This window comes from Psychrobacter sp. Ps2, from assembly GCF_022129405.1.
Taxonomy (GTDB): Bacteria; Pseudomonadota; Gammaproteobacteria; order Pseudomonadales; family Moraxellaceae; genus Psychrobacter.
This window is the reverse complement of record NZ_JADQAM010000048.1, coordinates 1-57,671: the sequence shown is the minus strand read 5'-3', so window position 1 is coordinate 57,671 and position 57,671 is coordinate 1. Positions and strand designations below refer to the sequence as shown.

Annotated in this window: 46 protein-coding genes, 1 tRNA gene, 1 pseudogene and 1 other annotated feature (1 of these 49 running past the window's edge); of the genes and pseudogenes, 27 read left to right on the top strand and 21 right to left on the bottom strand. The window is 43.6% G+C overall.

Annotated features, from left to right (window positions below; all coding sequences use genetic code 11):
- The 7 genes from rlmH to dapC form a co-directional block, all read right to left on the bottom strand.
- A protein-coding gene (gene rlmH / locus I3254_RS05930; protein WP_179799615.1) for a 23S rRNA (pseudouridine(1915)-N(3))-methyltransferase RlmH crosses the window boundary here: on the bottom strand, window positions 1-404 show its 5' portion. The gene continues 85 nt to the left of window position 1, outside the view; only the first 404 of its 489 coding nucleotides appear in the window; the start codon lies at window positions 402-404; its stop codon lies beyond the left edge, outside the window.
- Between the two features lie 85 nt (window positions 405-489).
- The gene (locus I3254_RS05925) at window positions 490-1,026 is read right to left on the bottom strand and encodes a YetF domain-containing protein (RefSeq protein WP_238052064.1); all 537 of its coding nucleotides are present in this window, start codon (window positions 1,024-1,026) and stop codon (window positions 490-492) included.
- A gap of 185 nt (window positions 1,027-1,211) precedes the next feature.
- Window positions 1,212-1,697 (bottom strand): ABZJ_00895 family protein, encoded by a 486-nt coding sequence (locus I3254_RS05920; protein ID WP_238052063.1) that lies wholly within the window; start codon window positions 1,695-1,697, stop codon window positions 1,212-1,214.
- Between the two features lie 64 nt (window positions 1,698-1,761).
- The gene (locus I3254_RS05915; protein ID WP_238052062.1) at window positions 1,762-3,804 is read right to left on the bottom strand and encodes a D-alanyl-D-alanine carboxypeptidase; all 2,043 of its coding nucleotides are present in this window, start codon (window positions 3,802-3,804) and stop codon (window positions 1,762-1,764) included.
- Window positions 3,805-3,955: 151 nt separating this feature from the next.
- Window positions 3,956-4,561, bottom strand: a complete 606-nt coding sequence (locus I3254_RS05910; protein WP_238052061.1) for a 3'-5' exonuclease — start codon at window positions 4,559-4,561, stop codon at window positions 3,956-3,958.
- An 82-nt stretch (window positions 4,562-4,643) separates the two neighbouring features.
- The gene (locus I3254_RS05905) at window positions 4,644-6,593 is read right to left on the bottom strand and encodes a DUF294 nucleotidyltransferase-like domain-containing protein (protein ID WP_238052060.1); all 1,950 of its coding nucleotides are present in this window, start codon (window positions 6,591-6,593) and stop codon (window positions 4,644-4,646) included.
- A 153-nt stretch (window positions 6,594-6,746) separates the two neighbouring features.
- Window positions 6,747-7,976 (bottom strand): succinyldiaminopimelate transaminase, encoded by a 1,230-nt coding sequence (dapC, locus tag I3254_RS05900; RefSeq protein WP_238052059.1) that lies wholly within the window; start codon window positions 7,974-7,976, stop codon window positions 6,747-6,749.
- A gap of 261 nt (window positions 7,977-8,237) precedes the next feature.
- Here dapC and I3254_RS05895 point away from each other — a divergent pair, with 261 nt between their 5' ends.
- Entirely contained in the window at window positions 8,238-8,909 is a 672-nt protein-coding gene (locus I3254_RS05895; RefSeq protein WP_238052058.1) for a hypothetical protein, read from the top strand.
- An 81-nt stretch (window positions 8,910-8,990) separates the two neighbouring features.
- Here the strand turns inward: I3254_RS05895 and glnD are convergent, their stop codons facing one another.
- Both glnD and map read right to left on the bottom strand, forming a co-directional pair.
- Complete coding sequence (glnD, locus tag I3254_RS05890; RefSeq protein ID WP_238052057.1) at window positions 8,991-11,747, bottom strand: [protein-PII] uridylyltransferase; 2,757 nt, start codon at window positions 11,745-11,747, stop codon at window positions 8,991-8,993.
- Window positions 11,748-11,986: 239 nt separating this feature from the next.
- The gene (gene map / locus I3254_RS05885; RefSeq protein ID WP_238052056.1) at window positions 11,987-12,781 is read right to left on the bottom strand and encodes a type I methionyl aminopeptidase; all 795 of its coding nucleotides are present in this window, start codon (window positions 12,779-12,781) and stop codon (window positions 11,987-11,989) included.
- A gap of 295 nt (window positions 12,782-13,076) precedes the next feature.
- On the opposite strand from map, the gene I3254_RS05880 reads away from it, so the two are divergent.
- From I3254_RS05880 to I3254_RS05855, 6 genes are all read left to right on the top strand, one after another.
- The gene (locus tag I3254_RS05880; RefSeq protein WP_238052054.1) at window positions 13,077-14,153 is read left to right on the top strand and encodes a triacylglycerol lipase; all 1,077 of its coding nucleotides are present in this window, start codon (window positions 13,077-13,079) and stop codon (window positions 14,151-14,153) included.
- Between the two features lie 46 nt (window positions 14,154-14,199).
- A complete protein-coding gene (locus tag I3254_RS05875; protein ID WP_238052052.1) occupies window positions 14,200-15,306 on the top strand; it encodes a lipase secretion chaperone in 1,107 nt (368 codons plus the stop codon).
- A 370-nt stretch (window positions 15,307-15,676) separates the two neighbouring features.
- Window positions 15,677-16,162, top strand: a complete 486-nt coding sequence (locus I3254_RS05870) for an META domain-containing protein (protein ID WP_238052050.1) — start codon at window positions 15,677-15,679, stop codon at window positions 16,160-16,162.
- A 290-nt stretch (window positions 16,163-16,452) separates the two neighbouring features.
- A complete protein-coding gene (locus tag I3254_RS05865; RefSeq protein WP_238052048.1) occupies window positions 16,453-17,424 on the top strand; it encodes a Xaa-Pro aminopeptidase in 972 nt (323 codons plus the stop codon).
- A gap of 68 nt (window positions 17,425-17,492) precedes the next feature.
- Entirely contained in the window at window positions 17,493-17,654 is a 162-nt protein-coding gene (locus tag I3254_RS05860; protein WP_082624551.1) for a DUF2256 domain-containing protein, read from the top strand.
- Between the two features lie 45 nt (window positions 17,655-17,699).
- Window positions 17,700-17,846, top strand: coding sequence for a DUF2256 domain-containing protein (locus I3254_RS05855; protein WP_238052047.1), 147 nt, complete (start codon window positions 17,700-17,702; stop codon window positions 17,844-17,846).
- Between the two features lie 66 nt (window positions 17,847-17,912).
- Here I3254_RS05855 and I3254_RS05850 read toward each other — a convergent pair whose 3' ends face one another.
- The 3 genes from I3254_RS05850 to metH form a co-directional block, all read right to left on the bottom strand.
- The gene (locus I3254_RS05850; RefSeq protein WP_238052046.1) at window positions 17,913-19,448 is read right to left on the bottom strand and encodes a hypothetical protein; all 1,536 of its coding nucleotides are present in this window, start codon (window positions 19,446-19,448) and stop codon (window positions 17,913-17,915) included.
- Between the two features lie 613 nt (window positions 19,449-20,061).
- On the bottom strand, window positions 20,062-20,991 hold the full coding sequence (locus tag I3254_RS05845; protein ID WP_101204954.1) for a bile acid:sodium symporter family protein: 930 nt from the start codon (window positions 20,989-20,991) through the stop codon (window positions 20,062-20,064).
- Window positions 20,992-21,189: 198 nt separating this feature from the next.
- Complete coding sequence (gene metH / locus I3254_RS05840) at window positions 21,190-24,993, bottom strand: methionine synthase (RefSeq protein ID WP_101204953.1); 3,804 nt, start codon at window positions 24,991-24,993, stop codon at window positions 21,190-21,192.
- 572 nt (window positions 24,994-25,565) lie between these two features.
- On the opposite strand from metH, the gene I3254_RS05835 reads away from it, so the two are divergent.
- Both I3254_RS05835 and I3254_RS05830 read left to right on the top strand, forming a co-directional pair.
- On the top strand, window positions 25,566-26,120 hold the full coding sequence (locus I3254_RS05835) for a fasciclin domain-containing protein (RefSeq protein WP_179799633.1): 555 nt from the start codon (window positions 25,566-25,568) through the stop codon (window positions 26,118-26,120).
- A gap of 421 nt (window positions 26,121-26,541) precedes the next feature.
- Window positions 26,542-27,147 (top strand): fasciclin domain-containing protein, encoded by a 606-nt coding sequence (locus tag I3254_RS05830; protein WP_057758535.1) that lies wholly within the window; start codon window positions 26,542-26,544, stop codon window positions 27,145-27,147.
- A 407-nt stretch (window positions 27,148-27,554) separates the two neighbouring features.
- Here the strand turns inward: I3254_RS05830 and I3254_RS05825 are convergent, their stop codons facing one another.
- Window positions 27,555-29,102, bottom strand: a complete 1,548-nt coding sequence (locus I3254_RS05825) for an alanine/glycine:cation symporter family protein (RefSeq protein ID WP_101204950.1) — start codon at window positions 29,100-29,102, stop codon at window positions 27,555-27,557.
- Between the two features lie 955 nt (window positions 29,103-30,057).
- On the opposite strand from I3254_RS05825, the gene I3254_RS05820 reads away from it, so the two are divergent.
- The 4 genes from I3254_RS05820 (at window position 30,058) to I3254_RS05805 (ending at window position 33,796) form a co-directional block, all read left to right on the top strand.
- Entirely contained in the window at window positions 30,058-30,690 is a 633-nt protein-coding gene (locus tag I3254_RS05820) for a LemA family protein (RefSeq protein WP_057758539.1), read from the top strand.
- 123 nt (window positions 30,691-30,813) lie between these two features.
- Window positions 30,814-31,998 carry a TPM domain-containing protein gene (locus I3254_RS05815; protein ID WP_238052045.1) on the top strand — a complete coding sequence of 395 codons (1,185 nt, stop codon included), beginning with the start codon at window positions 30,814-30,816 and terminating at the stop codon, window positions 31,996-31,998.
- 71 nt (window positions 31,999-32,069) lie between these two features.
- Entirely contained in the window at window positions 32,070-32,594 is a 525-nt protein-coding gene (locus I3254_RS05810) for a TPM domain-containing protein (protein ID WP_101204947.1), read from the top strand.
- A 203-nt stretch (window positions 32,595-32,797) separates the two neighbouring features.
- Window positions 32,798-33,796 (top strand): adenosine deaminase, encoded by a 999-nt coding sequence (locus I3254_RS05805; RefSeq protein ID WP_238052044.1) that lies wholly within the window; start codon window positions 32,798-32,800, stop codon window positions 33,794-33,796.
- A 103-nt stretch (window positions 33,797-33,899) separates the two neighbouring features.
- Here I3254_RS05805 and I3254_RS05800 read toward each other — a convergent pair whose 3' ends face one another.
- Entirely contained in the window at window positions 33,900-34,700 is an 801-nt protein-coding gene (locus I3254_RS05800) for an NAD-dependent deacylase (protein WP_238052043.1), read from the bottom strand.
- 35 nt (window positions 34,701-34,735) lie between these two features.
- On the opposite strand from I3254_RS05800, the gene I3254_RS05795 reads away from it, so the two are divergent.
- Window positions 34,736-35,098, top strand: coding sequence for a hypothetical protein (locus I3254_RS05795; protein ID WP_238052042.1), 363 nt, complete (start codon window positions 34,736-34,738; stop codon window positions 35,096-35,098).
- A gap of 242 nt (window positions 35,099-35,340) precedes the next feature.
- Here I3254_RS05795 and I3254_RS05790 read toward each other — a convergent pair.
- Window positions 35,341-35,417: transfer RNA gene (locus I3254_RS05790), tRNA-Arg, on the bottom strand.
- 352 nt (window positions 35,418-35,769) lie between these two features.
- On the opposite strand from I3254_RS05790, the gene I3254_RS05785 reads away from it, so the two are divergent.
- The 4 genes from I3254_RS05785 (at window position 35,770) to queF (ending at window position 39,462) form a co-directional block, all read left to right on the top strand.
- Window positions 35,770-36,426, top strand: a complete 657-nt coding sequence (locus I3254_RS05785; protein WP_101204943.1) for a c-type cytochrome — start codon at window positions 35,770-35,772, stop codon at window positions 36,424-36,426.
- Window positions 36,427-36,743: 317 nt separating this feature from the next.
- Window positions 36,744-37,706: an ABC transporter ATP-binding protein gene (locus I3254_RS05780; protein WP_101204942.1), complete on the top strand. Its 963-nt coding sequence runs from the start codon at window positions 36,744-36,746 to the stop codon at window positions 37,704-37,706.
- Between the two features lie 29 nt (window positions 37,707-37,735).
- On the top strand, window positions 37,736-38,509 hold the full coding sequence (locus tag I3254_RS05775; protein WP_160023143.1) for an ABC transporter permease: 774 nt from the start codon (window positions 37,736-37,738) through the stop codon (window positions 38,507-38,509).
- Window positions 38,510-38,574: 65 nt separating this feature from the next.
- On the top strand, window positions 38,575-39,462 hold the full coding sequence (gene queF, locus I3254_RS05770; protein ID WP_238052041.1) for an NADPH-dependent 7-cyano-7-deazaguanine reductase QueF: 888 nt from the start codon (window positions 38,575-38,577) through the stop codon (window positions 39,460-39,462).
- 123 nt (window positions 39,463-39,585) lie between these two features.
- Here queF and I3254_RS05765 read toward each other — a convergent pair whose 3' ends face one another.
- Window positions 39,586-41,304, bottom strand: a complete 1,719-nt coding sequence (locus I3254_RS05765) for a proline--tRNA ligase (RefSeq protein WP_102093514.1) — start codon at window positions 41,302-41,304, stop codon at window positions 39,586-39,588.
- A 593-nt stretch (window positions 41,305-41,897) separates the two neighbouring features.
- On the opposite strand from I3254_RS05765, the gene I3254_RS05760 reads away from it, so the two are divergent.
- Entirely contained in the window at window positions 41,898-42,638 is a 741-nt protein-coding gene (locus tag I3254_RS05760; RefSeq protein WP_238052040.1) for a DUF4230 domain-containing protein, read from the top strand.
- A 21-nt stretch (window positions 42,639-42,659) separates the two neighbouring features.
- Here I3254_RS05760 and I3254_RS05755 read toward each other — a convergent pair whose 3' ends face one another.
- Window positions 42,660-44,276 carry an FAD-binding domain-containing protein gene (locus I3254_RS05755; protein WP_238052038.1) on the bottom strand — a complete coding sequence of 539 codons (1,617 nt, stop codon included), beginning with the start codon at window positions 44,274-44,276 and terminating at the stop codon, window positions 42,660-42,662.
- A 171-nt stretch (window positions 44,277-44,447) separates the two neighbouring features.
- Here I3254_RS05755 and I3254_RS05750 point away from each other — a divergent pair, with 171 nt between their 5' ends.
- The 8 genes from I3254_RS05750 to I3254_RS05715 all read left to right on the top strand — a co-directional run bounded on the left by I3254_RS05750 (window position 44,448) and on the right by I3254_RS05715 (window position 53,352).
- Entirely contained in the window at window positions 44,448-45,149 is a 702-nt protein-coding gene (locus tag I3254_RS05750; RefSeq protein WP_346015377.1) for a phosphoribosylanthranilate isomerase, read from the top strand.
- A 160-nt stretch (window positions 45,150-45,309) separates the two neighbouring features.
- The gene (trpB, locus tag I3254_RS05745; protein ID WP_238052034.1) at window positions 45,310-46,584 is read left to right on the top strand and encodes a tryptophan synthase subunit beta; all 1,275 of its coding nucleotides are present in this window, start codon (window positions 45,310-45,312) and stop codon (window positions 46,582-46,584) included.
- A 12-nt stretch (window positions 46,585-46,596) separates the two neighbouring features.
- Complete coding sequence (locus tag I3254_RS05740; RefSeq protein WP_238052032.1) at window positions 46,597-47,340, top strand: hypothetical protein; 744 nt, start codon at window positions 46,597-46,599, stop codon at window positions 47,338-47,340.
- 38 nt (window positions 47,341-47,378) lie between these two features.
- Window positions 47,379-48,203 (top strand): tryptophan synthase subunit alpha, encoded by an 825-nt coding sequence (trpA, locus tag I3254_RS05735; protein ID WP_238052030.1) that lies wholly within the window; start codon window positions 47,379-47,381, stop codon window positions 48,201-48,203.
- Window positions 48,204-48,585: 382 nt separating this feature from the next.
- Window positions 48,586-49,533 carry an acetyl-CoA carboxylase, carboxyltransferase subunit beta gene (accD, locus tag I3254_RS05730; RefSeq protein ID WP_180952657.1) on the top strand — a complete coding sequence of 316 codons (948 nt, stop codon included), beginning with the start codon at window positions 48,586-48,588 and terminating at the stop codon, window positions 49,531-49,533.
- Between the two features lie 199 nt (window positions 49,534-49,732).
- Complete coding sequence (gene folC, locus I3254_RS05725; RefSeq protein ID WP_238052028.1) at window positions 49,733-51,106, top strand: bifunctional tetrahydrofolate synthase/dihydrofolate synthase; 1,374 nt, start codon at window positions 49,733-49,735, stop codon at window positions 51,104-51,106.
- A 258-nt stretch (window positions 51,107-51,364) separates the two neighbouring features.
- Window positions 51,365-52,570, top strand: a complete 1,206-nt coding sequence (locus I3254_RS05720; RefSeq protein WP_238052025.1) for a LysM peptidoglycan-binding domain-containing protein — start codon at window positions 51,365-51,367, stop codon at window positions 52,568-52,570.
- Between the two features lie 251 nt (window positions 52,571-52,821).
- The gene (locus tag I3254_RS05715; RefSeq protein ID WP_238052024.1) at window positions 52,822-53,352 is read left to right on the top strand and encodes a DUF2726 domain-containing protein; all 531 of its coding nucleotides are present in this window, start codon (window positions 52,822-52,824) and stop codon (window positions 53,350-53,352) included.
- Window positions 53,353-53,433: 81 nt separating this feature from the next.
- Here the strand turns inward: I3254_RS05715 and I3254_RS05710 are convergent, their stop codons facing one another.
- The 4 genes and pseudogenes from I3254_RS05710 to I3254_RS05695 form a co-directional block, all read right to left on the bottom strand.
- A complete protein-coding gene (locus tag I3254_RS05710; RefSeq protein WP_238052022.1) occupies window positions 53,434-54,408 on the bottom strand; it encodes a DUF1853 family protein in 975 nt (324 codons plus the stop codon).
- A gap of 463 nt (window positions 54,409-54,871) precedes the next feature.
- A protein-coding gene (locus tag I3254_RS05705) for an IS3 family transposase (RefSeq protein ID WP_238052021.1) occupies window positions 54,872-56,091 on the bottom strand; the annotation gives its coding sequence in 2 pieces (ribosomal slippage) (window positions 54,872-55,806 and window positions 55,806-56,091; 1,221 coding nt in all).
- Window positions 55,700-55,816: a sequence feature (AL1L pseudoknot), on the bottom strand. Its footprint overlaps the gene before it by 117 nt.
- A 103-nt stretch (window positions 56,092-56,194) precedes the next feature.
- Entirely contained in the window at window positions 56,195-56,578 is a 384-nt protein-coding gene (locus I3254_RS05700; RefSeq protein WP_238052020.1) for a hypothetical protein, read from the bottom strand.
- 115 nt (window positions 56,579-56,693) lie between these two features.
- A pseudogene (locus I3254_RS05695) lies at window positions 56,694-57,587 on the bottom strand (IS3 family transposase); the annotation flags it as partial.
- Window positions 57,588-57,671 lie beyond the last annotated feature (84 nt).

The following is a 57,671-nucleotide window of genomic DNA, read 5'->3' as shown; positions in this document are numbered from 1 at the left end:
TGCGGCAATGTCAGTGCTGATAGTGATAATTTTGCATCGGCCTTTGCCAATACTTCTGGTGAGACACCATCTGCACCGCCGATGACCAAGGCAATATCATCGCCTTGCAGCATGCCATCAGCGAGCTTATCAGCCAGTCCTTCGGTCGAAATCATCTTGCCTTTGACATCTAATACCCATAACTGCTCACGGCTTGATGCATTATGAGCGGCCAGTATGGCCTGACCTTCTTGCTCACGGTATTGTGCCAGATTGGCATCTGAAGGGTTCTTTGCCCGCTTGGCTGCCGTAATCTCGACAATTTCTGTGCTTAGCATCGGTTGAATGCGTTTGTAATATTCGTCAAAACCCGTCTGTACCCAGCTAGGCATTTTATTGCCAACGGTCAAAATCCTTACTTTCATAATGCTTACCATCTCGATAATTGAATTCAAGCTTATTAGGCCGTGTTCTTGATAGTTGTATCGTTCATTGTTTATTGTCTGCAATTTACATCAGAGGGTTAATCGTCTCTGATACGTTGCTACTTGCGCTTTGATCGTCCGCTTGGCTTGGCTTTGGAATGACAGTCAGCTTTGCGTCAGACTCAAAGACAATGGCTTCGACATCATCAAAATTATTAATCCCTTCAGAACGCATGGCACATTCGATTTCCTGACGCGTCAAGCGCTCATCACGCATGGCGTCTGGCAAAAACTGCCCCTGATAAAAAACGATACGCGGCTCTGATAAAATAAAGTTACTAAATTGCGGTGAAACAGACGCATATTTGGTTACCACAAATTGCAGTAGGTACAGCACTAAAATAGACGATACCCCTTCAACAAAAGGAATGTCTTTGAGCAAAATTGTACTGGCACCCAACGAGCCGATCATGACCGTCACGATCCAATCGAAGTTATTGAGCTGCGACGTTGAGCGTTTGCCAGAGACTTTGGTGACTGTCACGATCAACACGTAAACCATAACAGTCGTCAAAACAATACGACCAAGCTTGTCTATGTTGTCAAAAAAGATCATGTCCATAATGTTCGCTCCTATTATAAAGGTAAAACAAGTCATCGCTAAAATACTACTTACTAGGGCGCGTCTTACTTTGTCTCATTTTTAGTACTACTCTTAAAATAATGACGCGCCCTAAACTTAGCCTAACGGATTTTACGCATTAGCAGGGGAAAACTTTGTAGCACCTTGTAGATGATGGTTTGTACTTACGTTGATTTGCGTATAGGGTCTAATAATCGATTGATAGACCATAGACTGATTCGTGCACCAACTAGAGTGAGAACCAGCATCAGCATTAACGATGAAAGCAGGGGCAGTGGACGCTGCATCGCCATCTCAAACAGTACCTCACGGCTTATCGTATCAAACAGCCAAAACCAGATGGCTGAAAAATAAATGACCGTCAGCATCCAGACAATCACAACCCCACCAAACATCAATTTATTAATCTCATCTCGCGCTAATGCTCGCTTCTGATGTTTGATAAATTTACTGACAGCGATATAAGCACCCACGATAATAGAAACCACCATGACCAATTGCGGATTGAGCGCAAGTTTGGTCTGTATCATCATAAATATGGTACTGGCAAGCGTGTATCCAATCGCAAAAAAACCGACATATCGAGCCAGTTTAGGCTGCACTTGTATAAGCGTCTGGGGTTTGTTGAGACTGGTTGTCTGGCGTGACATAAGCTAACCTTTATAAAGGTAAAAAATAGAGTATGGATAATAAGTCGACTTAAAGCGTTGGAAATCAACGCTGTGCTGTCCAGTCAAGCATGGCATCTAACACAGGTCTTGCTGCATAAGGATTTAATGCTTGATCAGTATTGATTATGCCGACGACAACGTAATCCTGTCCTGACAGTCCTTTGACGTAACCTGCCATTGAGGTGACGTTATTTAACGTACCAGTTTTTATCCATGCGCGGCCAGTGGCTGTTGATTCAGGCAAGCGATCGCTATGGGCGGCAATAGTGCCACTAACCCCAGCGACCCCTAACGAATCGACATAGGCTTCAAAATTTGGTCGACTATAAGCATAAGTCAGTAGCTCACTTAGGTTGGCGGCAGTGATAGTACACTCACGGCAAAGTCCTGAGCCATTGGTCAAATGAGGCGGCGGTGTACTGAGGTTGGTTTGCCACCATTGATTGATGGTTTGTAAGGCTGCTGGATAGTCTGTCGTAGCAGGTTTGCCAAACTGATATAAGCTATCAGCCTTTTTGCCACTAGATTTATCAGCCGCTACCTTATTATCCATCTCATTACTAGCTTTGACTTCATGACTGCTTGGACTAGTCGCAATTGTGCTAGCAGGTATTGTTTGAGTCAGCCTTCCTTTATCGTAAGCGCCTATAGATAGCGCCACTTGCTCAGCCATGACATTGTTTGAGAAGTGGTTAATGTCATGAATCTGCTCGGTTAAATTCAACGACGGATAGCTGACCATGGGTAGAGGAGACATCGCGATAGCCGTAAGTCCGTGCGCTCGTTTCGTCGCCTTGGTCATATCGTAAGGGGTTTCTTGTGAGATCACCTGCCCACTCAAAGTATTCCCCAACGCTTGCCATTTGGCAGCGATGACGTGTGCCGCAAACTCTTTGGCATTGGGATACGCCACGTAAAAAACATGCTCACCGCAGCTATCTGGCAGACTGGCATTTAATATGAGCTGCGTGTTTTGCCACTGCGGCGCTAGGCTATAGCTTGCTTGCCCACAACTGGCTGCACGAGTATTGATTGTAGCAGGAAGCTGATAGTCTGCTAACCGCGGCTTATAGGTCACATTTGCTTGGCCATTATCTTGAGGGTAAGTTTTGATACCAATGGTGCTAAAGTTAACCAAAAACCCATCAGGGCTGGCGTTATAAGGGCGTAGAGGTGAGTTGTCAAAGGCGGCAGGATCTTTACTAACATTGTTAAAAACAGCGCTGTCGATGATGATGTCACCATCGATATGACGAATACCGGATGCTTGCACTTTATACAGTAACTGCTTTAAACGCTCGTGGGTCATTTTTGGGTCGCCACTACCTTGAATAATCAAGTCACCATGTAGACGGTTGCCGATGACAATACCTGTGTGATAAACCCGTGTATGCCACACAAAATCGGCCCCTAAAGTGTCCAAAGCGATAAAGCTAGGCACAAGTTTCATGGTGCTGGCAGGCGTACGAGGGATGTCAGACTGGTGATCTAGCAAAGGCGAAAATGAAATTTTTATAGAGGTTTTATTGTTGCTCGCGGCATCTTGGGCTTTGGCGTTCTGATCAAGCGTATGCTGAGGTTCGTCAGAGATAACTGTTGGAATACTCTCTACGCTCTGATAAGTATAAGGGTCATCGGTATAAGCATGTATTTTTTGCTCGTGCTTCTCAATGGTGCGCTGCTCTATGGTAACTAACGCGCTCTGGTGGTTCGGGTCGCTGCTACTTGTATCCGTAGAGGTGTCTGTAGTTGGGTGCTCAGATACTATAGTAGATGCAGGTTGGCTATCAGATTCATCACTATCAATGACTTGAATAGGAGTCGGTAGACGGCTGGCAGCCTTGTCACCCACAGGTGTAATAACGATACTGATATCCGCTTCTGTCAAGTCGGCACGCGCCAAGGCTTGTTGAATGGCTGCTGGCAACACGGCTTGTGCATGTATCGGCGCGACTATAACTGCTGCCAATAACGCTAACCTAGATAGACGTTTATTAGGTTGGTTCAGCGGTCGCAAATGACGACAAAGCGTGTTGATTTTGGTTGCAGCAGTAGAGTAATGACGGCGTTTAGAAGGGTATCGCATGAGCATCTTTCATCAGGTGGCAAAAACAGCCTATGGTAACATGAGTTGCTGTTTTCGCACACGATGCCAGCAGCACAATTTTAGCAATAACGACGCCCTTATTTATGTAACTAACTCTAACTACAGATTGAACTGAGAGCATGCTTTACTGCTAACGCACATGTAGAAAAGCCATCGCCGTCATGACAGCATCGTTATAAGCATCATGCGCGCCCAGTTCAGGAATGTTGTAATGGGCTAGAATACGATTCAGATGTTGAGCTTGTCCAGAAAGCCCTTGTGTATGTCCGCTGATACGCCGACTATACAGGTGCCGCAAATCTATGACTTCGTTTGGTAGCGAGGTTCCCATATAGCGTTTAACCAAAGGGTTCAAAAAAGCCATGTCTAGCTGTGTGCAGAATCCAACGATTGGTCGATTACCTATGAATGGTAGCAGCAGTGCCAACATGTCATCGTAACTCATGCCATGTTCAACATCGGCGGTACGCAAGCCATGAATGACAATAGTGTCGCGGTCTGGCATGACAGGAGGTCTGCAAACCAAATGCATGCCATTACCCGTGTCGATGGTATTGCCATTAATATGTATCGCTGCTACAGACAACAGGTGATGCTTTTTGGGGTTCAGTCCTGTCATTTCGCAGTCAATCGCCACCCACTGCTCAGGCGAAGGTGTTGTAAACATTGAGGCCAGCTCTGGACGCTGCAACTGCGTCTTTTGCCAAGCGCAAGATAACTGCTGTAACCAGCTCATATTAGTCGTTCATCCATATATGCTATTTTTATACTTGAGACTTTTCTGTATTTATCAAGCCTCTGTGTTAAGACGGCCACATTTATGCGATTTCTAATTGATAGTGTTGACGCAACTGATTTTTAAAGCTTTTGACTACGGCCAGACACTCTTTGAGTAGGTCACGTTCAAGTGCAGTCAAAGTCGTTGGATCTACTTGCCGAGCATGCTTATCGTCGGTTGAAAGAGCCACAGATAAGCGCTGCGCCATAAAAAACTCTAATGCTTCAAGCAAAGTATCGGCGCGCTCTTGGGTCATAGCGTCAACCTGCACCAAAGCCTTTAAACGCGCCTTGGTACTAGGCACGTCGAGCACATTGTTTTCTAAAGCTAAGGTACGGATGCCATGCACCAAGGGAAATATACCGGCTTTTTTTAGGTCGATATCAGATGATGCTGATTTACCACCCAATAAAGGGACAAACTTTTGCCACCATTGATTAACATCGCCAAACTGTAGCGCTGCCCGTGCAAACTGCCTGACAAACATAGGGTCTGCTTGTTGATGAGTAAGCTTTAAATGCTGACGTACTTGAGTAAGCAGTGACTCATCGCCGCAGACGTATTCACCATCTAGTATCGCAGACAAGTAAATACCATGCATCGGGTCGGAGTTTCTAAACCATAGGTCAATTTGCGCAGTGAATTGCTTAAGTGATTGTCGCCACATAGGATTGGTCATCATAATATTGCCATCACACAGTGGGTAGCCAAGCGTTGCTAAATGGCTATTAAAAGTATCAGCAAACTGTGCTAGGTCAGGATGCGTATAGCCATCGCGAATGATGAGCGCATTGTCTTGATCGGTACGCATGATTTGCTCACCGCGCCCTTCTGAACCCATAACGATCAGGCAGGTATTAGCCATCACTTCATCAGGTACGATTAGCTGCCATAGTTTGGTAAATACCTGCGCATTTAGCGTCTGTACCATACGACTGATATTGCCGATTTTGACACCATTGTGATGCTGTGCTCGAATATAGCGACCGATCAGCTCAACAGCGGTATCTAGGCTTGATAAGTCCTGCGCCTGTTCGATTTGAATACTAATGAGCTGTGAATGATGGCCTATGTGAGCGAGCATATCGCTTTGCCCAAGCACACCGACGACATCGCCACTCTTATCAATGACTGGCAGTCTATGAATACGATAGCGAGTCATGGTCAGCAGCGCATCGCCAATCTCATCACTGGCTTTGATGGTTCGCAGATTAAAATTAGCATAGCGCTGGCAAGGAGTAATAGCTGGATCTTGTCTGTCACTCACCGCGCGGCAGATATCAGTATCGGTCAAAATCCCTAAAAGTAATCTTGTCTCATGTTGCGCTGTTTGTGAGCCACTTAAGCCATGTAACGGTCTGACCAGTACATGTTTTAATCCAGCTTTGGTCATGATGCGGGCAGCTTCGTACAAGCTATCATCGGCATCGACGATATGTACTGGTAACAGATGAACATCTATCACTGGCTGCAGCATGATTTGCTGTACTTCTTGTTGGTTGGTATAGCTGGCAGGATCTAGCGTTTTATTATGACGTCGTTGGCGCAATGCTTTTAATCGCTCAGGCAGCTTGTCTGATAGCATTTGGCGTACCAAATGATTTTGCGCGCTGATTTTATCGATAGCAGTGCCAGCGACTTGGAGCAGTAACGTCTCTTCATTAGCTCGGAATTGATATGGCTGTATAGGAGTGCTTTCAGGCTCTAGCTGATTATCCTTGGCAAGTGGTTCAGGCAGGCGGCGACTATCAAACCAATCATTATTATTCAGACCGTCAGCGTGATTGCTACCTACATAGGACGCGACAAAATCACCATCTAGTGATTGCTCGATTTGCCCTTTGATGACCACATATAGACATTGCAGTTCTTCTACAGGCAAGCTCTCGTTTTTGGCAAGGTAGCGTATCTGGGTGTTTTTTCTAATGCTTTGACGCTCGGCTAAGCTCAATACATCAAAGGGCGGTTGGCTAAAATCAAGATGGGGCATGGCATCATCCTTGATGGCATATTTTCGGTAGAGACTTTACTATAGCATTAATAAAACAAAAAGCCTCCAATAACCACAATATAAATAGGGTTATTGAAGGCTTTTTAATATAGCGAAATTTATCTCAGCTACATTAGATTTTTCTAATTAGCTCTAAGCGTTTAGTAGGCTGCGGATACGACTGATTGCTTCTCGGCTCTCATCGACACTCGCGACCAGAGCGATACGCACATAACCTTGTCCAGGATTGTAACCATCAACTTCACGTGACAAATAGCGTCCTGCCAATGCATGGATACTGGCTTGCTCATACAGCGCTTTGACAAAGATTTCATCATTACCATCGAACTGTTCAGGCACTTTGACCCAGAAGTAAAACCCAGCATCAGGCATGCGTAACTCTAGCAACTCCCCAAGCTCGGACATCCATAGGGCAAACTTCTCTTGGTATAGCGAGCGATTATGAGCGACGTGTTTTTCGTCTTGCCATGCAGCGATAGAGGCCAGCTGATGAGGTATCGGCATTGCACAGCCTTGGTAAGTGCGATATTGCAAATAAGCCTGCAAAATTTTGGCATCACCAGCCACAAATCCAGAGCGCAAACCCGGTAGGTTTGAACGTTTGGATAGAGAGTGGAACACGATACAGTTTTTGAAATCACGGCGACCAAGGGCCGCACAGGCTTGGAGCAATCCAATCGGTGCTGTATCAAAATACAGCTCGCTATAACACTCGTCACTGGCAATAATAAAACCGTACTGATCTGACAGACGAATAAGGTATTCCCAGTCAGCCATTGTCATGACGGCGCCTGTTGGATTGTTTGGACTACAAACAAACAATAGCTGCGTACGCATCCAGACGTCTTTTGGCACCGCGCGATAGTCGCCTTTGTAGTCATTAGCTGATGTACAAGGGACAAAGTAAGGCGTTGCCTGTGCCAGTATCGCTGCGCCTTCATATATCTGATAAAACGGGTTGGGCATGACGACTGTAGGCGATGTATCAGACGCTAGAGAATTACTATCTTTGTCAGCTACATCATGATCAACGACCGCTTGTACAAAGCTAAAAATCGCTTCACGTGTGCCCATTACTGGTAATACTTGAGTATTGGCATCGACGTGATTTAGAAAAAACCGTTTCTCTAACCAGTGGGCGATGGTTTGGCGCAGCTCAAACATACCGTTTGTAGTCGGATAACGACTTATTTTGTCCAAGTTTTCGCGTAGGACGTCCAGCACAAATGCAGGGGGCTCATGTTTTGGCTCACCGATACCGAGCTTTATTTCACTGTAACCGTTGGCAGGCTTGCTATCGGCAAGTAATGTTGCCATCTTGGCGAATGGATAAGGATGTAGATGCTTTAAGTTGTGATTCATAAGTGTGATAACTATAATAGACAATTAATAATAAAGTTATAAAGAAAATTTACATTAGAGCAGTGTAGCACTTCTCTAATTTTTTGTCCTTTTCTTCTTATATCGTGAATAGGCATTTACCAAGCGTAAGCTATTCATTGTATGACTACCAAATAGGTAGTCGCTCAAAAGTCTTTTGAACCTTTCATAATCTATAACCTATAACAATATAAAAAATGACTACATCACAAAAGTGGTAGATCGTTTTAAGGATAGTTTGATATGTCTAGTGTGCTAAATAATGATGATCTCATCGCTAAAGATATCAATAATGAAAAACTTGATAACAGTTTGCAGCGTTCTAACCTGTATAAGCTGCTCAAAGAACGTGAACAGAGCTGGTGGCAAGCGCGCCAGCAACTGATCGAGCGTCAAGAAAAGAAAATGTTTTGGTATGGTGAAAACAGCCTAATTATGTGGCTGTTGTGGCAATTGGTCGGCTACGTGGTAGTGGCAATGGCCTTGATGCTGCTCAATAATATATTTGGTATCTCATTACCGCTATGGCAATACATCTCTTTGTTTGTAATACAGACCATATTTTTTGTCAGCGCACTTGCTGCTAAAGGCCAGTTGGAAAACAAACTCCAGCGCAAAATAGACAACGACGAGCTGATGCGCGAAGAGGCGCTCAACGAGATGATTATTTTGGCAGAGGATAGCCTGTATCCTGATGTACATGCCAAATCGCCTATTTCTTTAGAAGCCTTAGATGATTATCTAGATGGACAGTTTCACCTAGCAAGCTTGCAGTGTTTGCTACAAAAAGAAGTCGATGCTGGACGACTAATCATGGAGCAGCAGCCACCTGAAGTAGGTGTTTTGCCGCCAGAGCTTGCTGACGATGAATTGAACGAACATGCCAGCGAGATAACCTATAGAAGTACGTTATAAAACGTACTTCTATGATGACTATCAGACTACTTTTGCTAGTTAATATTCAAAATAATGGCTAACCAAAACTATCTAGCCGTATCAAAAATATATTACGCTATTATGCTCTTTCTGAACGGTAAGACTGGCTAACAGAGCTGCCTTTAATGCTTCCAGTCTATCAGGTGAGAGTGGCTTATCGTTTTGATCACTGATATAAAACATATCCTCAGCACGCTCACCTAAAGTGGTAATACGCGCAGCATGTACTTCGATTTGCTCTTGCAAAAACACTTGCCCAACTCGCGCCAGTAGCCCTGGCTGATCAAGCGTTTCTAAGCTCAAGATGTGCTGATCTGATGCTTCATTGAACTCGAAGTTAATCACCGTTTTTACTTCAAAGTGTTTTAACTGACGCGGCATACGCTTGTTCGTCAGTTTAAGTACAGTAGGGTCTTTGAATGAGTCAATTAAGCGTTGTTTTAGCTCTTGTTGACTGTCTTCATCAACCAGCAATGTGCCACTAGGATCTAGCAATACATAAGAATCCAAGGCAAAGTCACGGGTCGCTGTGATAATTCGTGCATCTAAAACATCGAGATTCATCTGATCAAATACTGCCATGGTAACGGCAAACAGGTTCATCTGATCTTGGGTGTAAACAAAGACCTGTACTGCATCAAGCGCCAATTCGCGATGTTCACGCAAAACGACCAACGGTGGACTATCAGCATTAGAGGCCAATCCAATCGGTGGGTGATTCAAAATAGCTTCAGTATGCCATAAGATATCTTCTGCAATTTCTCGCAAGAAATACTCATCGCCCAAGTCATCCCATAGACGCAATACTTCATCGCGATTCATATGTTGGTTGTTGACATTATCTAGCATCGTCAACGCTTGCTTGCGTGTGGCGCTAATCATATCTTGACGATTGGTAGGCGCATCGATATCAGCGCGCAAGATGCGCCGAGTTTGTGAGTATAGCTGTTTCATGAGGGTCGCCCGCCAGCTGTTCCATAGCTGTGGGTTGGTCGCATTCATATCAGCCACCGTCAGTACATACAGATGGTTTAGATGAGTTACATTGCCAATAAGATCAGAGAAAATAGTCACCACTTCAGGGTCTGAGATATCTTTTTTCTGTGCAGTAATCGACATGAGAAGGTGATAGCGCGTGAGCCAGCCTACTAAGTTTGCGTCAGCCAAGCTCATACCATGCGATAAGCAAAACTCAATCGATTCAGTTTGACCAAGCTCACTATGATCGCCGCCACGGCCCTTAGCAATATCATGGAACATCGCTGCCAATACCAAAATCTCTTTACGCTCGATACGCTGAAAAATAGAGCTGACCAGTGGAAACTCTTCGTGAAAGGTCGGATCTGTAAATCGATGCAAAATTCTAATCAAAAACAAGGTATGCGCATCTACTGTATAACGATGGAACAAGTCATATTGCATGAGGCCAGTGACTTGCGCAAAAGCAGGAATATAGTTACCCAATACCCCGTAGCGATTCATGGTACGTAGACGATGAAACAGGTAATTCTGTTCTTTTAGATTCGATAAAAACAACGCTTTATGAGTAGGGTTGTCTCTATATATCTGATCGATGCCTCGTGCGGCAATTTTGAGTGCGCGCAAAGTATGGGTACGAACTTTATCGATGCCGTGCTGACCCATCAATAAAAACATCTCTAAGATAGACTCTGGGTGCTGTGCAAACACTCGATGATGCGCAATGGCAATCTGGTTGCCAATACGGTTGAATCGCGCATTTATAGGCTGTTTTTTTGGACGTTCATCGTCAGGCAGCTGCGGCTCTATGATCGTTTCATAATAATGATTGGTCAACATCTCAGACAGTGTTGATATTTGCATCGCACAGCGATAATAGTCGCGCATAAACCGTTCGACCGCAGCATTAGGCTGGTCATCAGGTTGGGTCTCGTAGCCCATTAGCTGAGCAATCTCACGCTGATAATCAAACAACAGCTTGTTTTCATTACGGCCAGTCAGTACATGTAAGTAATGTCGAATTTGCCATAAATACCCTTCGGCAAAGCTCAGCTCATCAAATTCTTTTTCGGTCAAAAAGTTCTGTTGCACTAAATCATATAGCTTGCTCACGCGAAAATAACGCTTAGTGACCCAGCCGATGATATGGATATCACGTAGCCCACCCGGCGCTGTTTTGATATTGGGCTCAAGGTTGTACTCGGTAGCATTGTGCTGCAAGTAACGCGCTTTGGATTCTTCCATTTTTACATCAAAAAATGCACGTGGAGACCACTGTTTATTGACGATTTGAGCAGGCATGTCTTGCAATGTTTCATTGCCGATTAGGAGTCGAGCCTCTAGCTGAGCACTGGCAATCGTATGATCAAGCGCAGCCTCTAGCGCATCATTGACGCTACGTACAGAAAGCGCAGGCTCTAGTCCTATATCCCATAGTAGAGCGACCAGCTTGTCGATTTTACTACTGGCATCAGCACCTATTTCACCAGGAGACAGGAGCAAAATATCGATGTCTGAGTAGAGCGATAGCTCACCGCGCCCGTAGCCACCAGTCGCAAAAAACGCCAAATCAGTTTTATCTAACTCAAACCATTTGAATAATGCAATCAATAGGCTGTCGATAGCGCAAGCACGTGCTGCAACCAGTTGGCGAATATTGGTGCCACGTTCTAGTGAGCGGCTGATATCGTCGTTGATTTGTGCCAACCATTCAGGAATGCCAAGTAGATTCTTGTCTGTCACATTTTTGGCTGACAGTGGGGATGAGTCTGTCGCCACCTCACTTGGTAGTATCGGTAAAGGCGTCAAATCAACAGAGGCGATATCACAATTAAACATGAGTGTTATCCAGTTAAGAGTTTAGAAATAGAACGTTTGAGCTGAGCGCTATTGGGCATCTAATATGACGATGGCTAATAAAAGTCACGAATAGCAATTATCAATAAAAGTGCTGATAAATATATTAATAGAAGTTATCAGGTCATCTGAGTATAAAGACAAAGCGCCTATAAGCACAATACTCAATATGCCCTAATTAAAGACCAAAAAAAAGACCGCCTAAGCGATCTTTGATTGTACTACTGCGTCAAAAAACTTAAGTCTTCTTCGGGGCGAGTAGTAAATACCTCACAGCCATTGTCTGTTACGACCATGGTGTGCTCCCATTGAGCAGACAATTTACGGTCTTTAGTAATCGCCGTCCACTCATCAGGTAAAATCTTAGTCTGCCACGTGCCTTGGTTAATCATAGGCTCGATGGTAAACGTCATGCCTGTTTTTAGCTCAAAACCAGTGCCTTTTTTGCCATAGTGCATGACTTGTGGCTCATGGTGAAATTCATCACTGATACCATGACCACAGAACTCGCGAACAATACTAAAACGCTCAGGCTCGACAACGGCCTGAATAGCAGCGCCAACATCACCTAGGCGTGCACCGTTCTTGACCACGCTCATACCTGCGTAAAGGGCATCTTGCGCCACTTTGCAAATACGCTGTGCCATGATAGAGCCGTTGCCGACGATCCACATTTTTGAGGTATCGCCATAGTAACCGTCTTTAATGACAGTCACGTCGATGTTGATAATATCCCCATCTTTTAGCAGCTTGCTTTCAGTTGGGATACCGTGACAGACAACATGGTTGACTGAGGTACAGATAGATTTTGGAAAACCATTATAGTTAAGTGGGGCAGGGATAGCCTGCTGCACATTAACAATATAGTCATGGGCGATCTGATTGAGTGCTTCGGTACTGACGCCCACTTTGACATGCTCGTCGAGCATGACAAGGACATTACTAGCGAGTTTACCGGCCACACGCATTTTTTCTATGGCTTCTGGAGACTGGATAAGGGATTTTTTAGTCATCATCGTATATCTTATAATTATGGGTTCATTGTAGATAGATTATACCATAAACGTACTAGTGACACTTTTACGTTAAGTGATAGTGTACCTATCATTATCATTGAAAATAATTGCTTTACAGCTTGGTAAGGGCTTATATGACTCATTAGTCAGACTAATATATTCATATTTTGACAAATTAGTTGAATGTTGCAGGATATATAAGTAATGTAATTTTGCCTGCTAACGGAATTAGCAGCAATTTTTACTGTAGTTGTGCAGTAAAAATAACCAAATCAATGATAACAAGGATGTTGTTATGACGCTTTCTTTGTACATTCGTGCAGCTCTCACACCAAAGACATTGTTACCAATACTGGGTTCAATCAGTGCTGGTGTGCTTCTAATGACCATGCAAACCACTTCTGCTCAAGCTGCAGGACAATACTATAATTGTGCCAATGCTAATGGTTGCAAGTTGGTGGACAGTAAATATTTCACTTCTAGTTACACTAAAACTCAATATCCAGTCGTCTTAGCACACGGGCTTGGCGGCTTCACAACGCTATTTGGAGTCATTGACTATTTTAATGGGATTCCAGAAGACTTGATGAAAGGTGGTTCAGAGGTATATACCACTAAGACTTCAGCGGTCAATAACAGCGAAGTTCGAGGTGAGCAACTGCTACAACAGGTCAAGACCATTGCCGCGATTTCAGGTGAGTCTAAAGTCAACTTATTTGGACACAGTCAGGGCGGTATAGATATTCGTTATGTCGCTGGCGTCGCGCCAAAGTACGTGGCCTCAGTAACTGCGGTATCAAGCCCAGAGCAAGGATCAAAAACCGCTGATTTTGTTAAAAATGTCCTTGAGCCAAATAATACTTCTGGACAGCCATCTAATGTCACCACCCAGCTAGTATCAGGCGTGTTTAATCTGATTGGTGGCTTTACAGATATTGGTTCTGGTATCAGTTTCAATCAAATTCAACAACAAGATGGCTGGCAAGCGCTCGTGGCTCTATCGACCGATGGTGCTGCTAAGTTCAATGCCAAATTTCCTGCAGCAATGCCAAAAAACTATTGTGGTCAACCGACTAGTACGGCGGTCAATGGCATCAAGTACTATTCGTTTAGCGGCGTCGGGCAAATAACGAGCGCACTTGATCCTAGCGATTACCTATTAGCCGCAACGGGCGTACCGTTTGCAGGTGAGTCTAACGATGGATTGGTATCTGCTTGCTCAAGTCGTCTTGGCTATGTGATTCGTGATAATTATAGAATGAACCATTTGGATTCCGCCGATCAAGTCTTGGGTCTAACGGCATGGGGAGAGTCTGAGCCAAAATCTATCTATCGTACCCAGGTAAACCGTCTGAAAAACGCCAACCTATAAGCTGAACTACAAAATAATAATGCTCATTGATTGAGAAATATCGTTTATGTCAAATAACCGCCGTCCAGCCTATGCAACAATTGCTATCATCGCCGTGGTTATCATTGCCACAGCGGCGGTTATTTTGTGGTTCAAGCCTAGTAACGATGTAAATTCAACTTCAACCAAACCGTCCGTCTCTGATAATGAGAGTAGCGAGTCAGTGACAACTGAGTTGGCTGCGGAACAAGTCGTGAAAGCTACAACGCCACCCAGCCAGTCTCAATTTGTCACAGGATTAGAAAATTTACCACGCTCATTAAAGGGCACCCAAATTGATGGTGAAATCATCATCGATGAAAATAAACAGTTGGTCGTTACTGAGGGTCTGCGGCGTTTGTTTGATTATTTTCTATCAGCCCTAGGTGAGGAAGAGGAAGCGGTTATATTTGCCCGTGTGGAGAGTTATATTCGCCATCACACACCAGAGCCTGCCGCTAGCCAAGCGGTCACTATTTTTAATCAATATGTTGCTTACCTTAAAGCACTTCCTGAGATAGAGAAGCGCTACGGCAATCTGCAATTACAGGCGACCAAAAGTGGCGAGCTGGATTTGAACGCAGTTGCCCAGCAAAAACAAGACATCGCTAATCTACGTCAGCAGTACTTTGATAAGCCAACCATTACAGCATTTTTTGGCGCAGAGGATGATTACGATAATTATAGTATAGAGATGGTCAGAATTGACCAAAATAAGCAGATGTCTGACGCACAGAAACAAGCTGCCCGTCAGGACTATATCAGTCGATTGCCAGAGAATGCGACTAAAAGCAATATCATGCAACAAGCCAATATTAGCGAGTTGATGATTCGTACTGAACAGATGAAAGCTCGCGGTGCAACGCCCGAGGAGTTATATAATATGCGCCGAGAGCTAGTAGGCGCACCAGCAGCAGAAAGGCTAGCACAAGTAGATCAAGAAGACGCGAATTTTGACCAACGCTTCACCCAGTATAAAACTCAAAAAAATCGCTTATTAAGTCAAGGTGTCGATGCCGCCCAAGCGCAAATTCAAATCAATCAGCTTGAACAGCAACTATTTAATGACACTGAGCGTAAGCGTTTGGATGGTTATGCGGCATTGCACCGACAGCAAGCTGTGAATAATCCCTAATTACCGTCAATAGTTACCGTCACTAGCTATCGTCAATAACCATCAATAACCATCGTTGATACGGATAGATAGAGTGAGCAAGATTATAGTTAGCAGCTCATTTAGGTGCTGGCAAGGGCAAGTAGCTAGATATTTGCAAAGTAGTACAAAATGCATTCCGAATAACTACCCAGTTTATGATGACACCTCCCTGTGAGTCATGCACAATATTGTCATTGTTTAGAGCATTAAATAAAACAATAAATGAATCATAATAAATCTGAGCTTTTACTATGTGTATTAGAGCTTATCGTTTGTCTATTAGCGCTGATGGCTCATGCAGATAGTGTGTTTAGTAAAAGTATCAGATGCAATAAAGCGAGGAGTTGAAATGAAGAATATGACTAAAGTAATGATGGCCGCGACATTGGCAATTGGCACACTTGCCGCAGGTTGTCAGACGACGAATTTGCCTGCACCAGTTAACCAACCAATCACTGCGGATGTCTTGCAAGCACACAACTGGCAGCTCGTTGATGCCAAACGTAGCAATGGTGAAAAAGTAACGCAGCTATTTTTTGACCCAGCCAAGCCGTTAACGTTAAATTTTATGAATGATAACGGTAGAGATTACGTGGCATTTATGAATACCTGTAATAACATGGGCGCTGGATATAGCGTTGCAAATGGTGAAGTCGAGATTAAAAACGGCATCAGTACTATGATGGCATGTCCTGAACCGCAAGCTAGCTTTGACACTACTGCATTAGCCACTGTAAAAGGTAAATATAGCCTTAGTAAGAATGCCAACAATGTGCCTATTTTGACTATTAAAAATAATGATCAAGTCGCTTATTTTAAGGCCATTACGAAGTAGCTTAATGATTGAGTAAACAGTTTGACTGGTTCGTGAGCTTAAGCAATTAGAGTTACTTGTCAGAAGTTACTCATTTAAAGCTACTCTTCTTGAAACGCAAAATGCCTCGCTATCAAGTGGGGCATTTTTTTATCCAAAGTTTGACTCAGTTTAGGCTACACTAGAGCAATAACCCTATAATACCTTTGACATCGTAAGATATTAGCTATGGCGTTGAGTCGGCAACAGTGACGATAATTTTTTAATTATTCACAATACTTTTATCATTAGGATCTATTGGATACCGCGCTATGTTTGAAACCATAAAAGTCATTACTACGATAGCTATAGTTACCGTCCTCACTGGCTGTCAGACATTACCTAATACTTCAGTAAAAAAGCCAACCAGTACAGTCGAGACCAATCCGCTGACTGCACGTATGCCAGCGATTGATCGCCGAGGATACATTGCCTATGTAGAAGAGCAGGGCGCAGGTACGGCAAAAGTATCGACCCTCTATAGCATTCGTCCTGACGGTAGCGCTCGTCAGCTAATTGATCAGCTTAATGGCTATATCTATGCGCCAGCATGGTCGGCAGACGGACAACTGCTTGCCTATAGCAAACAAGCCCCGCGTGAGCATCCCAAAATTTATATTTATGATCGTAGTAGCAATACGCGCAACCTAGTGGTAAATGCTGAAGGCAGCAATATGTCAGCGTCATTTTCACCCGATGGTCAAGATTTGCTTTATAGCTCTACTGTCGGTGGTAATGCTGATATCTATAAGATGCGTCTGAGTGATGGTAATACCCAGCAGTTAACGACTCTGCCGAGTACAGAGGTACAGCCCAGTTATGCTGCCGATGGCAAGAGCTTTGTCTATACCAGTGATAAAGTCCGTGCTGGACGACCGCGAATTTATCGTTATGACTTCGCTACGGGCAATGCGACAACTGTATCAACAAATGGGTATGTGGCCAGTCCTCAGCTTAGCTTAGATGGTCAGCGTATGGCTTATCTAAATGGTCGCAAGGCGGCTGTCATGACCTTGATGACTGGGCAAGTGGTCAACTTGGCAGAAACAGGGCTTGATGAACCCGCACGTCTATCTCCCTCTGGCAATTATGCCGTCTATCCAACTCGCCGTTTGAATGTGGGCGGGCAAGTAGCAAGCCAAAATGGTGGTAGTCTAGTTATCCATTCGCTGTCAGGTAATATCAGCTATGCCATTAGCGGTCAAAATGGTGGAGTCGTACGCTCACCGATATGGGGTCGTTAGTGTATTAAACGCATATCGAAATTCTAATACTTAATTCAAAAATAAGATAAATCTGAGGATAAAAAAGTATGGCGCACAAAAAGAAGAATGTCCGCAAAAAACTTTGCCCTGTCTGCGAGCGCGAATTTAGTTGGACTAAGAAGCTTGATAAAAACTGGGAGAGCATGGTCTATTGCTCAGACCAATGTCGCCGTGTTAAAAAGTACGAAGGACTGGATCATCAAAAGTAAGATGTCACCACAATACAAATAGTTAGAAGTAGATGGGAGCAAATAATGGCACATAAAAAAGTAAACCTACCGCAAAAAACTTGCCCCGTCTGCCAGCGCCCATTTACGTGGCGTAAGAAGTGGGAGAAAGACTGGGAGCAGGTGATCTATTGTTCTGAGCGGTGTCGGCGGACAAAAGTAAAAAGTGATTAGCTTAAATTAACAAATCCAGCCGATCATAGATGGGCTGGATTCTATTTTATATATTTTAGCTAACTATTATTGACGAAAGAAATTGACAAACTCCCCATCTTCTTCGTCTATTTGCTCTTGGTTTTCAAAAATAGTGAATAGAAGATTGTTGTCATTCACATCAATAGTCATGTTATAAAAATCTGATAAATCAGAATTTGATCCGCTATAAAGTGACTGTCCGAGGGTGAATAAACCATTACTACCTAATGTATAAGTATTCCATTCTAGACCAGAAGGTGCGTCGTCCCATACATCAAAAGGTGCTTCTTCATCGATTTCTATATGCATGAAAGTGTTATCTTCTAAGAACGCAAATAGTATCAACTCATCATCGACCTCACTTGGCGAAGCTCTCCAAATTCCCAGCTCATTTTCCGACTTAGCTTTGGCAAACTGATACTTTTCGTTATTGTCGACTATACCGCTATCGTTCTCGTCGACGCCTAACGTCAGCATGTCATCAGTGATTTGTACCGTTCTTAGCACGTCATCTGATAAGCCACCGCTGCCATTATTATCAAAAATGACATCGTCAATTTCTAATTCATTATTTGCTTTTAGCGAGTATTCGCCCCACTCAATGCCATTATCCGAGCCTCTTGAGGAAGTAGGGCCTGTGACTTGGGTTTGTACGTAGGTGCCGTCGTCTAAAAAGGATAGAGTCACTAGCTCTTCGTTACCAAGATCCATTCGCCACAGCCCTGAGAGCATTTTGGAGTCTACAACGGTACTAGCCCCGTTTCTTGAGAACATAAACTTCTCGTTATCGTCTATTACCCCGTTTTGATTGTTATCAACCTCAATGGTAAGATCGGTGTCACCAGTCACACGCGCGTAACGGGTACGCGATTCTGATAATCCAACTCCATCATTGTCGTCATAAAACTGTGTGGTTGTTAACGCTTTAGTCGTAGTGTTGATAGCATAAGTACCCCATTCCATGCCATTTTCGGGATTGCTGGTTAAACCAGTGTCATCCACTTGCACATAGATATAAGTATTGTTTTCTAAGAAAGCCACTCCGACTAGTTCATCTTCATCGGCATTATCAAAGCTCCAAGATCCTAAGATGCCTTCAGGTTTGACCTCTGAGAATCTGTAGATTTCATTACTATCAATGATACCATTGTCGTTTTCATCGACTTCGAGGATAAGCTTGCCATTCACTACTTTAGCAGAGGGATTGGGAGCGTCTGATAATCCAGCGTTACCGTTCTTGTCAAAAATAGGTGTAGCGGTGAGTTTACCTGTTTTACTATTAATGCTATACGTTCCTGACTCCATACCATTTTCAGGGTCACTCTTTGAGCGACTGGCATTGACTTGAGTCTGTACATAATTACCGTCATCTGTAAAGACAATCACTGATAAGTCGTTACCAGCATCGTCGCTACTCCACATTCCAACGATTTCGGTATCGATATCCGGCTGATCAGGTTGTGTGATATCTGGTTGATCAGGCGGCGATGTTGGTGATTCATCAGAATCAGAGTCTTCACCACATCCTTGTAAAATGAGTGCAGTTGTTATGGCTAATAGTGCTAGTTTAAATGATTTCATTTTTATCGCTCCTTGATTTAAAAGATAAAATCTTACTTAGCTCAAATATCAGTGCCCCACACCCCCTTATTATTATATTTTAAATAAAGAATATATAAATTGTTATTTACGAATATATCAAACATTTTTTGGTTAATCCAATCCAAAAAGTATTTTTTAAATGAGTAAAATAGGAAAGTTGGTTATCAAAGGAGTGGGACACGAAAGAAAAAGGGAATTATTAAAACTAAATTGGTTAGCGAAATCCTACAAGTAGGACTGATTGAGAGAGCTTTCTGTTTTGGATATTCATAGGTGTGAGATAGTGAGTGGTAATAATATATATTTAGAAGGTATAAAATATACACAATAAAATACCATCACTTTTTCTACTACATTTTTTATGGCATGAAATAGATAGAGGAGATGGTATATTTAAATTCTATAGCTACATGTATTTTTCAGAAAATCATTGCATAATAAATCATCTAGTTTTATAGATTCGAATTTAACCGCTTCTCAGCCGTTTTCATGTCCCAGTCTTTACGCGACATATAATTCTCTAACTGATCGCAGCTTGTCTTACCGACATTGAAATGTTTACTCTTTGAATGCAAATAAGAGAAACTATGGCTTACTTAGCATCTCTTTTAGCAAAAATATTCGCAACCAACGCGCCACTAAAGTTATGCCAGACACTAAATATCGCACTAGGTAAGGCCGCGACAGGATTGAAATAAGTTGCCGCAAGGGCAGCGCCCAGACCAGAGTTTTGCATGCCTACCTCTACCATAATGGCGCGGCGTTGTTTCTCCGTAAAGCCGGACAAACGAGCGATTACATATCCTAAGGTATAACCCATCATATTATGTAAGGCAACCACGATAAAGACGATTGCACCACTGTCTAAGATAGTCGCTTTAGATACTGCCACCACTGCCGCTATAATAATAGAGATACCCAATACCGACACCATCGGTAATACCTCGGTGACGAACTCGATCTTTTTACCCAGAAACTTATGAAAGATAACACCCAGTAATATGGGCAAGATAACGATTTTTGTAATGGTCATCATCATACTGGCTAGGTCGATGTCGATCAGCTGACCAGCAAACACATTTAATAGAATCGGGGTCAGAAAAGGCGCAAGCAGGGTAGAGATAGAGGTAATCGCCACACTCAATGCCACATCACCTTTGGCTAAGAACGTAATCACATTACTAGAAGTACCACCCGGGCAACAACCTACCAAGATAACACCGACTGCGATTAAAGGATCAAGGTTGAAGATGACCGTTAATAGGTAAGCGATCAAAGGCATGAGCGTGAACTGTGCTAATAGCCCTACCAGTACAGGCTTTGGTCGTTTGACAATTTCTAGGAAATCTTCCGTTTTGAGTGTCATGCCCATCCCAAACATAATGATGCCAAGTATGGGAACGATTAAAAAAGCCAACGAGGCAAAAAATTCAGGAAAAATAAATCCCAAAACAGCACTGACCAATGCCCAAATTGCAAAAGTTTTGCCAATCCAACTAGAAAGTAATGCAATCTGATTCATAGCCTGTCTCAAAATAATAAAGTAGACAATAATCTAGCATGGTTCTTGTCAGTAAATGATAAAAGTATTTTGCTATGAACGTAGCGATAAGTTTGCTGATAACAAATAAAGGATGCGCCATAAAAAATGGCTTACCCATATTAAATAAGTAAGCCAAAAAATAACTATCAGGTTTCTATAACTTTATTAGCCAATCGACTATAAATTTGGATTTAACCACTTCTCAGCTGTTTTCATATCCCAGCCTTTACGCTCAGCATAACTCTCTAACTGATCACGACTGATTTTTCCGACGTTGAAGTATTCACTGTCAGGATGCGAGTAATAGAATCCGCTGACCGATGACGCAGGCCACATCGCATAGCTTTCGGTTAGCGTTGTACCAATTGCATCTACCGTACCGAGCCAGTCAAACAATTTACCTTTTTCCGTATGCTCAGGGCAAGCAGGGTAGCCAGGTGCAGGGCGGATACCGACGTATTTTTCTTTAATCATCTCATCATTGGTAAGTGATTCGGTTGGTTGGTAGCCCCAGTACTCTTTACGTATTAGCTCATGTAAATGTTCGGCAAATGCTTCAGCTAAGCGGTCAGACAGCGCCTGTACCATAATGGCATTATAGTCATCGCCTGCTGCTTTGTATTGCTCAGCCAGTGCTTCTGTACCGACGATAGAAACAGTAAAGCCGCCCAAGTGATCAGTGTGGGTGTCTGATGGTGAGATAAAGTCTGCCAAGCTAAAGTTAGGCTTGCCGCTTGCCTTGTCGCTTTGCTGACGTAAGTGCTCAAACTGGTAGGTCGGTTTACCACCATTTTGTGGGTCATTGTCATATACAGTGACGGTATCTGCGCCAGTACGGCGCGCTGGCATCAGTTTAAACACACCTTTCGCTACGATTGATTTTTCATCAATCATTTTGTGTAGTAGCTCTTCTGCATTTTCAAATAGATCGCGAGCCGCTTCACCAACCACATCATCTTGCAATATTTTCGGGTATTTACCGGTCAGACCCCAAGAGATAAAGAATGGTGTCCAGTCAATATAAGGTAGCAGATTCGCGATTGGATAGTCATCCAATATCACTTGTCCTAGTTTATTTGGCACTGGTGGCACATAGGTTTCCCAATCATACTGAAAGCCAATCTTGACTGATTCGGCATAGGTGACTTTGGCAGCTTTTGGTTGACGCTTAGCCAGACGCTCACGCACTTTGACATACTCTTCGCGTGTCTCATCGATGAGCGCTTGACGGTGTTCTTTTGATAGTAATTTGGTCACCACACCGACTGAGCGCGAAGCATCCGATACATAGATGACGCCATCGTTTTGATATTGCGGCTCGACCTTGACGGCAGTATGCGCTTTCGACGTCGTTGCACCGCCGATCATCAATGGTAGTGTCATGCCGCGCTCTTGCATTTGCTTGGCGACATAGACCATCTCATCGAGACTTGGGGTAATCAGACCAGACAGACCGATGATATCAACTTTTTCTGCGATGGCAGTATCGAGGATTTTTTCACATGGCACCATGACGCCCAAATCGACGATATCATAGCCGTTACAGCCGAGTACCACACCGACGATATTTTTACCGATATCATGGACGTCGCCTTTGACGGTTGCCATTAGGATTTTACCTTTGACTTCGCCTTCGACCTTTTCCGCTTCGATATACGGGTTTAGCCATGCGACGGATTGCTTCATTACGCGGGCAGATTTTACGACTTGCGGTAGGAACATTTTACCGGCACCGAATAGGTCACCGACGATATTCATACCGTCCATCAGTGGCCCTTCGATGACTTCTAGCGGTTTAGGGTACTTCTCCCATGCTTCTTTGGTATCCGCTTCGATAAAGGTCGTCACGCCTTTGACCAGTGCATGGGCGATACGTTCTTCTACTGTACCTTCGCGCCAGCTCATATCGACGGTGCTGTCTTTTTTCTTTCCGCCATCTTGGTAGTTTTCAGCGACGGTCATCAGACGCTCAGTCGCATCTTGACCAGTCTCACCTTGATTGCGGTTGAGCATGACGTCTTCGATAGCGTCACGGGCTTCCTTTGGAATATCATCGTACAGCTCAAGCATGGCTGGGTTGACGATACCCATGGTCAGGCCGTTTTTGATCGCGTGGTATAAGAATACGGAGTTGATCGCTTCACGGATTGGGTTACCGCGGAAACTAAACGACACGTTGGATACGCCGCCCGAAACCATCGCGTTCGGTAGGTTTTCCGTAATCCAGCGCGTGGCATTGATAAAGTCAGCACCGTAGTTATTATGCTCGGTGATACCTGTGGCGACGGCAAAGATATTTGGGTCAAAGATAATATCTTCTGATGGGAAGCCCACTTCGTTGACCAGTACGTCATAGCTGCGTTTAGATATCTCAATCTTGCGCTCATAAGTATCAGCCTGTCCGTCTTCATCGAATGCCATAACGATAATCGCGGCACCATAACGCATACATAATTTGGCACGCTCAACGAACTCAGCATGACCTTCTTTTAAGGAGATAGAGTTGACGACAGATTTACCCTGCGTACGCTTTAGACCTTCTTCGATAATGTCCCATTTAGATGAGTCGATCATCAGTGGCACACGGCTGATATCTGGTTCGCCTGAAACCAAGTTGACGAAGTGAATCATCGCCTGCTTGGAGTCAAGCATGCCTTCGTCCATATTGATATCGACGATTTGCGCGCCGCCCTCGACCTGATCACGCGCGACATCGAGTGCTTCGGTATAGGCCTCGGTTTTAATCAAGCGTAGGAATTTTTTAGAGCCTGTAACGTTGGTACGCTCACCGACATTGACAAACAAGCTATCAGAATTGATGGTAAATGGTTCGAGTCCTGACAAGCGGCAGGCAGGCGCTATCTCAGGGATGATACGCGGTGGATAGTTCGCCACGACTTTAGCGATTTGACGGATATGCTCAGGCGTCGTACCACAGCAGCCGCCCACGATATTTAGGATACCTGCTTTGGCAAAACCTTCGAGTAGGGCAGCCGTTTCTTCAGCGGTTTCATCATACTCACCAAACTCATTGGGCAGACCAGCGTTTGGATGCGCAGAGACAAAGGTATCAGCGATGTTTGACAATGTCTGAATATGTGGGCGCAGCGCATCAGCACCTAGCGCACAGTTAAAGCCAACAGACAATGGCTTGGCATGGCGGATAGAGTTATAAAACGCCTCGGCTGTTTGACCCGATAGCGTGCGACCTGACGCGTCGGTAATCGTACCCGAAATCATAATTGGCAATTCAAAGCCGATGTCATCGAACACACCAGTGATCGCAAATATCGCCGCTTTGGCATTTAGCGTATCGAAGATCGTCTCAATCAAAATAATATCGACGCCGCCTTCTATCAGACACAAGGTCGCTTCACGGTAGTTGAGTACCAACTCATCAAAGGTAATATTACGAAACGCAGGATCATTGACATCAGGTGATAGCGAACACGTACGCGAAGTCGGACCCACGACGCCTGCAACGAAGCGCGGTTTCTCAGGCGTTTTTGCGGTAAATTCATCCGCCGCTTCTCGAGCAATCTTGGCCGCTGTCCTATTTAGTTCTGGGACCAAATACTGCATGTCATAGTCAGCCATCGACAGACGCGTACCGTTAAAGGTATTGGTCTCGATGATATCAGCGCCCGCTAGCAGATGATCGTGATGAATGTCTTTAATCATGTGCGGCTGAGTCAGTACCAGCAGGTCATTATTGCCGCGTACATCTTGGTCGATATCAGCAAAACGCTCACCACGATAATCTGCTTCTTCTAACTTATAGGTCTGAATCTGCGTACCCATCGCACCGTCTAACATCAAAATGCGTGATGCCATCTGCTCAGTAATACGTGCACGAGCGGTTAGCTGTTGCTCTTTAAACGGAAATACAGCAGGCGGCGTTAATATAAAGTCATTAGCGGATGAGGAACTAGAGGCGGTATCGGTATGAGAATCGGTTGGTGAGGTCGTCGTTGGAATCATAGGTGTGCTGCTTATATCGTAATTATTAAAAAAAGAAGGAATAACAAACCAGTAGCGTGCAGAGTCTCACGAAGAGGACCGCAAATTTGCATTATTTTAGCATGAAAAGTTTGCTACATAGGGATACTGCATATTCCTCTTTGGCAATAGATAAATAATAGGAGAGCTGAGTAACAAATCAAGGTATTAGAGTCTATTTCATAAAGCAGATACGCACAAATGAATATCATTTCGCTAAGGGCTTACATAAAGCTTTTCTTTTGCAAATGAAAGCCAACGGGAACGCTCAGAAGTCAGACAGAATTTACACCCATACCACAAAAAATTGCGCAAAGGCAGGTTGATAAAGATTGCTTACATGTTAATTTAATTTCAGAAATACAAGGTCTTAGTAAGTCCTACTTATAAATACAGGCTCATTTATTAGCAGCAACTGGTACTAAGAGTATCAATGTTAGCAGTATAGTATGGTGAGCAAATGGCATTAGCAGGCAGTATGATCTGTAAGACAGTAATATCATAGTTGAAACAATACCAACGTCAAAGAAATTCAAATCATTAAGGAAAATGTTATGAAACTTACTAAAATTGCCACCATCGGTACATTGGCTATCTCAATCGCAGGTCTAAGTGCTTGTAATAATATGATGCCAGCAAAGACGGGCGATATGAAAGCACCAATGCATAGTCAGAGTATGGCTAAGATGAATGTTGTACAAATTGCGCAAAGCAATCCTGATTTTTCAGTATTGGTAGAAGCGGTACAAGCAGCAGGCTTAGTCGATATGTTGTCTGATCCTAATGCTCACTATACGGTATTTGCACCGACCAATGCTGCCTTTATGCAAGCATTACAAGAAACAGGTATGACCAAAGCACAGTTATTTGCCAATAAGCCATTATTGACCAAAGTATTGGGTTATCACGTAATCGCGGGTGATATGGCTATGTATGCCAAAGATGTGAAGCCTGGCAACGTAATGACCGCTAGTAAAGACACGTTGATGGTAACTAAAGAAGGCAAATTAATGGATGAAAATGGTCGCACAACGAATATCGTGAAGACTGATATCGCTGCTAACAATGGTGTTGTCCATGTAATCGATAGAGTATTGTTGCCTAAATAAGTATTAACTGAGGCATACCCACTGTATTTATTATAAGACTAAGCAGCCATTGTTTGTGATGATTTCATTATCAGACAATGGCTGTTTTAGACTTTAGAGCTTTATCTATATAAGTTTCTGTTTAGGTTTAAATTTTGAAACAGACATCTAAAAGTAGTTAATCCACATCATTTTTCTTAAAAATCGCAATAACTGATATACAAGCAAACAATGCTATATACGTGATTGATACAGTGTTGCTACTTAAGTAAATACCATTTGAAAATTAAACAGTTAGACTGAGAACTATCAATATAACGGACTAAATAGTATGACTAAGTAATTGATACATTTATCAATCATTGGTCATCATTATATTTATCGAAAGTTACTAATTTAAATAAATCCCTTAATCAATTATTTATCCAAAAAGGAATTACCTATGTTAAAGAAGAACTTATTATCTATCGCAGTTGTAACCGCAGCCATGTCACTAGCAGCGTGTAACGATACAGAGACTGTTGCAGAGCCAACTGAACCAGAAGCGACTGAAGAAATGGCAGTTGAGCCAGTTGCTGAGACAGAAGCTGTTGAAGCTGAGCCAATGGCCGAAATGGACATGGAAGCGACTCAAACTATCGCTGAAATTGCAGCAGAGAACGAAAATCTAACTATTTTAACCGCTGCGCTACAGGCTGCTGGACTTGATACTATGCTAATGGAAGAAACTAAGCATACTGTATTTGCCCCAACTGATGATGCGTTTGCGCCAGTACTAGAAAAACTAGGCGTGACTAAAGAAGAGTTATTGGCCAATACAGATTTGCTAAAAACGGTTCTTCCTTACCATGTGCTAGCAATGGAAGTTAAAGCGGCTGATATCCCATACGGTACTGAGATTGAAACGGCGAATGGTAAAACTATCACTATCAGTGAAGACAATGTAATTACTGATGCTACTGGTAACACAGCAAATATCACTGGTACAGATATCATGGCAACCAATGGTGTGGTTCATACTATCGATGCAGTATTAATGCCTGAATAAGCTATTTATTAACGCGTAGATTTATAATCTATAAGTTAAAGAAAGCCTAGCCATCGCGCTAGGCTTTTTTACGTCTATAGATTAAGAATAGGGGAACTGTGGCTTACCTATACTGGTACGACGACTTAATTAATATAAAGTAGTCTAATGCTAAAGCGAACTCTATAAAGAGGACAAGCAAAAGATAAAATAACAGTTATACGTTACTTAAAATACAGATTAACTTTAGAAGATAAAAGGGTGGTTTTAAGGTATTCAACTAGGTTGTATGAACGTGAATTTTGATATTTTTTCAGCAAGCTATTCTGTAGCAGTGTATACAACTAACCAAACAAAAAAGCCCGAGAACATAGTCTCGGGCTTTTTATTTATTCAATAAGATTAAGGAGCAATCCTATTAAATCGATTTACACTTTATCTTTACGTAATGGATCAGCGTTCATGCTTTTTTGCTGTGCTAGATGACGCTCTTCCCAATACGGTGCGTTTTTGATGCCGAATTTAGCAGGGTCAAAACTATAGCGAGTGACGCCAGCTTTACGCTGAGCTTCATAGTCTTTAAGCATAGTAAGAGTTGGACGAGCCACGATGAAGATGACAAGAATACCAACAATGTTAAGCCAAGCCATAAGACCAACACCGATATCACCGATTGCCCAGATATAACCAGCTGAGTTTAGACCACCATAAGCAACCATCGCCATGATAAGCACTTTCACTAGGAATAGACCAGTTCTGTTCGCACTACGACCGAGGAAACGTGTTAAGTAAGCGACGTTTACTTCAGCGATGTAGTAGTAAGCCAGAATTGTCGTAAAGGCAAAGAAGAATACAGCGATTGCGATAAAGACATTACCAAACGTACCGTATACAGATTCCATTGCCATTTGCGTGAAAGCAGGAGCATTGATTTCAGTAGCAGCGGCGACGTTCTGTACGATGAACTGACCATCTGGTAGCGTACCTTGAATGTTATACATACCAGTAGACAAGATCATGAATGCAGTAGCAGAACATACTAGTAATGTATCAACATATACTGAGAATGCCTGAACTAAACCCTGCTGTGATGGATGCTCAACTTCAGCAGCAGCAGCAGCGTGAGGACCTGTACCCTGACCAGCTTCGTTGGAGTAGATACCACGTTTCACACCCCAACCGATAGCAGCACCAAAACCTGCTTGTGCAGTGAATGCATCACCAACGATCATACCAAACACATCTGGAATCAAGCTGAAGTTGCTGAACATGATGATCAGCGCTAGGGCAATATAACCTAATGCCATGAAAGGTACTGCAAACTCAGTAAAGGTTGCAATACGCTTAATACCACCAAAGATGATGATACCTAGCACGACTAAAATGATAGCCAAGCCGACCAAACGCATAGAGCCAACTTCTAGGCCTGCAACGTTCATGATCGTACCTTCGCCCATTACCTGTGCAAATGCACTGATAACACCGTTCGCCTGTACACCAGGTAAGAACATACCACATGATAAAATAGAAGCGATTGCGAAGAGGATACCGTACCACTTTTGACCAAGGGCACGTTCAAAGTAATAAGCTGGGCCACCGCGATATTCGCCAGTTACCACATCTTTTTCTTTGTAAATCTGAGCAAGAGTAGATTCGACATAGGCTGTAGATGCGCCTAGGAAGGCTACGATCCACATCCAGAAAACGGCACCTGGGCCACCGAAGCCGATAGCAGCAGCTACCCCAGCGATGTTACCCATACCCACACGACCGGCGAGTGAGACGGCAAGTGCCTGAAACGATGAGATACCCTGTGCACTAGATTTACCAGTGAATAGGAGTTTGATCATCTCACCGAATAGACGTACTTGTACAAAGCGCGTCATAATGGAATAGAACAGACCGGCACCCAAGCAGAGATAAATCAGCGCTGGGCTCCAGATAATTCCATTTACTAAGTTAACTAAACCTTCCATATTTATGTTCCTAGTACTGTCTCAAGGTGGCACTGTTTGCTAGGAGTAAACTAACTGGTTAACTTACTTATTTAAGTTAAGCAGTTAAAGTCTCTGCATCGACTTATTTATTGTCTAAGTCTCATGTGCTTGGCCACCAAGAATGGACTGTAGTTGTCTGTATTTACCCGCGTATCTCATCAGTAATACGGACTATTTGCATAGCGCTTATCACTGATGATATTAATATCAGCTGCGTTTACTATTATTCTACAACCTCAACTACTGCGGTCTTCTATCATCATGTTATGCATCAGATGAGTCATAAGTTAACCGGCGGATAAAACAGGCGGTTATATAATTAAATATCCATCACCATGATGGCATTCAACTTACTATGAGCTGTCTTGAATAAATACATGACTGGTATGGCGAATTGACAGTATTTAGCGATAATTTGACAGTTAATTGATGTTTTTATTAAGAAATTAACAACTCGCTAATACTAATCAAACTATAAGTCCACTACCAAATGTATTCAAACCGTACGGCTACGTAACTGCAATTTGCCATATTTTTGTACTAATTACTAGAAATTTCTTTATAGACGGTAGATATATTCGTATTTTATTTGGCTGATACATTAGCAAGATTTGCATAATATATAAATAATTGTTTGTACTTTCATAACATTTAGTCTGATTACTCTAGACTGCTAGATTTTTGCTCTATATCTATCATGATAAAAACGCGTTATCGTTGACGCTATGCGGTTGTGTTTTGGTAACGGTCAATTGTAAAAAGCCGTATATAACGCCATCATTAGGACAACTTCTTTTGATATCATGCTGATAGAGTGATGCGCAGATATACAATATATAGAGCGCATGACTGCCGTATGAATACTAAGAAACTTAAAAATATTAAAAACGTGGTACTGGATATTTGTTATTTATCATTATTAGGAGAATCAACAATGACGCGTAAATCTATTATGAAGCCGATGTTGCTAGCCGCTTTATTGACAACTTCTACGGTTGGTCTAAGTGGCTGTGGCTATAACAACCTGCAAGCACAAGATGAGCAGGTCACTGCTTCATGGTCAGAAGTGGTTAACCAGTATCAGCGCCGTTCTGATTTGGTGCCAAACTTAGTCAAAGTCGTACAGCAATATGCCGAACAAGAACAAGAAGTCTTCACCCAAGTGGCAGAAGCTCGCTCACGTGCGGGCGGTATCACGGTGACGCCAGAAGTGCTTAATGATCCAGAAGCGATGGAGCGTTATGCAGCAGCGCAAGAGCAGATGACAGGTGCGTTATCGCGTTTGATGGCGGTATCTGAGCGTTATCCAGATCTAAAATCAGATGCACTGTTTCAGGACCTGCAAGCACAGTTAGAAGGCACTGAGAACCGTATTGCTGTGGCTCGTAACCGTTATATCCAAGAAGTGCAGGGTTACAATACAACGGTACGTCAGTTCCCAACCAACATCACTGCAAAAGTATTTGGTATGGACACTAAGCCCAACTTTAGTGTGGCCAATGAAGAGGCGATTTCAACCGCACCAAGTGTTGATTTTGGCGATTCTACAGAAAAGTCAGCTGAATAAAATTTAGAATGAACGTGAAGACAGAGCGGCATAGGCAGCTCTGTTTATTTAGCTAATGGTTTGATAATGATTAGTTAGAGTCTATCAATTGGTAAAGATGTTATCTGAGGTGGTATAGATTAGATGAATAATTCAAAAGCAATCTTATCAGCATTACTGTTTACGTTAGGTGTCGTCAGCGTGCCTGCATTGCACGCTGCACCCAATGAGACAGCGGTGGCGACAGATAGCACCTCGGATCTGCAAAACCGTAGTGTTGAAGAATTGGTGGCCGTTGCTAAAGCAGGCGAGTCTAACAAAGCAATCAATGATGCTGTATTAAATAACGATGCTATCAATGGGGCGGTACTCGGCAACGACGCTATCAATCAAAACGCAGATAACCAAAGCACAGCAAATGGTACTGCCAATGCTCAAACAACCGCTCAGCCACCTGTAGGCTCCAGTGCCGAGGGTGTTGACGCTGACAAGTTGATACTTAATGAACCAGTCGTTGATCAGGCCAATATTTTAAATCCTCAAGAAAAGCTACGTCTAGAGGCGCAGCTTCGAAGTATTTACCAGCAGGGCTTAGCACAAGCAGCAGTGGTTATCGTACCAACTACCAATGGCGTACCAATATTTGATTATGCCTTGCAAGTTGCTGAGAAGTGGGAATTGGGTGATGAAGCTATCGATGACGGTCTGCTGATGGTCGTTGCTGTCAATGACCGTGATATGTATATTCTAACGGGTTATGGACTAGAAGGCGTCTTGCCCGATGCGGCAGTCAATCGTGTCATTCGCGAAGATATCACACCGTTATTTAAGCAAAATAACTATGGTGCGGGGATAATCGCTGGCGTTGAAGCGCTCAAAACACGCCTAACTGCTGATCCTGAAGTCTTAGCCCGTGCTGATGCACAAGCCGCAGAACATACTGCTCAGCAAAGCTCAGACGAGCTGCCGTCACCTATTTTCTTATTTATCATGGCGATGATTTTTGGTAGCTTTATTACGAATATATTGGGCCGAGTATTTGGTTCTATCATTACCGCTGGCGGGTTTTTTGCAGGTTCGATAGCCTTAGGCGGCGGCTTCTTCATGACGCTGATTATGGCAATCTTTATCTGGATGTTTTTGATCTCACGCGGCGGTGGCGGTGGAAAAGGCGGCGGCGGTAAAGGTGGGCGCAGAGGCGGCATGATTTTCTTGCCCGGTATGGGCGGCGGCAGTGGAGGCGACTTTGGCGGTGGTGGTTTCGGAGGCGGCGGCTTTGGCGGCGGCGGCGGTGGTTTCGGCGGCGGCGGCGCAGGTGGCTCGTGGTAAGTATTCCACACACGCAAACAAAATAAACTCTACATAACCATCGAAAACGACGTACTTGAGGAAATAATATAATGGTAGAAGACAACGCTTCAAACCCCAGTTTTGCCCGCTGGTGGCGTCAAGTTTTGTTCGTCCCTTTATTACATAGTAAGTGGCTAACAACAGAATCTAAGGCGCGTTTAACAGATGCTGTGACACGAGCCGAACGTGGGCATCGTGGTGAGGTGTTCTTAATTGTAGAAAACCATCTGCCTATCCAAGAAGCTTATCGCATGAACTGCCGTGAGCGTGCGATTGATTTGTTTAGCGAATATCGCGTCTGGGACACGGAAGAAAATACGGGCGTCTTGATCTATGTCAATGTATGCGAGCGTAAACTAGAGATTGTCGCAGACCGAGGTATCAGCGCTCATGTGAGTCCAACAGTATGGAATGCAATGTGCGAAAAGGCAGTATCTGGTATTGCTACTCAAAAGACAGAAGAGAGCTTAGCTGAACTGCTAGACGAAGTGGGGCAGGTGTTACGTCAATACTATCATCTAGAGCATGATCCAGAAGGCAATGAGCTGTCCGATACAGTGGTATTTTTAAAGTAATTTGCGCCTTATACGGTTGTATTAAGAAGGTTGCTTTTATAAGTAGCTTATCTATACGATCAAAGGGTTTTGTTTTAGGCGATATGATTTTAGTGTTAAAATAACTCTTCTGGGACAGATGACGCCTTATATATACAGTTTGATTATCCTACTGTGCAATCATTCACTAGGGCTCGTCTCGATAAAACCATTATTGGAATACTATGATTGAATTAATAAAGAAATTACCGAAAGCTGAACTTCATCTACATATCGAAGGTTCGCTAGAGCCTGAGCTGATGTTTAGACTGGCCAAGAAGAACAACGTAGAGATACCTTATAAAGATATTGAAAATGTACGCAGTGCTTATAACTTCACCAATCTACAGACCTTTTTAGATATTTACTATGCGGGTGCAAACGTCCTGCTTACAAAGGATGATTTCTATGATTTGACATGGGAATATATTCTTAGATGTGTTGAAGATAACGTCATCCACACAGAGATATTCTTTGATCCGCAGACGCATACCGAACGCGGTGTACCTTTTGAAGCGGTCATCACAGGTATCAAAGAAGCACTTGCAGATGCTAAAGCAAAATACGGTATCACGTCATGTATCATCATGTGTTTCTTGCGTCATTTATCGCAAGAAGAAGCGTTCAAGACATTAGAACAAGCACTAGATTATAAAGACGACATTATCGGTGTTGGCCTTGATTCATCAGAGTTGGGTAACCCACCATCGAAATTTAAAGAAGTCTTCCAAAAAGCCAAAGAAGAAGGCTTTAAGTTGGTCGCTCATGCAGGCGAAGAAGCGGACTTTTCATATATCTACGAAGCGTTAGACTTACTGAATATTAATAGAATTGATCATGGTGTGCAGTCTATAAAAAGCCCAGAATTGATGCAAAGACTTAAAGATGAGCAAATGCCATTGACGGTTTGCCCGAACTCAAATATCGAGCTAAAAGTCTTTGAGACTTATAAAGAGCACAATATCAAAGAGCTTTTAGATTATGGTCTAAATATTAGCGTTAACTCAGACGACCCTGCGTATTTCAAAGGGTATGTGAATCAAAACTTTATCAATCTATATGAAAATCTACCGATTACGGAAGACGATGTTATTACTTTGGTAAAAAACTCGTTTAAATCGGCATTTATCAGTGATGAGTTAAAAGAAGCTTACTTAGCGAGAGTTGAGCTTGCATTGAAATAAGCTGCAACGAGTTTGTTTTTAGTAGTAAAGGCTTAACGGTTTCTATAAATCGTTAAGCCTTTTTTATTGTCTGTCATTCAGTAATATCTATAAATAGTAGTGTTTATAAAGTAGTAATCTCTGCTATAAGCAGTGGCAGTATTACTCCAGCCTTTTCTGCTAATGTGATATCGACGATGGTATTTGGCGTTGGGTCAGGGTTTATCTCAATAACTTGCGCGCCATTCTGTTTGGCTGATTGTGCCAATCCAGCAGCAGGATAAACCAAGCTTGAGGTACCGATACTGATAAACACCTCGCAATTAGCTGCAGCTTCTTCGGCAGTCTGCCATGCCTGTACAGGTAGAGCTTCGCCAAACCAAACAATATCTGGTCTAATATAACCGTCGCAATGCGGACAGTTAAGCAGTGATTCATCAAAGCTCATGGTGCCTTGATTATCGTACGATGCTCTCGATTGATCTTGATAGGGTATCTCACACTGACCACAGCGATTGCGCCACAGATGACCATGCAGGTGAGTCACTGCGCTACCAGCTTGCTCGTGCAAATCATCGACATTTTGGGTGATGAGTGTCAGCTGCTGATCGGAGGTTTGCGCATGATACTGCCACTGAGCCAACGCATGATGGGCGGGATTTGGCGCTTTGTCTGCGAGCATTTGCCGACGCCACTGATACCATGACCATACTAGCTTTGGATCACGAGTAAACGCTTCAGGGGTTGCCAAGTCTTCGACTCCGTAGTTCTCCCACAGCCCTGTTTGCTTATCTCGAAACGTTGGGATACCGCTTTCTGCTGAAATACCAGCCCCAGTCAAAATGCAGATACGCTGTTTGGATGCCAGTAGTTGTGCGGCAAGTTTTACTTCTGCTATTAACGCTGGTGATAATTCTGCTAACATGAGCCAACCCTTGCTAATAATGGATATTTTTACTTATGATAGACGGAATTTGGTGGCTTGTCATATTGTTCGCTGTCATCGCAGTTTTATGGTTCGTGGCAAAATCGCGCGGCGCAAAAGTAGGCGAAAAGCATAGCGGCGCAAAATCAAAAAATGCAACACCGAATGATGCGCTGCAAAAAACAACAGCGATATTAAAACAGCATTTTGCCGCTTATCGAGTCACGCGTAAGGCAAATCATTTGCTCGTTAGCAAACAAGACAAAAAAATTGCGATGATTACGATTGATAAAAAGATTGCTGAAGGTCAGCGCCGTTTGGGTGATTTGCCCGTGATCAATTATCACCGTATACCTAGCCGTGCTCAATTGACTGCCAATTTACAAGATGCAGAGTAATTTTGCTATATAGTCAATCCTCTATAAATTGGCTACGGTGTCAGTCTCGCTCAGTCTACTACTTGTAGTACTTTCACTCGGCTTCCTTGTATCCAAATTATACTGAATCGACTATAGGTGAGAGCACTAGAAATATATAAGCACAGAAAAACCGCAAACATTTTGAAGTGTAGGTTTAATAAGTCTAGGTAGTTTAAGAGAGTACTAAGGGAAGGGTAGAGCGAGGTTATAAACAATATGATTGGTGCGCTCGGCGGGAATCGAACCCACGACCCTCGGCTTCGGAGACCGATACTCTATCCAACTGAGCTACGAGCGCATATGATAACGATATGTCTGACTGTCACGCTTAGATGCGCATGATAATTAGCATAAGGTGTCTAGAAATAAAGACCGCTTAGTCTAACAAATAAAAAGCATAAAGCCAATAAATGACAGTCGCGATTGAGGTTTTTTAAGAAAAAACAGCCAAGTCATTAAACAAGCATGGCAATTTACCTGCCTTTTCCCTTATAATGTTGGGGAGAATTCATATTTATAATCACCGATTGCAAGTGCGCTGGCACGCGGGATGGCTGTCTGCTATTGAAGACTTAGAGGTCGTCAAAGAAGGACAGACAGAATGTCCGAGCCGTGCTAGTCCTTGTATACGTAATAAGAGAACGTGACGAATGAGAAAAGTAGTTATGTTATCGGCAGCTGCCATTCTAGGAATCGCTAGTATCGCGGTGAGCCAAGCTGAAGATGTTGTAGACACTCCTGTAACTGCGTCAGACGTAGCAGAAGGCCAAGAGGTCGTAGAAGCTGCTCCTGAAACGCTAGGTGACGATACCCAAGCTGCTGCAGATACGACAGATGGTGCTGCGCCCACTGACGAAGCCGCTCCAGCAGAAGGCGAAGAAACTGCCGCTGCAGCGCCTGCCGCTGATGAAGAGCCAATTCCACAAGATACGCCGCAAGTACAGAAGCTAATTGCTTTGTATCCTAATCTGATTGCGCGTATCCAGCCTGTTGCCAATATCTGTTTTGAAGATGGTGAAGCTTGTGATGTAACGGCACGCTCATCTGGCCCAGCTGCTGGCGATGGTCCTCGTGACGGTAAAGCGGTATATAACGCCGTATGTCATACTTGTCATACAGCAGGCTTGCTAGGCTCTCCTATCTTTGGTGATGCTGGCGCTTGGGGTCCACGTATCGCAAAAGGTAAAGACACGCTATATACCCATGCTATCAATGGTTTCAATGCGATGCCTGCCAAAGGTGGCGCGGATATTCCTGATGAAGAAGTTCAAAATGCCGTAGATTATATGGTCGCAGAAGCAAGCTAATCTTTGTTGATTACCTTCCAAGCTTTTACGATAGTTATCTATAAAGCGCCTATTTCAGTGATGAGATAGGCGCTTTTTCATGATGAGTATTATTAATATGGTACTTCGAATATAAGGCAGTTGAAATTCGCCATGAGTAGCCTCATTTTATGAGATTAGTTCGTTTATTACCGTATATTGTCCCCTTTAGATAGTAGAGTGTGTTGAACATTCTTATACGGCTTTTGCCTATATGCTAATGATAGTCGAATGTTCAACACGGCCTATTATTCTAAAATCGCATTTTATACAAATTGATAACAAATAAAGAGGTCTTCATGTCTGATGCACCAGCACTCTCCATAAAAAACCTATCTAAAACCTACGACAATGGGTTTTCGGCATTAAAAGGGGTTGATTTAACAGTACCACAAGGTGGTTTCTTTGCGTTACTTGGGCCAAACGGCGCAGGCAAATCTACCATGATTGGTATTATTAGCTCATTGTTTAAGCCAACCACCGGTAGCGTTCATATTTTCGGCACAGACCTATTAGAGAACCCTTCGATTGCCAAGCAATACCTTGGTGTTGTACCGCAAGAATTTAACTTTAATATGTTCGAAAAAGTCGAAGATATCTTGATTACGCAAGCGGGTTATTTTGGCATTCCGGCGAAAGAAGCCAAACCCCGCGCAAAAAGACTATTAACAGCGCTAGGATTATGGGATAAACGCGACAGCAAATCACGTGAGCTATCTGGTGGTATGAAACGCCGTTTGATGATTGCGCGAGCATTGATTCATAAGCCAAAGCTATTGATTCTGGATGAGCCAACGGCGGGTGTTGATATCGAGCTTCGCCGCTCGATGTGGGAATTTATGCAGCAGATTAATATTGAAGAAAATACTACTATTATTCTGACGACTCATTACCTCGAAGAGGCTGAGCAATTGTGTAAACGCATTGCTATCTTGGATCACGGCGAGATTCGAATCAATACGGAAATGAAAGAACTACTGGCTCAGCTGTCGGTAGAGACGTTTGTATTTGATTTGGATACGCCGCTCACTGAACAATTGGCTCTGACAGGAGTGACAGGGGTCTCGCAACCAGACGAGCAAACGCTAGAAGTTACCTTGACAGAAGGTGAGTCACTAAACGGTGTCTTTGATCAGTTGTCTGATAAAGGTATCAGTGTGGCGAGTATGCGCAATAAAGCCAACCGACTAGAAGAGTTATTTATGCGCTTGGTAGACAAAAACATTCAGAGTGCAGATAGCATGAAGGAGGCGGGATTATGAGTCAGGAATTAGTCGATCATAATAAAACAATGTCGTTGAGTAAGAAGTGGATTGCGTTTCGTACTATTTGGTTCAAAGAAGTGCGCCGTATTTTACGTATCTGGCCGCAGACGTTGCTACCGCCAGTTATCACGATGAGCCTGTATTTTGTCATCTTCGGTAAAATGATTGGCTCGCGTGTGGGTGAGATGGGCGGCGTGCCATACATGCAGTTTATCGTGCCTGGTTTGATCATGATGTCGATCATTACCAACAGTTACTCTAACGTCGTCTCAAGCTTCTTTAGTGCTAAGTTCACGTCTAGTATCGAAGAGCTTTTGGTCTCGCCAGTATCTAAGCATGCTATTTTGATGGGTTATATCAGTGGTGGTATCTTCCGTGGACTGGCTATCGGTGTGATTGTCTCGATAGTGGCGCTGTTCTTTACTGATCTTGGTATCGAGCATTTATTTGTGACTATATTTACGGTACTTGGCACGTCTATCTTGTTTTCGTTAGGTGGTTTTATCAATGCGGTATTTGCACGCTCGTTTGATGATATCTCTATTATCCCAAGCTTTGTACTGACGCCATTGACCTATCTTGGCGGTGTGTTTTATTCGATGGAGAATTTGTCGCCATTTTGGCAAAATGTTTCGCTATTGAATCCTATCGTCTATATGGTCAACTCATTCCGTTACGGTATTCTTGGCTACTCTGATGTCAACGTTTGGTATTCGATGGCGGCTATTTTTGTGTTCTGTGCGATATTTTATACCATCGCTTATCGCTTGCTAAGTAACGGTTCACGTGTACGTTTGTAGTGTGTATTATTCGCTAAGCATATTATTTAGAGCAAATTTAAAACGGTTTAATATTAGGAAGACAGATGAGTATTCACGGTATCTTGGGTGAGCAAACCACCGACTATCCAACTGAGTATAGCCCAGAGACGCTATATCCGATTGCGCGTAGCATGGGACGTGATGCAATTGGTTGGCAAGACGACAAGTTAACCGTCGGTGTCGATTGGTGGCAGGCTTTTGAGATATCTTGGTTAAATCCGCAAGGCATCTCGCAAGTGGCTATCGCGCGCTTTAGCATTCCTGCTAGCTCACCGTTTATCGTAGAATCAAAATCGCTTAAGTTATATTTGAATAGTATTAACTTTACCGAATTCGCCAGTTGGAACGACGTACAAGCGTTGATTGCGAAAGACCTGTCAGCTTGCTTGCAAGCAGACGTACAGGTAGCGTTATTCGGTTTAAATGATGATATAAATGGTAACGAAACAGCGTTATTGATTGCTCAGCCTGAGGGTGTTTGTATCGATGAGGCATTAGCAGGCAATACGGACAAAGTTGCGTTAACTGAACATCCTGATGCGTCATTGCTAAGTGCTAGCGAAGAAATAGAGGCGAGTAGTGAAAGCATGGCAAGTGATGGTACGCAGCCGTATACCTTTTATTCCAATCTACTGCGTAGTAATTGCCCAGTGACCAATCAACCAGATTGGGGCACGTTGGCCGTATCGATTACGACTGATAAGCCTTTTAATAATGCAAATATGCTGCGCTATATATTGAGCTTCCGTCAGCACAATGGTTTTCATGAGCAGTGTGTTGAGCAGATATTTGCTGATTTGAGCCAATACTACCAGCCGAGTGAGCTGATGGTACGGGCATGGTATACGCGCCGCGGTGGTATCGATATCAATCCTTGCCGTGTCAGTGATATCAGTTTATTGCCTGAGCCAAGCCGTTTAATCCGCCAGTAAGTTCTCGCTAAAAATACAATGTTAATAAAAATACAATGTTAAATAGTTTTTAAGCTAATAAAAAAGCGCCTATCTCATTATGTGAGATAGGCGCTTTCTGTTATATAGTCTTTATTTACAAGACTATTTACCGCTTACTTTTGCCATAACTTCTTCACGGCTCAGCATTTGCTTTTCAGCTTCACGGCGATTGACGTACTCATACTTGTCTTCCGCTAAGTTGCGATCAGACACGACGATACGATGCGGTATACCAATCAACTCAAGATCAGCAAACTTAACGCCTGGGCGCTCGTTACGATCGTCCAGTAGTACGTTGATGCCTTGAGCTTTCAACTCTTCATACAGGGCGGTTGCCGTCTGCATGACCGTCTCTTCTTTAGACTTCATCGGGATGATGGCGACTTCAAAAGGAGCGATTGAATCATCAACCGTTGGTGTTTTTGGCCACATGATGCCGTTTTCATCATTGTTCTGCTCGATAGCAGCGGCAATGATACGGCTAACGCCAATACCATAACAGCCCATCATCAAGGTGACAGGTTTGCCATCTTCACCAGAAACCGTACAGTTCATCGCTTGTGAGTATTTATCACCCAACTGGAAGATATGACCGACTTCGATACCGCGTTTGATTTTTAGGCTGCCTTTACCATCAGGAGACGGGTCGCCTTCTTGTACATTGCGCACATCAACGATGCGAGTAATGCGAGTGTCACGTGCCCAGTTCATACCGATAGTATGTTTGTTCACTTCATTGGCACCGCAAACAAAATCTGAAAGCGCCGCTGCTGAACGATCAACGAATACAGGCATATCTAAATTAACACCGATATAACCTTTATGTAGGCCTGCCGCTTTTAGCTCTTCGTCAGACGCTAACGTCAATGGTACATTGGCTTCTTCAATTTTCTCAGCTTTGATAGTGTTGAGCTGATGATCGCCGCGCAACACGATAGCAATCAGTTGTGGCTCATCATTCTCGGTATGACCATGAACGATCAAGGTTTTAACCGTCGTTTCTAACGGGATATCCAAGTGTTCAGCAACCATTTTACAGCTGGTCATGCCTTCAGTTAGAACGTCTTCACGCTCCATTTTTGGCGGTTGACGCTCAGCAGTGCTGACAGATTCTGCTAGCTCTACGTTGGCTGCATAGTCAGATGAGTCCGAAAACGCAATATCGTCCTCGCCGCTATCTGCCAATACATGGAACTCATGTGAGGCAAAACCACCGATAGAGCCTGTATCTGCTTGTACCGCACGGAAATCTAAGCCCAAGCGGGTAAAGATGCGTGTATAAGCGTCATACATATCATGGTAAGTTTTGGCCAATGAGGCTTGATCCACATGGAAAGAGTAAGCATCTTTCATGGTGAATTCACGGGCGCGCATCACACCGAAGCGTGGACGAATCTCATCACGGAATTTACCTTGAATCTGAAAGAAAGTAATTGGTAGTTGTTTATAACTACGCAGCTCGCCTTGTGCTAGATTGGTGATGACTTCTTCATGCGTTGGACCAAGTACAAAGTCGCGATCATGACGGTCTTTGAAGCGCAATAGCTCAGGACCATAATCATCAAAACGTCCGGTCGTCTGCCAAAGCTCAGCAGGCTGAGTCATCGGCATTAGCACTTCTTGTGCGCCGACATTTTGCATCTCTTCACGAACAATACGTTCGACCTTTTGCAAGACGCGCAGACCCATAGGCAACCAAATATACAATCCAGAAGCAATCTTGCGGATAAGACCAGCACGCACCATCAATTGGCTTGAGGCGATGTCGGCATCACTTGGGGTTTCTTTTAGTGTGGCAAATAAAAATTGACTGGCTTTCATAAATAAAGCGTAACCTTATCAACGATAAAAAAATAAGAAATAGTAGGATGTTGAGCGTATGGCTAATCGTTTCATTGCCGCCGCAAGCTTACCTTTATCACTTAGCAATAATCTAGGGTATTTCCTAGTTACCAACCTGCTTATATACAAAGCACATCAGTAAAAACCACTCTCATAAAAGAGAGGCAAATTTGACTTGATGTATCAATATGCCAAAAATGCAATATATTCAGGTCAAAACCCTGATAAATGCTTTGAGACTGACATTTTATTCATACAATCTGACTATGTTAGGTAAAGTTCGCCTAAGACGCAATGACTTTTTGTCTTTTCAGACCGAACGTGACACAAAGGCTTCAATAAGGGATAAATAATTGAGCTATTCATATGATTTTATAGCGAAAGCACTGATTACTTGAGAGACAGTTTATTGAGGTGGTTGCGTAGAGGTTTATGGATAAAGTTATGTAGAGGAATGGTAGCCATTACTTGAAGTTACTGCACAATAGTCGCATTTATAGACTAAGCATCTGTTCTATTTTTACAACGCTCTTAGCCTTACCAAACGATGCAACATTATAAAGGTAGCTTCTATGGATAATCCTGATATGAATAACGCTAATGCCACTCAAAAGCCTGCGAAACGTCCTATTGCGACAATGTCGTGGGTGATATTACTGATCGGTCTAGCAGCGATTGTTTTTGCTATTTATAGTGCGCAAAACAAACCAGAAGAAGCGCCGATAGAAACCATTACCCGTGAAGGTGTGGTTACGCAAATTCAGCAGTTAAATCGTTTACATACCGTCGCATTCAGCGTTGATACAGTGATTACGAGCGAGCGAACAGGAAGTTGGATGAAACTGTGGCAAGATGAGCAAAAGGCATTGTTTATCGCTCATGGTCGCGTAGAGGCAGGGGTGGATTTGAGTGCGTTGACGCCTGAGATGGTACAAATAGTGCAACCTGCTCAAGCTAATGCATACGAAGAGCAAGTAGTTGACCCCAATTCTCCAGCTGCCACTATGCCACAAATCAATATTACTTTGCCGCCTACAGAGATATTTTCAGTATATCTAGATGATATCGAGATTTATGACTGGCAGACAGGGGCTTTTGGCATGATGCAAGTCGATCCTAAGATATTGGCACAAGCACAGACCATGGCAAAAAAAGAAGTGCTTGAGCGTGCCTGCCGAGGTGATGTCATGAATATGGCATTGCAAAATGCGCAAACCCAATTGCAGCAGCTGTTTGCACTCACGGGAGCGGTAGTGACGGTTACCACTCAGGGTGCAGGTGCATGTCAGTTGCCAGTCACTACCAATAGCTAGCCTGCTGGTTATTTTCTAAAATTAAGCTTCTTTTTTAAATTCGGCGATAGCTAGCTTGCGTGCTGATTTATGCTCGACCATCGGCGCAGGGTAGTCGACATCGGCAAACTTACCACCTTTTGCCAATTCTTTACGCATCTTATCTTCGTTATGTAAGATACTGTTAGGAATATCTTTTAACTCTGGTAGCCAAGTTTTAATAAACAGAGCTTTAGAATCGTGCGTATTGGCTTGGCTAAAGGGGTTCATAATACGGAAGTAGGGCGCTGAGTCGGTACCTGTCGACGCGCTCCATTGCCAGCCACCGTTATTGGAGGCAAAATCCCCATCTATCAGTTGCTGCATAAAGTAGCGTTCACCCAAGCGCCAATCAATCAATAAGTCTTTGGTCAAAAACATCGCGGTGACCATTCGTAAGCGATTATGCATAAACCCTGTCGCATTTAAACAGCGCATTGCTGCATCTACGAGCGGCACGCCTGTCATGCCTGTGCACCATGTCTCAAAATCATCGTTGTCATATGACCAATTAACCTTATTGTCGGTATCTTCTTTATAAGCCTTATGACGAATCAGGTTTGGTTTTTCTACTAGCACATGGCGATAAAAGTCTCGCCACGCAAGCTCGCTTATCCAGCGATTGATGTCTTCATTATCACCGTCATTACCGTGTAGCTTTTCTTGTGCTTTGCTCGCCTGTAGATAGCAGATTCTAGGACTGATAGAGCCTATAGTGAGGTAAGCCGATAGCTGACTGGTTGCGTGCAGATGGGGGACATCACGGCTTACATCATAATCATTGATATCATCATCGACGAATGCCTCTAGACGCTGGCAAGCGGCAGACTCACCTGCAGGATAAGCGTCTCTTGCTTGGTCAAGCTGAGCTGTCATATCGATATACTGCAATGACTCATTCTTTTCTAATGTCTGCTGATAATCACTGAGCATTTTTTCGTTTAGTGCTTTGATATCGTCGATTGTATCGGCAAACGTTTGCGATGATGGTAGTTTGATTTTATAATCGCTAACCACTGCGGGCGCTTCATGCATTTGAATGGTGCTGACGTCCAACGTATGTCGCCATTTTTTATAAAACGGGGTGAAGACCTTATACATACTATCGCCATCATTGGTCGTGATGCTTTGCGGTGGCAAAATGCACTGGTCATGCCAGCGGACAAACTCGATGTCGTCTTTTGCAAGTTGTTTGCTTAATTGCTCATCACGATCAATCTCATTGCCTTCGTACTCGTGATTGGCCATGACGCAGCTGATTTCATTGTCATTGCATAAGGTCGTGAGCGCATCTATACAGTCAGCAAAGCTTGGGCAGAGCTGTACTGTTAAAGTGATGTTCAGTTTTGATTGCAAGTCCTTTGCTAAAATAGGTAGCGTGCGAGCAATGTGATCGACTTGTACAAGAGACGTATCGTGCGCTTGCCACTGCTCAGGCGTCAAAAAGAATACGGCAGATACCGAGGCGTTGTCTTCTTTTGCGCGTTCACAAAGCGCTGCTAGAGCGGTATTGTCATGAATGCGTAGGTCACGACGAAACCACATTAAGTAATGCGGTGGATTTTTGCTAGTTGCATTGTCGTCAGTATCAGTAGCGGCTGTCTGTGCAGTCTTAGACATCAAAGTATCCCTATATTAATCAATAGCAATCATAAACAAAACTAAGGATAAAAGTATGCTAGGATAAGTTTTTGGATGCAATGGCTTTGCCGTTTGGTTAACAAAACCTCATCACATCTAACGATTTATCTTTAGCTTGAACCTATCTGATGCCGCTATAATCGGTGTCATATTCAGTACCATGAAACGCAAGGTCACAAAATGCACGTTAAGTTTTGCGGGTTTACTCAGCTTAGTGATATACAGACTGCGGCACAGCTAGGTGCAGATGCAGTGGGTTTGGTGTTTTATCCACCAAGTCCACGTGCGGTCACAATAGCGCAGGCGCAAACTCTGAGCGCTGCCGTACCTGCTTTTGTCAGCGTGGTGGCACTGGTAGTCAATATGCCCAAAGATGAGCTGATTAACTTAGCAAGCAACGTCTCTTTTGATATTATCCAGTTCCATGGTGATGAAACGCCTGAGCAATGCCAACAGCTGGCAGGTATGGTCAATAAACGCTGGATCAAAGCATTGCGTATCAATACAGAGCAAGACACCCTCGATAGCGTCCGCGCTCAGATTAACCAGTTTTCGACTGCAGGTGCCAGTAGTATTTTACTGGATGCTTATCATCAAGATGCATACGGCGGTACAGGCGCACGTTTTGACTGGAGTCTCATTCCACATGACAGTGCACTGCCGATCGTTTTGGCTGGTGGGCTCGATGCCGACAATGTTGCCGCGACATTAGATTTACCTATTTATGGCGTCGATGTGAGCGGTGGTATTGAGGTTGATAAAGGTAAAAAAGACGCTGCCAAAATGCGTGCCTTTATGAAAGCGGTCAAACGCGATCGATGGCAAAACGCTACGGTCACTGGCGCCATCTAAGTGGGTTTGTATCTAGCTATTTGCGATAAACAATCTGCTTAGTTGATCGTTATTCCGATTTTTCTGCTTAAATCTTATTAGATTATTATCCCTTTTATTATTTTCTCTCTATTTATCTAAAGTTATCTAAAAAATACCACTTATTACAGTAGGAATTATCATGAGTCATGTCGAGAACAAAGATTTATCTGCTACCGCACAGTCTGTAAACACTTTTACCAATCCTGAAAATGTACAGGACTTCAACCAGTATCCTGATGCGCGCGGTCATTTCGGTGTACATGGGGGGCGTTTTGTCTCTGAGACGCTAATGGCTGCTCTAGAAGAGCTAGAAACACTTTATACCAAAGTCAAAGCAGACCCAGCATTCTGGGAAGAGTATCACAATGATTTGGTCAATTATGTCGGTCGTCCAACGCCGCTGTATCATGCTAAGCGTTTGAGCGATGAGATTGGCGGTGCGCAAATTTACTTTAAGCGTGAAGACCTAAACCATACAGGCGCACATAAAGTAAATAACACCATTGGTCAGGCATTGCTTGCCAAAATGTGTGGCAAAAAACGTATCATCGCTGAGACTGGTGCAGGACAGCATGGCGTAGCGACGGCAACGATTGCTGCACGCTTAGGGCTAGAATGTATCGTCTATATGGGTGCTGACGATGTCGAGCGTCAAAAAATGAACGTCTATCGTATGCGCTTGCTTGGCGCGACAGTTGTGCCCGTCACTTCTGGCTCACGTACGCTCAAAGACGCAATGAACGAAGCCATGCGTGACTGGGTGACCAATGTCGATAGCACCTATTACATTATCGGTACTGTGGCAGGCCCGCATCCTTATCCGCTATTGGTTCGTGATTTTCAAGCGATTATTGGTAAAGAAGCGCGCATTCAGCATCTAGAAAAAACAGGCAAAATGCCAGATGCATTGGTTGCCTGTGTTGGTGGTGGCTCAAACGCGATTGGTTTGTTTTTTGACTTCTTGAACGATACTGAAGTTAAAATGTATGGCGTCGAGGCAACGGGTGATGGTATCGAGTCAGGTCGTCATTCAGCACCATTGGCTGCTGGTCGTATCGGCGTGCTACATGGTAACCGTACTTACCTAATGGCAGATGATGATGGCCAGATTCAAGAGACACATTCTATTTCAGCGGGTCTTGATTATCCTGGTGTCGGTCCAGAGCATAGCTTCCTAAAAGACATGAAGCGTGTTGAGTATGTCGGTTGTACTGACAAAGAAGCGCTAGAAGGCTTCCATGAGGCCACGCGCAAAGAAGGTATCATTCCTGCGCTTGAAACTGCTCATGCGGTCGCTTATGCATTGAAACTGGCGAAAACCATGACACCTGACCAGACGATCGTCGTTAATATGTCAGGTCGCGGTGACAAGGATCTGCATTCAGTGATGAAGGCGGAAGGGATTGAGTTGTAAAAGGACGTTTTTTTGAGTACAGATATGGTTGACTTGGTAAACTTAATAAACGATAGATTTATTGAGTTTACAAGGGAGCAGGTTTTTTCTAAAGAAACCAATGACTTTCTAGGCTTTGCCCAACAAAAATTTAAGCTAAATGCGAAAAATGATTGGAATGAAATTATTGCTTCTGAGGATATTCTAGAAGACTCTAATGAGGCCTTAAAAAGTTTTTTGAAGTTTGGTTTATCAGGTCCTACCAAATATAATGATTTGGGTGAGAAATATCTGAGATTGTATGGAGTTTTGAATGCTGTTTACCAACAGCAACAAGCTATTTTACATATATTTAAACTATTCAATTGTCCAAATCCAAAATTAATAAAGCAAGAGTTCAATAATTTATCTATAACGCAAGCTCGTCATAAACTAGGTGCTCATAGTATTAATTATACTGTCCAAGGTGATTCTGAGACTGAAATGTTCGTACCTGTTAGATTACAGTTCGATGATTATGAGCTGACATATTTTAATCCCAAAAATGATGAAAGTAACAATATTGACCTTAAATTAACTATTGAAGAGCATAGTAAGCTAATCTGTAAGACTTATTTACTTATAGCTAATAAAGTTATTAAAACGGTTTATAAGGGTAATACTGTTAAGCAAGAACAAGTGCTGATAAGTTTTAATGAATTAGAAATGGTTATGAACGGAGCACTGTTGATCAAAGGTCAAGATGGTAATACTATCATTAATATAAAATTTAAATAATAACTTGTCTGAAGAGATAGATAACTAAAGAGACCATTATGACTAGAATCGAAAGCACTTTTGAAACCTTAAAATCACAAAATAAAAAAGCCCTGATTCCTTATGTAATGGCAGGCGATCCCAATCCGACCACTACGGTAGGTCTGTTGCACGACTTAGTGAAACACGGCGCCGATATGATCGAAGTCGGTTTACCATTCTCTGACCCAATGGCCGATGGCCCAACCGTTGCCTTAGCTGGCGAGCGTGCATTAGCAGCAGGTACGAGTACTCGTGATGCACTAAAAATGGTTGCAGAGTTTCGTCAAACAGATACGCAGACGCCAATTATCCTAATGGGCTATCTTAATCCTGTTGAAATCATTGGCTATGACAACTTTGTGGCACTATGCGAGCAGTCAGGCGTTGACGGTTTGTTGATGGTAGATTTGCCGCCAGCAGAGGCGGGTAGCTTTACGCAGCATTTGACCGATCATTCGATGAATGAGATTTTCTTACTATCGCCAACGACTTTGCCTGAGCGCCGTGAGCAAGTATTGACTCATTGTGGCGGCTATATCTATTATGTATCACTAAAAGGTGTGACTGGTTCAGCCACGCTAGATACTGACGATGTAGCAACTCAAGTACAAGCAATCAAAGCAGAAACAGACCTGCCAGTATGCGTCGGCTTCGGTATCCGTGATGGCGCCTCTGCAAAAGCGATTGGTACTCATGCAGATGGCGTTATCGTCGGTAGTGCCTTGGTACAGAATTTTGCCGATATTGATGCCAACGATACCGCTGCGGTTGCAAATGCACAGCAGAACATCATGGCAAAAATGGATGAGCTACGTGCAGCGTTAGACAGCTTAAGCGCTTAATAGCTATTGCTTTCATATTGTTGTTACTTGAAGAAGCAGTTATTTGAAATGGCAAAGTCAAATTGCAGCTATTGTTTATCTAAAGACTTTACTCAAATGCTTTACGTGAAGACAATACTAAATGACTTTGCTAAAATTAGTTTACGAGTGTAAACTAACATCACTATTATATGGTGTCTGGTAGCAGTGATTTATTTGTCATTTTGATTGGCAAATACATTATCTATCAACAAGCGCATAATCAAATGACCGACATACGAGATTTATTTATCAGTATGTCGCATGACTGCTCATGTTATGACTGTATTAGACGCTTTGTTTAGACAACCATTAAACTCTCAATGACAAGCGAATGAGCAAACTTGTCAATAAGCCTTTTATGATGGCAAATAATATGACTGATACAATAACAAAACCCGATAACAATACTGCTAAAGCCGCGCCAAACAGCAATACGGATAGGCAGTCATGGTTTAATCGTCCTATCCCAGGTATCAAGCAGCATTTGACTGCGCCACTGTCCGCGGTAGAGACTGAACCATCAACCAAGTGTAGTAATTGTCATTCGATGATTACTAACACAGCGCTGATTTTTAACTGTTATGTGTGCCCGCATTGTGATCATCATTTACCGATGAGTGCTCGTGAGCGTTTGAACTGGCTGCTTGATCAAGTAGACGGCGAGACAGGACAAGAATTTACGGCAAAAGATCCATTGAGCTTTGTGGATAGTAAGCCATATCCTGCGCGTATGAGTGAAGCACAAGAAAAAACAGGTGAGTCTGAGGCGTTGGTTGCTATGTATGGCAAACTGCGTAACCTTGATATCGTTGCCTGTGCTTTTGATTTCCGCTTTATGGGCGGGTCAATGGGTTCAGTTGTTGGCGATCGTTTCGTTCAAGCAGCTGAAAAAGCGCTAGAGCAAAAAGTACCTTTGGTTTGCTTTGCTGCTTCTGGCGGTGCACGTATGCAAGAAGGCTTATTGTCATTGATGCAAATGGCACGCACGGCAGCAGCGATTGAGCGTCTAAGAATCGCTGGGATTCCTTATATTGTGGTATTGACCAATCCTGTGTACGGCGGCGTAACTGCATCACTGGCGATGCTGGGTGATATCCATCTAGCAGAGCCAAAAGCGATGATTGGTTTTGCGGGCAAGCGTGTAATCGAGCAGACTGTACGCGAGACGCTAGAAGAGCCATTCCAGCGCGCTGAGTTCTTATTAGAGCATGGCGTAGTGGATGAAGTAGTACATCGTCATCAGCTAATCGATACGATTTATCGTCTACTTGCAAAACTATGCCGCGTACCAAATGTAGATGCTCAGTAAAATGAGATGCTCGATAAGGTAAATGACTCAGTATAATGAATCATTTATTGAGTGCATAATGACTTAGCTGCGTGCTAACATCTACTGCATATGCAAGACCCCTAATAGCATTTATCGTCATTGCACGGTAAGTGCTATTTTTGGTTTTAGCCAACACATATATTTTTATCTCTTATTAAATTTTATATAGGTTCTATTCATGTCTGACCTTTTAGCATCTGACCTTCGCAGCCCCAACGCCCATAGTCCTAATGAAAGTGCTAGCCTAACTGAATGGCTCGATTATATGCAGCAGATTCATGTATCTGCAATCGATATGGGATTGTCACGTGTGTTGCCTGTTGCAGAAGCGTTAGGCGTGGTGCAGTCAGCGAAAGATGACGCTTATGTATTTACTGTAGCAGGCACCAATGGCAAAGGCTCTACAACCGCTGTCATTGCCGAAATGTGTAAAGCCGCAGGTTATAAGACGGCACTATATCAGTCGCCACATCTTAGCGTTTTCAACGAGCGTGTGCGTATCAATGGCGAGATGGTCAGCGATCAGACGCTGATTGAGGCTTTTAGCAACGTAGAGGCTGCACGTTTACAGTGCGATTTGACGTTGTCGTTCTTTGAGATGACCACACTAGCAGCGCTATTGATATTCGCTGAAGCAGACTGTGACGTGTGGGTATTAGAAGTGGGACTGGGTGGACGGCTAGATGTGGTCAATATTATTGATCCTGACATGGCAGTTATTACCAATATCGGTATCGATCACGTTGACTGGTTGGGTGATAATGTCGAGGATATTGGTCGCGAAAAAGCAGGTATCTTGCGCAAAGGCATTCCTCTGATTTACGGTGCTACTGAGATGCCATCCAGCGTGCAACACGCTATCGATACTCAGCAGGCAACTTGCTATCAGATAGGACAAGATTTTAGCTACCGCGATATTGATGCAACGACTTGGCAATACAGTAATGCAGCGGTTACCTTGCAGTTACCACGTCCTGCGCTATCGTTGACTAACACCGCCAATGCACTATCAGCCGTATTAGCAAGTCCATTAGATGTCGGTATCAAGGCCATTGAGCAAGCACTACAAACTGTCAAACTCGCAGGTCGTTTCGATTATCGTGAGAACCATAGCCGCCATTGGTTATTTGACGTCGCGCATAATGAGCAAGGTGTTGAGTTCTTACTAGCACAGCTATTACCGTTTTGGCAGCAGCATGTAGCCCGACATAGTAATCAAAATAGCTCAGCGGATATCCCTACACCAAAGATAAAAATGCTATTTTCTATGTTAGGTGACAAAGATATTGATAAGGTTGTGCAGCGCTTAACCCAAGCAGGCTTACCGATTAGTGATTGGTTTATCGCTGAGATTGATTACCCTCGTGCCGCGACTACTGAGCAGCTGCAAGATGTTTTGGTTAAATACGTCGATAGCACCAATATATATGCGTTCGATGGTTTGCATACAGCGACCCATGCAGTGATAGAGGCGAGCCAACCGCAAGACCTTATCGTCGTATGTGGCTCGTTTCATACGATTGGGGAAGCGTTAAGTGCCCTTAGCGTATGATAATTTAAGTTAAAGTAGTGCCTGTTTAATGTTAATCTTAGTCATAGCCTGATGGCAGACAGCATGAAAAATATGCTTTATAATCAAAATGATTTGCCAGACTAGTAGAAGATGGTCGGCACAAATTTTGAACCCTGATGGCATTAACTGACAGTAACTGGCGGTAAGAGATCATGATTAAAGCGATTGGATATACTGCTTTGAGATAGTCGCTGCACCGCTCAATCAACCTTATTACCAACTAAGAGACGTAAACGGATGAACTTTTCGAGACAAGCCTTATTGGGCATTGGGATGATTATCGGCGGTAGCGTGATGCTATACGCTATGGTGCAACAGATTGGCGATAGCGACCAACCAGAACCGATGTCAGCGATGGTTGATAAATCAAGCTCGGAGCAAGAGTCTCCGCAGCCGCTTACGACTGATATCGAAACAGAAAAACGTATCCTTGCGCAAAAGCAAAAAGAGCGTGCAGCTCGCGTTGCAGAGCAAGAAAAACGTGCAAAAGAGTTTTTGACAGAGCAGGAGATTGCTGAAGCAGAAGCATTGGCTAAGGCACGTGCTGAGAGCCAGCAATATGTTGATAATAGTGCGCCAGCTACTGATGAAACTACCAATACAGAGGCTACAAAAGACGTTACTACAGATCTGACCGTTCAGCCTCGTACTGAGAGTCAGTCTACTACTGATACTACAAAGTCTAGCGAAGCCGAGAAGCAAAAAGCGGCTCAAGAGCAACAAGAAGCCCAAAGGAAAGCTGCTATAAAAGAGCAAGCGGGCGCCAAAAAACTTGCTGAGAGCAAAAAACAAGCGGAGGCAGAGAAACTAGCCGAAGCAAAAAAGCAGGCGGAAGCCCAAGCAGCGGCTGAGAGAAAAAGAGAAGCAGCGGAAGCGGCTAAAAACGAGCCACCGAAATCGCCTTCTGAATACCAGATTAAGAAAGGTGATGGACTGATCAAACTGGCAAGACAATACAACATGCCTGTGGAAGTATTAGCTCAAGCCAACAACCTATCTCCATCAGCAGCGCTACAACTGGGTCAGAGCATCACCATTCCATCGAGCAAACAGGTACAACGTTTAGAGCGTGAAGCGGCGGCCGCTGAGCAAGCGCGTGAGAAGAAGCGCCAGCAAGAAGAAGCGCTGGCGAAGAAATCTGCCGATGCAAAACGTGAAGCGCAGCAAAAACTGAGTGAAGCGCGTAAAGAAGTCAAAGAAACAGACGCTAAGGGTAGCTTTGGAGTGCAAGTAGCGCTAGCAAATGACCAAGCCAAGGCCGATGAGTTAGCGAAAAAGTTCCGAGCAGCAGGTTATCAAGTCAAGACCAGTGCCACCAGTCGTGGAGTACGTGTCGTGGTTGGGCCTGAACGTGGCAAAGTCGCAGCATTGGCATTGAAAGATAAAATCAATAGTGACCCTAAAGTAAATACGACCAGCGCTTGGGTGCTTTACTGGCGTTAAGCTAGAGCGTTTCTAACGGTCTCGATTCGGCTTTTATCTACTTTATATAAAAACACGACAAATACTGTCGTGTTTTTTGTTTTATCGTTTGCCGATTGGCGCAAGCTTGGTTACGATGAGCACCATTTTTATTAATCATTTTTGTATAACCTGTCAGCCTACAAAGGTTGCCCTGTGGTGATCAGCCAGTCGTTGACTCTTGAGAGTTGTGAGCGTTAGCCGGTCACTATTATATTGTATAAGGTAAAACCATGTCATTTGGCGCTATATTTTTAATCTTGGCCGTTGGGTTTTTAGGGCTGATTACGTTACCAAAACTATTGGCGAAACGCCCAATCGTAGAGCCTGAACCAAAGCCTGTGCGCGGTGATGAGCTGGCTATCTGGCCATTTGCCCCAATGCCAATCATGACCGACACTGAGGTTATATTTTTTAATAAATTAAAAAATGCGCTGCCGGAATATCATATATTTGTGCAGGTTCAGCTGTCACGAATCATTGAAGCCAATAGTGACGAGACATCGGAGCGCAGCTTTTGGTTTAATCGTATTTGCCGTCAGAGCGTTGACTATGTGATTGTGGATGTCGATGCTCAGACTACCTTGGTCGCTATCGAGCTTGATGACTGGACGCATAGTAGTAAAGCCCGCCAAAAAGCGGATGATAAAAAAGATAAGGCGCTTGCCAGTGCAGGTATTGCAATGGTGCGCTTCCACGCTGAGTGTATGCCGAGTGCCGATATGCTTAGATATGAGCTAATGCAAGTGATTGAGAGCTATTAAGCATTCTGTGAAAGCTGTCCGATTGTTAAGACCAGAATATTATCTAAGCAGTTTTATTTTAAAAGTTTAGGTTAGTTAAATTTATTCATCGAGTTGGTCTGACTGCCTTGGATAAATAACGATTGGTCGATTACCTTCAAAATATAAACCTGTTTTAGGTAGTTCGCTATCTGACCAAACTATCTGCTGCCGACCATCATAAGCATTTCGCTCATCATAAAAGTCGCGCTTGGTGAACCATTCAATATAGTGCGCGGCTCGCAAAGCTGTATTGTCAATCGTTGCAAGACTTGCCCTGTCTCTTTTATCACACCATTCATGTATCGGAAAACTCGGTGTTAGCCAGTATGGCCAATCATAATCACCACAATCATTTGTATTAATCGGTAAAAAGAATCGGCCTTTAATCACGCCATAACGCTTATCGATTTTTACCTGTCCGTGATTTTCTGTATCTACCCACACTGCTCGGAATTGCTTGGTTTGCATGTGTGTCATTTTGCGCTGTAGATTATCATTGGAATTAATCCCAACCCAATTCACAGGCTCAAAAGGTGCTGACCCCATAAAAAACTTAATGGCTAGCTCCCAATGTTCAACCAGCTGTTCTGCATGGTTATACAAGATCAAATCAAGCTCACCAGTCGTTTGCTTGCCATTATAGAGCTGCACATTGCTAGCCAGTGTCTCATACGGATGCAGCTTGCACGCAAATCCATCCTCTAGCCAAAATGACAGTAAGCCTTCAAAATGAAAACCCAGTCGATTGGGGCTAGGGCGTTTGAGTAAATAGCGAGTCAGCTCTTGATAGGCGGCAGTGGTGTCTAGCTCTGTTAATCGTTGCTCATACGCCTCAAACTGCGTTTGCCAAAATTGTGCGCTATGCACGGCAACCGTATGTGTATTCTGATGCGGTGCAAAGTCTAGCCACTGCGTCAAAACATTGGGACACGACAGTACATAAGCCAAATCGCGCACATAAGGTCGGCGGTAACGTTCCCAAGGTGCATTATCTATACGGCGATTAGATATGGGCTGATTGACAAGATCGGACATAGCATAAACCAGTGTGAAGGTGTAGCATTTACCCTAACGGCTCGCTCTATAAAAGTCTATAGATGACAAGTATCGGCTAGGGTAGTGCTCAGTTTGTTGGCTTAAAACAGGATATTAATGTGATGGATATGAATGCTGATATCAGGGGGTGATAGCAGGTAAGCTAATAGAATGCTGAGTATTGTCTTAAGTATTGGCAGTAGCCATTTTAATATATTGTTAGGCGCGTTATGCGATGGTTGCTGCTCTGAATTGAGAAAGTTATAGTTTTTTTGGGTCATTGTCTAGCTCCATGTTATGTCGTTACACTATGGTGCGTAACGGTTCATGGATTTATATTATAGGTTGTGTGGTTGTAGCTAAATACTTATGCATGTATAGAGCAGGGTATGCGTGCATAGCGTGTTGTATGCACGCATACCACTGAACCGCCCCGACTATATCGGAGGCTGATCTACTTGAGTCAGGCAGCGATGCCTGACAGGGTTAAATTATCATAATACCGCTTTTCAAACTCAAAGGGTGACACATATCCAATCGTGCTATGTAGACGCTTCTTGTTGAACCAATCCACCCATTCAAGGGTTGCCAGTTCAACATCGTTCACACCAGTCCAGTTCTGCTTTAAATAATGAATCACCTCAGACTTGTAAAGCCCATTGACCGTTTCAGCCAATGCATTGTCGTATGAATCGCCAGTTGTACCGACAGAAGCAATCACGCCAGAGTCCGTCATCTTATCAGTGTAGCGAATTGATAAGTACTGAACCCCTCGATCACTGTGATGAATGACATCTTTGGGATTGTTTCTATCTGTTATCGCTTGATTTAATGCCGCCATTACCATATCCGTGTTCATGCGATTCGATACTTTCCAGCCGACAATAGCGCGAGCAAATACATCGATGATAAAAGCGGTATAAACCCAGCCGCTCAATGTCTTGATATAAGTAAAATCTGCAACCCACAACTGATTAGGGCGATGGGCGCTAAAGTTACGATTAACCAAGTCATCAGCACGCTTTTGATCATCACGGCTGTTGGTGGTAATCTTACCCTTACCGCGCCAGACACCTTGCAGACCATGCTGTCTCATTAAACGCTCGACGGTGCAGCGTGCGATATAAATGCCATCTGCCTTCATCTGCCGCCAGACTTTGCGAGCACCATAGCGACATTTGCTGTCCTGCCAGATGCGTTTAATCTCGCTGAGATAGTAGTCGTCATGCTGACTGCGCAGTGAACGCCTTTCAGGGCAGCACTCTAGGTCTTTAGTACGGTGATAGGTTGACGGGGCAATCGGTAGTACTCTACAAATCAGCTCGACCCCATAACTACCTCTATAGTCATCAATAAACTGAACCATTATCTGGGTGGACGGTCGAGCTCCGCCTGGGCGAAAAAAGCAGCAGCCTTACGTATAATCTCATTGGCTTGCTTGAGCTCTTTGTTCTCGCGTTCAAGCGCTTTGATGCGCTCTTTGTCACTTTGAGCTTGCACTGAGGCAGGAATGGTTTGATCAATGTGCTTTTTATGCCAGGATCGCAGGGTTTCAGGCGTGCAGCCAATCTTAGGGGCGATGGCTTGAATCGCTGACCAGGTAGAGGGGTAGTCGCCTGCCGCTTCAATGAGCATGCGAACGGCGCGTTCTTTAATCTCAGGAGTATAATGTCGTGTTTTCATTGTCGTATTCTCTCAGAATATTAGGTCTCCGACAATCCCGGGGCGGTTCAAAAGTACCAGTTCATTGACTTCCACTGACGGAGTTACAAGGGCTGACGATGACTTATGCAAGAAGTCTAATATAGCCAGCACCTTCAGAGCTCGCAGCTAAATCTACAATAGCCTCTCCCTTATGCTTGCCAAAACTTAAGTGCGTGGGTATACGCGCCATTTGGCTAAACTCATATAAGCTCTCCACATCACTTATCTCATAACCTTGGCTATTAGCCAAATCCATCAGACTACTAAGCACCAGCTCAGTGAAGTAAATGTCAGCACTGGCAGCATGCGCGTTCTTTGCTTGAGCACGGGCTATATTACGATGAAAATGATAAAGCAGGGATACTAGCTTATGGCTTTCTAGCGTAGGAAGCAGGAAGTTAGCCATGGCATTGGTACATATCAATTTAGGTGTATGGGTCACGCCAGCATTTTTAAGAACAGCCATGTCTAAATTAATATTGTGGCCAATTAGATACTCAACACTACTAGGTAGTCTGAAGTCTGTATGAGGTGGTGTCCCCTGCCGTCAAATCCGTATACATAAACTTGGGAGATTTTAGTTAAGCAGCCTGACGATAATAATCAAACCACATCTGTCTTGGTGATTTATAGCCCAAACCCTTTTGAATTCTCGTCTGATTGTAGTACAGCTCGATGTATCTAATAATATCGTTGATGGCGGCAAACCTTGTTTTATAATCCTGATGATATACCAGCTCGTTCTTTAAAGTGCCCCAGAAGCTTTCTATTGGAGCATTGTCGAAGCAATTACCTTTGCCACTCATTGAGCCTATAAATTGATGCTGCTTAACGATCTTGTGGTAGGCATGGGCATGGCTACAGTACTGACTGCCTCTGTCAGAGTGGACTATTAGCCCTTTGCTTGGACGTTTATTCCTGATGGCCATGTTCAATGCTTTGCATACTAGATCTGCGGTCATTCGCTTATTGATAGCATAGCCGACCAGCTCTTTGGTGTATAAGTCCTTGACCCCTGCTAAGTACAGCCAGCCCTCATGTGTCCAGATATAAGTAATATCGCTAACCCAAGACTCATTAGGGCGACTGGTGTCAAACTTCTGATCGAGCACGTTTAGATAGACCAGTTTGTGATGATTAGAGTCAGTGGTGACTTTAAAGCGCTTATGACAACGGCATTTGATGCCGTGTTCCTCTTTGATGCTTCTGAGCATGTATAGACTAATATTATGTCCTTGTCCGCTTAGATACGCATGCAGACGCTCAAAACCGTAGCGTTCGAGGGTTTCACTGTGCGCGGCTTTAACCAATAACTCGCACTGATTACGATGTACCTGCTGACAGCTGATATGACGACCTAGCCAGTCATAGTAGCTTGAGGGTTTAACCTGTAGTACGCGGCACATAGTGGTGATGCTAAAGACTTGCTGGTTGTCTTTGATAAAGTCGTATGAACCGCCCCGGGATTGTCGGAGACTCAACATTCTGAGAGAATACGACAATGAAAACACGACATTATACTCCTGAGATTAAAGAACGCGCCGTTCGCATGCTCATTG

Excerpts from the sequence above, each read along its gene's own strand:
- I3254_RS05905 (WP_238052060.1), bottom strand. The coding sequence starts at position 6,593 with ATGCCCCATCTTGATTTTAGCCAACCGCCCTTTGATGTATTGAGCTTA.
- I3254_RS05915 (WP_238052062.1), bottom strand. The coding sequence starts at position 3,804 with ATGCGATACCCTTCTAAACGCCGTCATTACTCTACTGCTGCAACCAAA.
- I3254_RS05800 (WP_238052043.1), bottom strand. The coding sequence starts at position 34,700 with ATGTTAGCAGAATTATCACCAGCGTTAATAGCAGAAGTAAAACTTGCC.
- I3254_RS05870 (WP_238052050.1), top strand. The coding sequence starts at position 15,677 with ATGAAGAATATGACTAAAGTAATGATGGCCGCGACATTGGCAATTGGC.
- trpA (WP_238052030.1), top strand. The coding sequence starts at position 47,379 with ATGACTAGAATCGAAAGCACTTTTGAAACCTTAAAATCACAAAATAAA.
- I3254_RS05765 (WP_102093514.1), bottom strand. The coding sequence starts at position 41,304 with ATGAAAGCCAGTCAATTTTTATTTGCCACACTAAAAGAAACCCCAAGT.
- I3254_RS05860 (WP_082624551.1), top strand. The coding sequence starts at position 17,493 with ATGGCGCACAAAAAGAAGAATGTCCGCAAAAAACTTTGCCCTGTCTGC.
- I3254_RS05880 (WP_238052054.1), top strand. The coding sequence starts at position 13,077 with ATGACGCTTTCTTTGTACATTCGTGCAGCTCTCACACCAAAGACATTG.
- map (WP_238052056.1), bottom strand. The coding sequence starts at position 12,781 with ATGATGACTAAAAAATCCCTTATCCAGTCTCCAGAAGCCATAGAAAAA.
- I3254_RS05700 (WP_238052020.1), bottom strand. The coding sequence starts at position 56,578 with ATGGCTGTTCTTAAAAATGCTGGCGTGACCCATACACCTAAATTGATA.
- I3254_RS05715 (WP_238052024.1), top strand. The coding sequence starts at position 52,822 with ATGTCATTTGGCGCTATATTTTTAATCTTGGCCGTTGGGTTTTTAGGG.
- I3254_RS05795 (WP_238052042.1), top strand. The coding sequence starts at position 34,736 with ATGATAGACGGAATTTGGTGGCTTGTCATATTGTTCGCTGTCATCGCA.
- I3254_RS05920 (WP_238052063.1), bottom strand. The coding sequence starts at position 1,697 with ATGTCACGCCAGACAACCAGTCTCAACAAACCCCAGACGCTTATACAA.
- I3254_RS05780 (WP_101204942.1), top strand. The coding sequence starts at position 36,744 with ATGTCTGATGCACCAGCACTCTCCATAAAAAACCTATCTAAAACCTAC.
- trpB (WP_238052034.1), top strand. The coding sequence starts at position 45,310 with ATGAGTCATGTCGAGAACAAAGATTTATCTGCTACCGCACAGTCTGTA.
- I3254_RS05720 (WP_238052025.1), top strand. The coding sequence starts at position 51,365 with ATGAACTTTTCGAGACAAGCCTTATTGGGCATTGGGATGATTATCGGC.
- I3254_RS05835 (WP_179799633.1), top strand. The coding sequence starts at position 25,566 with ATGAAACTTACTAAAATTGCCACCATCGGTACATTGGCTATCTCAATC.
- I3254_RS05775 (WP_160023143.1), top strand. The coding sequence starts at position 37,736 with ATGTCGTTGAGTAAGAAGTGGATTGCGTTTCGTACTATTTGGTTCAAA.
- I3254_RS05815 (WP_238052045.1), top strand. The coding sequence starts at position 30,814 with ATGAATAATTCAAAAGCAATCTTATCAGCATTACTGTTTACGTTAGGT.
- glnD (WP_238052057.1), bottom strand. The coding sequence starts at position 11,747 with ATGTTTAATTGTGATATCGCCTCTGTTGATTTGACGCCTTTACCGATA.
- I3254_RS05785 (WP_101204943.1), top strand. The coding sequence starts at position 35,770 with ATGAGAAAAGTAGTTATGTTATCGGCAGCTGCCATTCTAGGAATCGCT.
- metH (WP_101204953.1), bottom strand. The coding sequence starts at position 24,993 with ATGATTCCAACGACGACCTCACCAACCGATTCTCATACCGATACCGCC.
- I3254_RS05810 (WP_101204947.1), top strand. The coding sequence starts at position 32,070 with ATGGTAGAAGACAACGCTTCAAACCCCAGTTTTGCCCGCTGGTGGCGT.
- I3254_RS05855 (WP_238052047.1), top strand. The coding sequence starts at position 17,700 with ATGGCACATAAAAAAGTAAACCTACCGCAAAAAACTTGCCCCGTCTGC.
- accD (WP_180952657.1), top strand. The coding sequence starts at position 48,586 with ATGGCAAATAATATGACTGATACAATAACAAAACCCGATAACAATACT.
- I3254_RS05925 (WP_238052064.1), bottom strand. The coding sequence starts at position 1,026 with ATGGACATGATCTTTTTTGACAACATAGACAAGCTTGGTCGTATTGTT.
- queF (WP_238052041.1), top strand. The coding sequence starts at position 38,575 with ATGAGTATTCACGGTATCTTGGGTGAGCAAACCACCGACTATCCAACT.
- I3254_RS05865 (WP_238052048.1), top strand. The coding sequence starts at position 16,453 with ATGTTTGAAACCATAAAAGTCATTACTACGATAGCTATAGTTACCGTC.
- I3254_RS05820 (WP_057758539.1), top strand. The coding sequence starts at position 30,058 with ATGACGCGTAAATCTATTATGAAGCCGATGTTGCTAGCCGCTTTATTG.
- dapC (WP_238052059.1), bottom strand. The coding sequence starts at position 7,976 with ATGAATCACAACTTAAAGCATCTACATCCTTATCCATTCGCCAAGATG.
- I3254_RS05825 (WP_101204950.1), bottom strand. The coding sequence starts at position 29,102 with ATGGAAGGTTTAGTTAACTTAGTAAATGGAATTATCTGGAGCCCAGCG.
- I3254_RS05830 (WP_057758535.1), top strand. The coding sequence starts at position 26,542 with ATGTTAAAGAAGAACTTATTATCTATCGCAGTTGTAACCGCAGCCATG.
- I3254_RS05755 (WP_238052038.1), bottom strand. The coding sequence starts at position 44,276 with ATGTCTAAGACTGCACAGACAGCCGCTACTGATACTGACGACAATGCA.
- I3254_RS05845 (WP_101204954.1), bottom strand. The coding sequence starts at position 20,991 with ATGAATCAGATTGCATTACTTTCTAGTTGGATTGGCAAAACTTTTGCA.
- folC (WP_238052028.1), top strand. The coding sequence starts at position 49,733 with ATGTCTGACCTTTTAGCATCTGACCTTCGCAGCCCCAACGCCCATAGT.
- I3254_RS05910 (WP_238052061.1), bottom strand. The coding sequence starts at position 4,561 with ATGAGCTGGTTACAGCAGTTATCTTGCGCTTGGCAAAAGACGCAGTTG.
- I3254_RS05760 (WP_238052040.1), top strand. The coding sequence starts at position 41,898 with ATGGATAATCCTGATATGAATAACGCTAATGCCACTCAAAAGCCTGCG.
- I3254_RS05805 (WP_238052044.1), top strand. The coding sequence starts at position 32,798 with ATGATTGAATTAATAAAGAAATTACCGAAAGCTGAACTTCATCTACAT.
- I3254_RS05875 (WP_238052052.1), top strand. The coding sequence starts at position 14,200 with ATGTCAAATAACCGCCGTCCAGCCTATGCAACAATTGCTATCATCGCC.
- I3254_RS05710 (WP_238052022.1), bottom strand. The coding sequence starts at position 54,408 with ATGTCCGATCTTGTCAATCAGCCCATATCTAATCGCCGTATAGATAAT.
- I3254_RS05895 (WP_238052058.1), top strand. The coding sequence starts at position 8,238 with ATGTCTAGTGTGCTAAATAATGATGATCTCATCGCTAAAGATATCAAT.
- I3254_RS05850 (WP_238052046.1), bottom strand. The coding sequence starts at position 19,448 with ATGAAATCATTTAAACTAGCACTATTAGCCATAACAACTGCACTCATT.